Here is a 55,704-nt window from a genome sequence, read left to right on the forward strand (position 1 = left end):
ATCCGTTGCAGTTCACGAACCTGCTTTAGCGCGTCCGCCAGCTCTGATGCCGGAACGACTTCTTCGCCAGCCTTGACCGCCGAAAGGCTGCCGTCCTGGTACAGCTTGCGCCAGTGGAATAGCTGGTTCGGGTTCACGCCGTGCTGGCGAGCCACCAACGATACCGATTTCCCCGGCTCGAAACTCTCGCGCACCATCGACAGCTTCTGCTCCGCTGTCCAGCGCCGCCGACGCTCCGGGCCCGTCAACACGTCCATCACTTCCTGCCTGGTGTTAGTCAAAAACACAGTCTTATGCCTACCCGTTATTTTAAGTGGGTCGCTGTGTCCGGTGTTTCAGGGGGCTGCTCCAATCATCTCCCCCGCCGTTCTGGTTATGGAGCATCGCGAAGCCAACTACAGACAACTTACTGACCTCGAACGTATCCGCCCCGACGAAGCCAATCCACAACCGTGGGCACGATGCAGTCAAAATTAACCGCGCATCTGTAGGCGGGCAACAAAGCCGCCGGAACGCTCGGTTTCGCTCCCTGCTGGAGCATGGTGTGGTCGATGTGCGACGCTTGTATGCCAAAATTTGCGTGCTTAGACACCGCCCGCCGACCACCACGCCCATAAGCCATTGATTTAACTAAGGGAATCTGCTGCACTTTGAATCCGATCTGCACTTTCCCTGCACGACGAGCTGAATATCTGCTGTAACCTCTGCATCAGCTTCACTCGTTCACGACGTTCGCGGCGCGCTTTCTGCTGGTCAAGGTGACGCGCAACAGACCTTTGCCGGCGCTCGTGCTTGTAGACCTCCGCATTTGCCGATTCCAGTGCCGCGATTTCAAGAGTCTCGACTTCTGCGCGCAGCAGTGCCGGGACAATCGGATCGCCCACGCCAAGACCTCGACGGCGCAAATATCCCAAGTACTCCAGTCCGGCATACAAGCGTCGCACATCGACCACACCATGCTCCAGCAGGGAGCGAAACCGAGCGTTCCGGCGGCTTTGTTGCCCGATCTTGCGTGACACGCCGCACATCAACTTGCAGTCGGCCTTGCCTCCGTTCTTCAACTCGTCTGGGAACAACTCCGCGACCAACTGGAAAGGATCGGGACCGACGACAGACAGCACCTGCGCAGTCAAGTCCACTCCCTTCATGACGTACCCAAACCACTTCCATTGCTGCCACATCGAACCCGCTGAGCGCGTGCGCCATTCAACGTTGAATGAACACTTGTCCAATTCGCTAACACGCGAAATCTTGCTCAATCGCGCCTTAACCCACTCCTTGAAAGCTGGCCGTAACGAGTCGGGAATCGAGATCAAAAAGTGCGTATGGAATCCATGCGTTTGACCGATTTCGTGCACATACAACCATACGAATGGGTGCTTCCTCCCCACCTTATCGCGATACCACCGCTCCAAGGGTTTCCGAAACGAGTTGCAGAAAGCGTCCGCCGCATCTTCGTGCCGGTTTATGCCGAGCAGCTCCCAAGTTATGGAGACGTGGACATTGAAGACCTGCCCGTTAAAATTTGCGAAGGCGATAGCGCTGTAGAGATCAACGAACTGAGCCGCAGTCAATGGCCCGCGTGCATCAGGGGACACGGGCACTAGACGCTTCTGAAAAATGTAAGGGCTAGGAGCACGACTCGGGTACTCATGCTCCACCGCCTTTTCAAAATCTTCCAGACTGTCTCCGAAGATCGCTTGCGCAAGCTCACTACTTTCGCCACCGCCCGCCAGACGGTAACCGTTGCGCTTCCAGTCGGGAAAGCCCGCCTCAATGAAATGACGGGCTTTGTCCTCTTGCTCCCACGAAGAATGACCGTGCGTGGAGGCGTCGTTTGGCCGTGAGAAAGGGTAGTCAAGAATCTGCATCCAGTGCCTCCGTATCGTTCGGCGCCGAAAAAGGCGATAGCGCTCAGATAGATACGCTTCTCGGACCGAGACAATCACCCGAAAGGAGCGGCTCCGTACAAGGACGAGTAAGTCCGCATAGGTGCCCGAGGTGAAATGCGAACGCCTACGTACACATATAAGGTTGAGAGGCCCAAACGTACAAAAAACACCGAAAAAAAGCGTTCGCCAGCCTCCAGCAGCCGATTTATTTCAAATACCCTTCAGTCAATTGCCCGGCTTGCGGCCTCATTTCACAAAACCCAAAGCCACAAATTTCTGGGCAAGATCAAATGCCGGCTGCGGTGCTCTTCGCTGCGGGTCTTCGACGTAGCCACGATCCGCTGTCTTTTGCACGCATACCGGAATGACCAAAACAATCTTCTGAGTCTTCGGATCACGGCCGACATATTGACCACCGGGTGCCGTCTCCCCGTACAGAGCCAATGCTTCCGGACGATGAGGAACCATCTTTGAGTATGGGGTCATGTAGGAGAGGTAGTTTAGAACGTTGCCCCAACAGTCTGAGAACTCGTTGAAATGGTAGGGCGTCGTCCCCGCACCCACGAGTTTCCGAGTCGCTATGTCGTAGATACCCAACCCGAGGGCGATAGGATAGGGGGAATCTTGGTTCGCGGAATTGTATTGCGCGTCGAAGCCCTTTGCGATGTCCGATTCCTGCGGATCAAGGTAGGTCAAGGGCTTTTTCTTGATCGCCACCCCACCGCCTGACGCCGTCTTGCTTTGAGACGAAGGAAGCTCGCTCTGACTTACCGGCGTATCGGCGACCTTCTCCGCATCAGCGAACGCGGGAGTCGGCGGCGGCGTCTGGGACTGAAGAGACGTGTCAACGCATTGCAGCGTCACGAGCTCCGGCCCAAGCGCTGGCGAATTGTCCGTGTACTGGTCAACCGCGAGCGCGTGGACAAAGGTTTGTCCGCTCCGGTTGATGTCTCCCTGCGCCTGCCATGCCGAGTAATTCCGAAGGTTCGCCTGACACTCATCGAACGAATGAAAGTAGACCGAGGCCAAATTCGAGCGGTACATCTGCCGCGACGACAGCAGGAAGTGACGCTCCGTTACCGTAACTTTCGTCCAGTTGGGCGGATTGGGGCGAAAGTAACTTTGTTCAAATGCCCGAGCGTCTAATGTCGGTGAGGGAACACTCTTTCCGCACGCGGCCACGCTAGCGACAGCAACAACACTGAGGCAAAGAGTTCTTGCAAAAACACCCCGAGAGTTCGCAGTATTCTTCATGTGCGGCGCGATACCGATCTAATTTGTTGATTTGAGTTTCAACATATCACATCCTTCTTGTGATAGCACGTCCGCCCAACCATACGAGTTGTTCTTGAGGCAACAAATATGGTTGACAACGCTGGCGCACGCCAGAAAATCGGGAAGCGGCTGGGACAGCGAATCGCGGAGCAAAGAAAAGCTCTCGGCTGGACTCAGGATCAATTGGCCGAACAGGTCGGCGTAGATACTGAAACGGTATCCCGATTCGAGCGCGGTGTGGCAGTCCCATCCGTCCTGACACTCGACAAGCTGGCAAACGTGCTGAACACCAGCGTCTCCAGCCTATTGTCGGAGGCGTCCCCCAGCCCGTCCGATCAGGCGCTACGCATTTCGGCATGGCTGGATCGCCTGCCGTCCGAGGACGGGGTTTTCGTGGTCGCCCAAATCAAGGCTCTATGCGATCACCTTCACCAGCAACGTGGTAACGCACCTCTGAAGAGCAAAGCCAAGGGCAAGTCCAGCCCCAAGTAAATTACGGCGGCGGAGCTCTGAATCTCCTTGGGAGGGTCGAACGGCCCTCCTTTCCCAAGGAGATCACATGCAACACAATCGCCCGCCTCTCGTACCAACGAGAATCCTGAAGGCACACAAGGTTTATGAGCCCGGCGACAGCCGATTCATGGCTGCGGCCCGACTATTGCAGGCCCTATGGCGCGAAGAGAAAGGTTTGCCCATTGGCACCCACCGCAATGCCAAAGGCAAACGGTACAAGTTAGGTAGCCGACTCGATACCGAGTGCGCCGAAGCCGGTGGCAACTTCCTGTCCCCCGACATTGCGCGGCTCGCATTGCGCGAATCCGTGTATTGCGAAATCGGCGCGATGATCGAGCAAGAGCGTCTTTGGACCAATCTGCTATCGAGCCAGCCGCTGTGTTTCAACCTGTTCGGCGGGATGAAACTGGACATCGAGAAAGCCAATCGCTTCTTCCGGCATCTCTTCCCCGACTACGTGGAAACCGTTAGCGGCATTCACTTCGAGCACTCGCCGGGGCGAGGTAACCCGACCTTCACGCACGACTACACCGCCTTCGATGTCTTTGTCACTTGCACGACAACCCAAGGAGACAGCGGATTCGTCGCAATCGAAGTCAAATACACGGAGACCATGACCGAGCCTATCGCAACACTGCGACCGCGCTATGACGAGCTTTCCCGAGATTCCGGCATCTACAGCGATCCAGATGCACTAGCCCTGCGAGGAAGTCCGCTACAGCAGTTGTGGCGAGAGCACCTTCTCAGCCACAGCATGATTTCAAGCGGTGCTTACGCGTCCGGTCGATTCGTCGTGATGTATCCGAGGCAGAACGTCCATTGTGCGGCTGCGGTAAACGTCTATCAGCAGCAGTTGGCTCCGCGCGGCGCAAAGACGGCCACGTTCCAGGCGGTTGCCTTGGACGCGTGTGTCGATGCGTTGCGCGCAGCCGGTGACGACAAGATCGCGGTGGCGTTCCACCAGCGCTACTTGGACTTCGACCGAATCGAGCAAGCGATCTTCGGGCAGCAGGGCTGCGTAGAGGTGCCGCCGGTCAGTTAAAATAGCAAGCCAGAACGCCCCCATCCGGTCAATGTCCGCTGACGTTCGCCCCCATTCGATCAAAATGGGGGCATGGATGGGGGCATCATGAAAGCGACAATTGACTGCCCGCTAGCGCTGACAAGGCTTACCGGGCAGGTCTTACCGTTTAACGTTTAAGCGACGTCTTCGCAAGCGCCGAAAAAGCCCGCTCGTGAGCGGGCTTTTTTACGGATGACGATGCGCCGCGCCGCTCGCGGCCCCGCATCGCTCCCCCGCCGCCCGCGCCCCGTACAATAGCGGTTTGCGCATCCCGCCCGATGGCGAACATCGCGCGGTGCAAGACAGAATTCCGCCCTTTTTTCTCCCGTTTTTCAGACTCCAAAGACACTCTCATGGCCCAATACGTCTTCACCATGAACCGGGTCGGCAAGATCGTGCCGCCCAAGCGCCAGATCCTGAAGGACATTTCGCTGTCGTTCTTCCCGGGCGCGAAGATCGGTCTGCTCGGCCTGAACGGCTCGGGCAAATCCACGCTCATCAAGATCATGGCCGGCGTCGACAAGGACATCGAAGGCGAAGCCACGCCGATGCCCAACCTGAACATCGGCTATCTGCCGCAGGAGCCGCAGCTCGATCCGGAAAAGACCGTGCGCGAAGCCGTCGAGGAAGGTCTGGGCGACGTGTTCAACGCACAGAAGAAGCTCGACGAAATCTACGCCGCCTACGCCGAGCCGGACGCCGACTTCGACGCGCTGGCCGCCGAACAGGCCAAGTACGAAGCGATCCTCGCCACGACCGACGGCAGCGCCGAACAGCAGATCGAAATCGCCGCCGACGCCCTGCGTCTGCCGGCGTGGGACGCAAAGATCGGCAATCTCTCGGGCGGTGAAAAGCGCCGCGTCGCGCTGTGCAAGCTGCTGCTCGAAAAGCCCGACATGCTGCTGCTCGACGAACCGACCAACCACCTCGACGCCGAATCGGTCGAGTGGCTCGAACAGTTCCTCACGCGCTTCCCGGGCACCGTCGTCGCCGTGACCCACGATCGCTACTTCCTCGACAACGCCGCCGAGTGGATTCTCGAACTCGACCGCGGCCACGGCATTCCCTGGAAGGGCAACTACTCCAGCTGGCTCGACCAGAAGGAAGAGCGCCTGAAGCAGGAAGAAGCCACGGAATCGGCGCGCCAGAAGGCCATCAAGAAGGAACTGGAGTGGGTGCGCCAGAACCCGAAGGGCCGTCAGGCGAAGTCGAAGGCGCGTATCGCGCGCTTCGAGGAACTGTCGAGCACGGACTACCAGAAGCGCAACGAAACGCAGGAAATCTTCATTCCGGCGGGCGAGCGTCTGGGCAACGAAGTCATCGAGTTCAAGAATGTCAGCAAGTCGTACGGCGACCGTCTGCTGATCGACAACCTCAGCTTCAAGATTCCGGCGGGCGCGATCGTCGGCATCATCGGGCCGAACGGCGCCGGCAAGTCGACGCTGTTCCGCATGCTCACGGGCAAGGAGCAGCCGGATTCGGGCGAAATCGTGCAAGGCCCGACGGTCAAGCTCGCTTACGTCGATCAAAGTCGCGACGCGCTGGCCGCCAACAAGACCGTGTTCGAAGAAATCTCGGGCGGCGCGGACGTGCTGACGGTGGGCAAGTACGAAACGCCATCGCGCGCGTACATCGGCCGCTTCAACTTCAAGGGCGGCGACCAGCAGAAGGTCGTCGGCAACCTGTCGGGCGGTGAACGCGGCCGTCTGCATCTGGCCAAGACGCTGATTTCGGGCGGCAACGTCCTGCTGCTGGACGAACCGTCGAACGACCTCGACGTGGAAACGCTGCGCGCGCTCGAAGACGCCCTGCTCGAATTCGCGGGCTCGGTGATGGTGATCTCGCACGATCGCTGGTTCCTCGACCGTATCGCCACGCACATCCTGGCGTTCGAAGGCGACTCGCAAGTCACGTTCTTCGACGGCAACTATCAGGAATACGAGGCCGACAAGATCAAGCGTCTGGGCGAAGAAGCCGCGCGTCCGAAGCGTCTGCGCTACAAGCCGATCTCGCGCTGATCGCGTCGAACTCCCCCATCGCGCACCGCCACTGAGCGGCGCGGCGAACGACGGCGGCCTGCGGGCCGCCGTTTTTTTTGCGTCGGCTTTTGCGTCGGCTTTTGCGCGCGGCGTCACGCACGGCATGGCGGTTGCTGGGAACGCGCTACGCTACGGCCTTTGTCACACGCCGCGCAGTCGCCACGCCGTCGATCCTTTCTTTCACGCAAGGTGCCCCGCATGTCGTCGCCGAACCGTCCGCGCCCTGTTTCCCGCATCGTCCTGATCGCGGCGATCGTCGTCGCGGTGCTCGTGCTCGGCGCGCTCATCGGTCTCTACGCGTTGCAGCGCGACGCGAAGTCGCGCATCGAGGCGCTGCTCGCGCCGATCGGCACGGCCTCGCGCATCCATGTCTCGCTCACGCTCGATTCGATCGAACTCGACGACGTGCGCCTCAAGCCGCCGCCCGACTGGCCGACCGCCGACACGCTGCGCGCGCAGCGCATCACGATCGCGCCCGATCTGCGCGGGCTGCTCGCGCATCGCGTGCACATCCGCGACATCACGGTCAGCCATTTCACGATGACGGTCCTGCGCCGCCAGAACGGCTCGATCCAGATCCTGCCGAACCTGCGCGAGGAAATGGCCGCCGCCTCGCCGACTGAATCAGGTAGTGCGGCGGGCACGGCATCATCGGACAAAACCGAGCTGTCTTCGGACAAGCTGATCGATCACATCGGCTTCGACAACGGCACGTTCGACTTTTACGACCGTTCGGTGGGCACTCCGCCGTGGCGCGTGACGGTCAGCGAGGCGCAGGCGAGTGTCGATCACGTGCATCTGCCCGCGCTCGACGAGCCCACGCAAGTCGCGGTGAGCGGCGCGCTCAAGGGGCCGCAGCACACGGGGCATGTGAATTTCGGCGGCTGGATCCGCATCGCGACCAAAGATTCGCAGACGCGCACGACGCTGCGTGGCGTCGACATCACGATGCTCGATCCGTATCTGCTGAAAAAGGCCGGGCCGAAGGCGAACATCACGGGCGGCACGCTCGACCTCGACCTGAACGCGACGGTGAGCGCCTACCGCATCCACGCGCCCGGCACGATCACGCTGCATCAACTCCAACTCGCCGAAAGCAGCGACCCGCTCGACACGTTTCTGTCGATTCCCACGCGCGCCGCGGTGGCCGCGCTCAAGACGCACAAGGGCAATATCCGGCTGCGTTTCGTGCTCGACGGCAATCTGCACGATCCGAAATTCCGTCTCGACGAAAGCCTGATGACCGAGCTGCGCGCGGGCTTCGCGCAGGCGCTCGGCGTGAGCGCGCAAGGCGTGGCGCAGGGCGCGGGGCAAACCGCGAAGGGTATCGCCGACGCGCTGCGCAGCCTGCTGCAACCGGTCGCGCCCGCCTCGTCGACATCGAAATGAACGCGGATAAAGGGTGAAATCCGCGTAAAAAAACGCGCGTCAGACCGGCAGGCCGAGCGCGCGCAACTGCGCGTCGGTCTGCGCGTTGCTCGTGTGATGCACGCCGTGCCAGCCGAGCGCGGTGGCGGCTTGCGCGTTGTGCGCGTTGTCGTCGATGAACACGAGTTCGCCTGGACGCACGCCCGGCAACTGCGCTTCGATGCGGCGAAACATCTCGTGGAAAATCGCCGGATCGGGCTTCACGAGCTTCACGCGCCCCGACACCACCACGTCGCGGCAGCGGCGCAGGATGCCGAAGCGCTCCCACGCCCACGGAAAGGTTTCGGCGGACCAGTTCGTGAGGCCGAAGATCGGCACGTTGGCCGCCTCCAGCCGCTCGAACGTCGCCACGCCGCCTTCTAGCAGGCCGCCGATCATCTCGTGCCAGCGCTCGTAGAACGCGCGGATCAGCGCTTCGTGCTCCGGAAACTTCGCGACCAGCTCCTCGGTGCCGACGGCGATGAGCTCGCCGCCGTCCTGGCGGATCACCCAATCCATCGCGCAGACGTGCGTGAGGAACCAGCGGCGTTCCTCGTCGTCGGGAATCAGCTCGCGATAGAGATACTCGGGACTCCAGTCGACCAGCACGCCGCCGAAGTCGAACACGACTGCCTTGATCGTCATGCGCCTCTACTCCGTGTCGCTACTCCGTGAATGGCCTCGCCGTTCAGCGAGCGAAATTCAGATCGGCTGCGTGCGCTTTTCCAGCCAGGCGAGCGCGTCGCCGCTCACGTGCGGCGCGACGCGCACGCGCACCGTCTGGTGATACGCATTGAGCCACGCGCGCTCGTCCTCGCGCAACAGCGTCAGGTCGATGCAGCGCGTGTCGATCGGGCACAGCGTCAGCGTCTCGAACTTGAGGAAATCGCCGAATTCGGTCTTTTCCGCGGCCTGGTTCAGCACCAGATTTTCGATGCGCACGCCCCACTTGCCCGGACGATAGATGCCCGGCTCGACCGACGTGATCATGCCTTCTTCCATCGCCGTCCACGCCTCGGCGGGCGCGTAGTGCGAGATGACCTGCGGGCCTTCGTGCACGTTCAGGAAGTAGCCCACGCCGTGACCGGTGCCGTGGCCGTAATCGGCGCCCGCTTCCCAGATCGGCGCACGCGCGAGCGCGTCGAGCATCGGCGAGCGGATGCCGCGCGGAAACTGCGCGCGAGAGAGCGCCATCATGCCCTTGAGCACGAGCGTGAAATCGCGCTTCTGTTCGGCGCTCGGCGTGCCCACCGGCACGACGCGCGTGATGTCGGTCGTGCCGTCGAGGTACTGGCCGCCCGAATCGATCAGCAGCAGGCCGTCGCCTTCGATCACCGCATGCGACTCGGCGCTCGCGCGGTAGTGCGGCATCGCGCCGTTCGCGTTGAAACCGGCGATCGTGCCGAACGAGAGCGACACGAAACCCGGACGGCGCTTGCGCGCGGCCGTGAGCTTTTCGTCGATGGTGAGTTCGGTGATGGTTTCGCGGCCCTGCGCCGCCTCGAACCACGCGAAGAATTCGGCGAGCGCCGCGCCGTCCTGCTCCATGGTCGCGCGCACGTGGTCGGCTTCGGCCGCCGTCTTGCGCGACTTGAAGAAGGTGCTCGGATTGACCGATTCGACGAGCTTCACCGCCTTCGCGACGGCTTGCAGCAGCCCGTATGTCACGCGGCGCGGATCGACCAGCAGCGACGCGTCGGCGGGCAGCGCAGCGAGCGCCGTCGCGGCATCGGCGTAGGGCGCGACGCGCACGTTGTCACGCGCGAGCGATTGCGCGAGGTCGGCGTTCACCTTGCCGTCGGCGACGAACAGCGTGGCGTCGTCCGGGCCGATCAGCGCGTGCGCGACGAACACCGGGTTGTAGCTCACATCGGCGCCGCGCAGGTTGAAGAGCCACGCGAGATCGTCGAGCGTCGACACGAAATGCCACTGCGCGCCCTTCTCCGCCATCGCGCGGCGCACCTGCTCCAGCTTGCCCGCGCGCGGCAGGTCGGCGTGCGGCGCGGCGTGCTCGTAGACGGCCGCGAGCGGCAGCGTCGGGCGGCCGCTCCAGACGTCGTCGAGCAGATCGAGGTCGGTGCGCAGCGTCACGCCGCGCGCCGCCAGTGCGTCGGCCAGCGCGCGCGCCGAGGCCACGCCGAGCACCGCGCCGTCGACGGCCACCGTGCCGCCCGTGCGCACGTTCTGCGCGAGCCAGTCGACGTGCGGCGCGGTCTGCTGGCCGCCCATCATCTTCATCAGCTGGATGCCGGTGCCGGCCAGTTGCTGCTCGGCCTGCACCCAGTAGCGGCTGTCGACCCACACGCCCGCGAAATCCTGCGTCACGACCAGCGTGCCGACCGACCCCGTGAAGCCCGATAGCCACTCGCGCCCCTGCCAGCGGCCCGGCAGATATTCGGACAGATGCGGATCGGCGGACGGCACGAGAGCCGCATCGACGTGCGCGCTCGCCATCGCGGCGCGCAGCGCGGCGATGCGTTGGGGGATCGTGGACGTTTCGGGAAGTCGGGCGTTCATGGTTTCACCTGCGGATGTGGGACCGGCACCTCAAGTGTGCCGAAAGATGCGAGATCGGGTGCGCCGGCGTGTGGCCGGACCGCGCAGCGGGCGTAAGAGAAAGCGGAGGCGGACGTAGGAAGGCGCAAGTCAGCGTGCCGGAAAGCGGGAGAGGTCAGCGTCGCGCGCGCAGCGCGACTGCCACCGCGACACACACGAATGCGGCAGCCGTGCAGACCGGCCATTCGAGCAGTTCGCCGTCGTAGAAGAAGCCCGTGGCGCGCCCGGCGGCCTTGGCGAGCGCCGCGCCGGCCAGCGCCGCCACGACGGCGAGCGCGAGGCCGCCCGATGCGGCGCCCGAAGCGCGGCGGCGCGGATGGAACAGCCAGCCCGCCAGACCCACCGCGACTCCCAGCACGACGATGCCGAGCCAGCCCATTAGCGACTTGTCCTAGGGATTTTCAGAAAAGTCCGATAGGACCGTTGCTGCGCGGCGAATAGCATTTCTTTTTGTCTCATTAACAACAGTGCTTTCACTGAAAAACGGTCGGCTCGGCGCTTTCCGCGTAGCGGTTGAGTGTAGGGGGCGGGATGGCGCAAGGCAAGCGCGCCCGGCCCGCCGCGGCTGTAAACTGCTATGCGAATCGCCCTTGTCGAACCTGACGCGCGTCATGCTGAACTCGTCGAACGCCTGCTCATCGCGGGCGGTCACGCGTGCCGGCATTTTGCGCACGCTGCTCCGCTCATGGCGGCGCTCGAAGACGATACCTTCGACCTGTTGATCGCGGCGCACTGGTGCGGCGATCAGAGCGGCGACGACCTCATCCCGCACGCGCGCCGCCTGCTGCCCGGCCTGCCCGCCATCGTGCTGATGGCCTCGCCGCACGAAAGCGAGATCGTCGGCAGTCTCCAGGCGGGCGCCGACGACTGCATCAGCAAGCCCGTGCGCGGCCCCGAAATGCTCGCCCGCATCGACGCGCTGCTGCGCCGCGCCGGCGTACGCCGCCCGCGCAACCGCGCGCGCCATGGTTTCGGCGACTATCTATTCGATTCGGCACGCTACCAGGTGTCGTTTAGGGGTCAGACTGTCACGCTGACACCGAAGGAATTCCGCTTCGCGCTGCTGCTGTTTACGAACGCCTCGCGCCCCGTTTCGCGCGCGCGCATTCTCGAAACGGTGTGGAATCTGAACCGCGACGTAAGGTCGCGTACGCTCGACACGCACGCCTCGCGGCTGCGCAGCAAATTGCAGCTCGGGCCCGAGCATGGCTGGCGTCTGACGACGCTGTACGGCTTTGGTTATCAGCTTGAGCGGCTGCCTATAAGCCCAGCGGAATAGCCCGACATTGCGGGCGACAATGTCAGATGCGCGGAAAAGTTATAATATCCGCCTAAATCTTCGCCCCATGGTATGCAGCTTCTAACGATCGGAATCAATCACCACACCGCGCCCGTCGCCTTGCGCGAACGCGTGGCGTTTCCGCTCGAACAGATCAAGCCGGCCCTCGCGCTCTTCAAGGAAGCGTGGTCCGGCGGGCGCCGCAGCCTCAGCGCGCCCGAAGCCGCCATCCTCTCCACCTGCAACCGCACCGAGCTCTATTGCGCCACCGACGCGCAAAGCTCGCGCGATTCCGCCGTGGAATGGCTCTCGCACTACCATGGCATCCGCGCCGAAGAACTCGCGCCGCACGTCTACACGCTGCCGCAGTCCGAAGCCGTGCGTCACGCGTTCCGCGTGGCCTCGGGGCTCGACTCGATGGTGCTCGGCGAAACCCAGATCGTCGGTCAGATGAAGACCGCGGTGCGCACGGCCACCGAGGCCGGCGCGCTCGGCACCTATCTGAACCAGTTGTTCCAGCGCACCTTCGCGGTCGCGAAGGAAGTGCGCAGCACCACGGAAATCGGGGCGCAATCGGTGTCGATGGCCGCCGCCGCCGTGCGTCTCGCGCAGCGCATCTTCGACAAGATCGCCAACCAGCGCGTGCTGTTCATCGGCGCGGGCGAAATGATCGAGCTGTGCGCCGCGCACTTCGCCGCCCAGCAGCCGCGCGAACTGGTGGTCGCGAACCGCACCGCCGAGCGCGGCCGCTATGTGGCCGAGCGTTTCGGCGGCAAGTCGATTCCGCTGTCCGAACTGCCCACGCGCATGCACGAGTTCGACATCATCGTGTCGTGCACGGCGTCCACGCTGCCGATCATCGGTCTCGGCGCGGTCGAGCGCGCGGTGAAGGCGCGCCGTCACCGCCCGATTTTCATGGTCGACCTTGCGGTGCCGCGCGACATCGAAGCCGAAGTCGGCCAGCTCGAAGACGTGTTCCTCTACACCGTCGACGACCTCGGCACGATCGTGCGCGAAGGCAACGCCTCGCGCCAGGCGGCGGTCGCGCAGGCCGAAACCATCATCGAAACGCGCGTCGCGAACTTCATGCAGTGGCTCGACACGCGCAGCATCGTGCCGGTCATCCGCCACATGCACACGCAGGCCGACACGCTGCGCCGCACCGAACTCGAACGCGCGCGCAAGATGCTCGCGCGCGGCGACGATCCGTCCGCCGTGCTCGAAGCGCTTTCGCAGTCGCTGACCAACAAGCTGATCCACGGTCCGACGCAGGCGCTCAACTCGTCGAGCGGCGACCAGCGCGACTCGCTCATCGAAATGATGAGCGGTTTCTACCGTCACGGTCAGCCGGCCAAGGTCGGCAAGACCGACGAAGCCGCGCCCGAAACCTCCACGCAGGCGTCGAATCTCGACGCGGCGTCCAACGCGTCCGGCTCTTCGGACCGTTAGCGGCATTCGCCGCAGCCCATGGCGCAGACTCTGCCATGACCCGCGCGCACGCTACGTGCGCACGCATTTCCGGGCGTTCCGCCCACCGCCCTTTCCCGCAGTCCTACCCGGAGCCCGCTCCGTACCGCCCCGATGAAAACGAGCATGCAATCGAAGCTCGACCAGCTGACTACGCGTCTGGCCGAGCTGAACGACCTGTTGAGCCGTCCCGACGTGACGTCCAACCGCGACCAGTACCGCAAACTCACACGCGAGCACGCGGAAATCGGGCCGGTGGTCGAGCACTATGCGCTGTGGCGTCAGGCGAAGGACGACGAAACGGCCGCGAAGGACCTGCTCAGCGACGCGTCGATGCGCGATTTCGCCGAAGAAGAGGTGAAAGCCTCGCGCGAACGCATGGCGCAGCTCCAGCAGGAATTGCAGATGATGCTGCTGCCGAAGGACCCCAACGACGACCGCAACGTGTTCCTCGAAATCCGCGCGGGCACGGGCGGCGACGAGTCGGCGCTGTTCGCGGGCGACCTGCTGCGCATGTATCTGCGCTACGCGGAACGCAATCGCTGGCAGATCGAAATGATGTCGGCGAGCGAGTCGGATCTGGGCGGCTACAAGGAAGTGATCGTGCGCATCGCGGGCGAGGCGGCGTATTCGAAGCTCAAATTCGAGTCGGGCGGCCATCGCGTGCAGCGCGTGCCCGCCACCGAAACGCAGGGGCGCATCCACACCTCCGCGTGCACGGTCGCCGTGATGCCGGAAGCCGACGAAATCGGCGAAGTGGAGATCAATCCCGCCGATCTGCGCATCGACACGTTCCGCGCGTCGGGCGCGGGCGGTCAGCACATCAACAAGACCGATTCGGCCGTGCGCGTGACGCACCTTCCGACCGGCATCGTCGTGGAATGTCAGGACGACCGCTCGCAGCACAAGAACAAGGATCGCGCGCTCAAGGTGCTGGCCGCGCGCATCAAGGACAAGCAGTATCAGGAGCAGCACGCGAAGGAAGCGGCCACGCGCAAGAGTCTCGTCGGCTCGGGCGACCGCTCGGAACGAATTCGCACCTACAACTTCCCGCAGGGACGTCTGACGGATCACCGGATCAATCTGACGCTGTATCGGCTGGAAGCGATCATGGACGGCGATCTCGAGGAACTGATCGGCGCACTGTTGTCCGAGCATCAGGCCGAACAGCTGGCTTCGCTCGGCGACTCGGACTAAACCTCGCCGAACATCATTCATCGACCTCGCATCTGAACGCATCATGAGCGAACTCACCGCCGACGCCCTGCTGCGCGCCTCGCCGCTGCCCGCGCTCGAAGCGCGCATTCTGCTGATGCACGTGCTCGGCTGGCGTCGCACCCAGCTCATCACGCGCGGCGACGAAGCGCTCGACGCCGCGCCGGTCGCGGCTTTCCGTGCGCTCGAAGCGCGCCGCGTGGCGGGCGAACCGATCGCGCAACTCGTCGGCGCGCGCGAGTTCTTCGGCCTCGATTTCGACGTCACGCCCGACGTGCTGATCCCGCGCCCCGAAACCGAACTGCTGGTCGAAACCGCGCTGGCCGCGCTCGAAGGCATCGCGCAGCCGCGTGTGCTCGATCTCGGCACCGGCAGCGGCGCGATTGCCGTGGCGATCGCCTCGGCGCGGCCCGATGCGCGCGTGTGGGCGGTCGACCGCTCGGAGGCCGCGCTCGCCGTGGCCGCGCGCAACGCCGCAAAGCTGCTCGACGCGCATCGTCCCGGCGGCGCGCTCAGCTTCGTCGCGGGCAGCTGGTACGACACGCTCGACGCCGCGCTGCGCTTCGAGGTCATCGTGAGCAATCCGCCCTATATTGCGAACGGCGATCCGCATCTGGACCAGGGCGACCTGCGCTTCGAACCGCGCGGCGCGCTCACCGACGAGGCCGACGGCCTTACGTGTCTGCGCGCGATCGTCGACGGCGCGCCCGCGCGGCTCGTCGCGGGCGGCGTGCTCTGGATGGAGCACGGCTACGATCAGGCCGCCGCGGTGCGCGCGCTGCTCGACGCGCGCGGCTTCGACGAGGTGCGCTCGGAACAGGATCTCGCGGGCATCGAACGCATCAGCGGCGGGCGCTTCGGCACCCGAACTCCCGGCTAGCCGCGCCGAGCGCGCCCGGCTCGCGCGGGCGAAATCCGCTATCATTTCACTCTGTATTCAACGTATTCCGCATCACTCAATCCCAAGGTCAGACATGGACACCCAACAGCGCATCAAGCAGATCGTCGACGAAAACGCCGTCGTCCTTTTCATGAAGGGCAACGCGCAGTTTCCGATGTGCGGCTTCTCGGGCCGCGCGGTGCAGATCCTGAAAGCCTGCGGCGTCGATCAGTTCAAGACCGTCAACGTGCTCGAGGACGACGAAGTCCGCCAGGGCATCAAGGAATTCTCGAACTGGCCCACGATTCCGCAGCTCTACGTGAAGGGCGAATTCATCGGCGGTTCGGACATCATGATGGAGATGTATCAGAACGGCGAACTGCAGCAGCTGTTCGCGGCGGCTTGAGCCGCCGTTCTGCCGTTTTGCTCCGGAACGGCGGCGCGCCCGGCGCCCGTCGTTCCGCGCCGGTTTGAAGCCTGGTTTTTCAGCGTTTCGAGCCGGCGCGCCCTCCCGCATTGCTCTCGCGCCCCCCTCTCCCACGTGAACGCCACCTCACCCCACGCTCCACGCCGCCGTCTGATCGTCGCGATCACGGGCGCCACGGGCGCGATTTACGGCGTGCGCATTCTGGAGACGCTGCGGCGTCTGGGCGGCGTGGAATCGCATCTGCTGATCTCGGCGGCGGGCTGGCTCAACATCCAGCACGAGCTGCAGCTCAGCAAAGAGGACCTGCACGCACGCGCGGATGTCGTGCATTCGGTGCGTGACGTGGGTGCCACCATTGCCTCGGGCTCGTTCGCGACCGACGGCATGATCGTCGCGCCCTGCTCGATGAAGACGCTCGCGAGCGTCGCCCACGGCCTCTCGGACAACCTGATCGCGCGCGCCGCCGACGTCACGCTCAAGGAGCGCCGCCGCCTCGTGCTGCTGGTGCGCGAAACGCCGTTCAACCTCGCGCATCTGCGCAACATGACAGCGGTGACCGAAATGGGCGGCGTGATCTTCCCGCCGCTGCCGGCCTTCTACAACCAGCCCGCGTCGATCGACGAGATGGTCGATCACACGGTCGCGCGCGTGCTCGACCTGTTCGCGCTCGGACCGGCGCTCGCGCCCGCCTGGCCGGGACTGCGCGGCAGCAACGCCGACTGACTCCCCCACGATCCGCACCCGGTTCGCGCTCCGTCGATTATCAACATCGGCGATACAATCAATTCACTTGCCGCACATTTAATTCGCGAGAGTTGGGTCTTATATTGATCGCAACGCGAACTTTTCCGACCGCCTCGCGCGGCTCACGATCATGACCACCCGTACCCCCACGCTTTTCCTGTCGCATGGCGCGCCCACCTTGCCGATCGACCCGTCGATGCCGCGCGAAGGCTTCGTCAAGCTGGCCGAACATCTGCCGCGCCCCGAATCGATCCTGATGCTCTCGGCGCACTGGTACACGCAGCGTCCGGCGGTGAGCATCGCGACGCAGCCCGAGACCATCCACGACTTCTACGGCTTTCCGCGTGCGCTCTACGAGATCCAGTATCCGGCGCCCGGCGCGCCCGAAACCGCGCAGCGCGCGGCGGCGCTGCTGCGCGCGCAGGGCGTCGAGGTCGACGAAGAAGCGCATGGCCTCGACCACGGCGCCTGGGTGCCGATGCTGCTGATGTTCCCGGACGCCGACGTGCCCGTCGCCCAGCTCTCGATCCAGCCACGCGCCGACGCCGCGTATCACTTCGCGCTCGGCCGCGCGCTGCGCGAACTGCGCGACGAAGGCGTGATGGTGGTCGGTTCGGGCCAGATCACGCACAACCTGCGTCAGGCCGACTTCTCGGCGCGTCGCGAGGACGCCGATCCGCGCGTGGCCGAGTTCACCGACTGGTTCGAAGCGCATCTCGCGGCGCGCGACATCGACGCGCTGCTCGACTATCGGACGAAGGCGCCGCATGCGGTGCTCATGCACCCGACCGACGAGCATCTGCTGCCGGTGTTCTCCGCGCTCGGCGCCGCCGACGACGACTACACGCTCGGCGTGCAGTCGCTCGGCACCTACCAGCGCGCGCTGGCGATGACGAACTACGTGTTCGGCTCCGCCACGGCGCAGTAAAACCTCCGGACGTGAAAAAGCCCGCCTGAATCGCTTCAGGCGGGCTTTTTTTGCTGCGTTTATTCCCGGTTCAGGCTGCCGCTGCGAGCAGCGGCCGGTGCGTCACTTAGTGCGCGCCGATGCCTTCGAGCACTTCGTCGTGTTCCTTGCGCTCTTCCAGATACGGCGTGCGGTAACCCGAATTCACGCCCCAGATGTAGAAGCCGAGCGAGATCACTGCGACGACCAGCATGTCCCAGCCGTAAGGAATCAGGTCGTGACCGCCGAACTGCTTCGAGCCGATCAGCGAGAGCACGGCCATCGTCGGCAGGTAGGCGCACAGCCACCATGCGGCCTTCAGATCCTGGCCCCAGCCGCCGAAGCCCTGCTTCGCCTGGAAGTAGAAGTACACCGGCAGCGCGACAACCATCAGCAGGATGATTTCGCCCGTCAGCGGCCACTTCGCCCAGTACAGGATCATCGATGCGCAGACGAACGCGAACGGCGCGATCACCTTCATGAACGGCACCGACAGCGGGCGTTCGATGTCCGACGCGGCGCGCTTGAGCGCCATCAGGCTGATCGGGCCCGTGAGGTACGAGATCACGGTCGCGACCGAGATCACCGCCGCCAGCGAGCTCCAGCCGCGGAAGAAGAACATGAAGATGAACGACACGGCCAGGTTGAACCACATCGCGGGGCGCGGCACGCCGTAGAACGGGTGCACGTTGCCGAAGATCGACGGCATCGTGTTGTTGCGCTCCATCGCGTAGATCATGCGCGAAGTCGTCGCCATGTAGGTCGTGCCGGTGCCGCTCGGGCTCACGAATGCGTCGACGTACAGCAGGATCGCCAGCCAGTTCAGGTTCAGCGCGATCGCGAGTTCGGCGAACGGCGACTTGAAGTTGAACAGGTTCCAGCCCTTGGCCACGTCAGCCGGATTCACCGCGCCGATGTACGCCACCTGCAGCAGCACGTAGATCACCAGTGCGCAGACGATCGAGCCGATCACCGCGAACGGGATGCTCTTCGACGGATTGCGCGCTTCGCCCGCGAGGTTGATCGGGCTCTGGAAGCCGTTGAACGCGAACACGATGCCGCTCGTCGCGACCGCCGTGAACACCGCCGACCAGCCGTACGGCGCGAACGTGCTCGCTTCGCCGAAGTTTTCGTGGTGGAAGCCCGTCGTCATCAGGCCGATGATCGTCAGGCCCGGGATGATGAACTTGAAGATCGTAATGGCGCTATTGGCGCGCGCGAACAGCTTCACGCCCCAGTAGTTGAGCATGAAGTACACGATCACGAGCAGCGCCGACAGGAACAACCCCGAGTGGGTTAATGATCCGTCGACGAACAGCGCGTGGGCCCAGTCGTAGGGCCAGGTGCTCATGTATTGAATGGAAGCTTCGGCTTCGATCGGAATCACCGAGACGATGGCGATCCAGTTCGCCCAGGCGCTGATGAAGCCCACGAGCGCGCCGTGCGAGTAGCGCGCGTAGCGCACCATGCCGCCCGATTCGGGGAACATCGCACCGAGTTCGGCGTAGGTGAGCGCGATGGCCAGAATGACCACGGCACCGATCACCCAGGCGCAGATGGCTGCGGGGCCGGCAATCTTCGCGGCCTTCCATGCGCCGAACAGCCAGCCCGAACCGATAATCGACCCGAGGCCGGTGAACATCAGCGCGAACGGGCCGATGTTCCGTTGAATAGAACTTTTCACGTCTTCTCCTGTATCAAGAGCAGTTCGACACCGCGTGCCCCGTCTGTTGTGCGGGCGGGGTTCCGGCGGCGGTCGCACCTGCGCGCGGTCGATTGCACCCGAAGGCGCAACTCTTGCGCGGCGCGTAGTTTAACGGTTGCACTGCCAAAAGGCGCTAAAAAAAGTGCGAGCACTACAAAAAAAACAGCAACTTAGCAAGCTTTGTAAGGGTTTGTTTCGACCCTGCCGCAAAATTCTATGGAGTTACCCTGGGTCCCGGTTGACCTGGCAGGGAATTAGCCGTATAAAGATCGAGCAGGATTTCAAGCGGCGAGTGTGAATAGGTCTTTCGTAGTTCGCCCATCAACGGTACTCCGGCTGGTCCCATACCCCTTCCTTGATTTTCGTGCACCTCTCTGTGGCTTCGGCCTTTATTCATTTTTAGGAAAGTAATATGGAAACCGGTACCGTCAAGTGGTTCAATGACGCTAAGGGCTTTGGCTTTATCACTCCGGACGGCGGCGGCGAAGACCTGTTCGCGCACTTCTCGGAAATCAAGGTTGACGGCTTCAAGACGCTGCAAGAGAACCAAAAGGTTCAATTCGAAGTGCGCACGGGCCCGAAGGGCAAGCAAGCTGCCAACATCAAGCCGGTCTAAATACCGTCTTCGACCTTCAGGACTCTAACCTCGGTCCTGACAGGCAAGCTTACAGAAAAACCCCACGCTTCCTCCTGAAGGTGGGGTTTTTTGTCGCCTGTCGTTTTTGACGAATTCGGGCGACTGCGCAGTGCGGATGACTTCAGGCGAAGAGGCGCTGCGCGTGAATGCCCAGGCCCGTCGCCACGCTGGCGAGGCGGTCGCCGAACACCGGTTGCGCGTGCGGGAATGCCTCGGCGAGCGCCTGGGTCAGGAACAGCAAACCCGTCGAACCGCCCGTGAAATACAGCGCGTTCACGGCGCCCGGCGCCACACCCGCCGCCTGCACGGTTTCGCGCGCGGCTTCCACGATGCGGCGCGTTTCCTCACGGCCGGCTTCCACCAGTTGGGCGTCGTCGAAGGCGAGCCGCAGGTCGGTTTCCACCTGCTCCAGATCGATCATCGTCTGACCGCCCGCCGACACGCCAATCTTCGCTTCCTCCGCATGCGCCGCCAGCGCGTGCCCCAGACGCCAGTCGACCACGCGCATCAGTCGATCGTGATGCGCGGCGTCACTATATAGATGGCGCATGAGCTTGAGTTCGGCCGCGCGCTTGGGCGTGTAGACCGTGTTGATCAGATGCCAGGTCGCCAGATCGAAATAGACGCGGTTCGGCACTTCGCGGCCTTCCGGATCCAGCGACTGATAGCCGAGTTCGCGCAGGATCGTCGCCAGTTCGACGCGGCGGTCGAAGTCCGTGCCGGCCACGTGCACGCCGTGATGCGCGAGCACGTCGTCCTTGCGGGCGAGGCGCGACATGCGCTGCGGCCCCACGCGCACGAGCGAAAAGTCCGACGTACCGCCGCCGATGTCGGCCACCAGCACCAGCCCCTCTTCCGTCAGGCGCGACTCGTAATCGAACGCCGCCGCGATCGGCTCGTACTGGAATTCGATTTCCTTGAAGCCCACCGAGCGTGCCGCCGCTTCGAGCTGATCCTGCGCAAGCTTGTCGGCGCGCGGATCTTCGTCGACGAAAAACACCGGGCGGCCCAGCACCGCGCGCGTGAGACTCGCGCCCGCGCAGCGTTCGGCGCTGCGTTTGAGGTGATCGAGGAAGATCGCGATGATTTCCGTGTAGCGGATCGCGCTGCCGTCGCCAAGATCGGTCGTGCTTTCCGCGAGCGGCGAGCCGAGAATGCTCTTCATCGAGCGCATCAGACGCCCGTCGAAGCCGTCGATATAGGCTGCCAGCGCCGCGCGGCCGAATTCGCGCGTGTGCTCGTCGGTGTTGAAGAACACCGAGGTCGGCAGCGTGGTCTGCGCGCCTTCGACCGGCGCGAGGCGCATCGCGTCGCCAGGTGCCGCGCCCGGCAGCGCCACGGCCGAGTTGGAGGTGCCGAAGTCGATTGCGCAGAAGGGTTGCGCGGCAGCGTTCGACGCTGTATTCGAGGCGGGATGCGGGGAGGCAGTCAAGGCGGGGCTCATGGCGGGGGTCATGGCAACGCCGCGCGGCACGTCGCACGCGGCATTACGGAAGGCTGGGAGGACCGGCTTTGTATCACGAAAGCGCGGCGCGGAGCAACCGCAAGGACGGGGTTCGGCCCCGCAAATAAAACGCGCGGCCCGTGCCGCGCTGCGTGTCACTCCGGCCGCCCTGCGTCTGCTGCGGCTGAACGCCCCGAAGTCCTGCGAGTGCCGGGAAACCGGCCAGCTTGGCCGCGCTCAAGCGTGCTCAAGCATGGCTCAGCCCTTGAACGGCTGCTTCCAGGCGTTCGCGTAAGCGATATCGCCCACGCTCGCGCGCGTGCGCTCGGCCTTCTCGCGGTCGCGCAGGACCGGATCGAGCTTCTCGGCGTCGCCGTAATGGCCGATCGAGATGATCGCGAGCGGCTCCACGTCGTTCGGCAGACCGAATTCCTTGCGGAACGCGTTCACGTCGAAACCGCTCATCTGGTGCGCGGCGAGGCCGAGCGCGTGCGCCTGCAGCACCAGCGACATCGCCGCCGCGCCCGCATCGTACTGCGCCGTGCGGTTCACTTCGCCCTTGGCGTTGAGCGTTTGCGCCGTCACCGCCACCAGCACGGGCGCCGGTGCGTTCCACTGCTGATTGAAGGGCACGAGCGTCGCGAAGGCGCGTTTGAACGCCGGCTCATCGGCCGTGCGGTCGAACACGATGAAGCGCCACGGTTGCAGGTTGTAGCCCGACGGCGCCCAGCGCGCGGCCTCGATGACCGCGTGCAGATGCTCGCGCGAAACCGGCTCGTTCGAATAGGCGCGCGGGCTCCAGCGGCCGGCGATCAGTTCGTGGATGGGCACGGCTGTCGGTGCGGGTTTTTGCTTCGTCATGCCTGATGTGTCCTTGTTGGCGGGCGCTCGCCCGGGGCTCACAGCATACCCGCGCCGCGTGAAACGCGCTGAAACGGCGAAGGCGGCGCACGTGCAGCCGCCTTCGCGTGATCGACGCATTATCCGCAAGCCCCGCTGCGCGGACTCAGGCCGTCTGCGCGCCCGCCGTGCGCGGCGCGCGGTTGATGCGCAGCACGAGGAACGAGGCGATCAGGCACAAGCCGCCCGAGATCATCGACGCCACCGTATAGGTGCCGAGGCTCGAGCGCAGCAGCCCCGCACCGAACGCCGCGAACGCCGCGCCCAGTTGATGGCCCGCGACCACCCAGCCGAAGATGATCGGCGCGCGCTCCTTGCCGAACACGTCGGTGGCGAGGCGCACGGTCGGCGGCACGGTCGCGATCCAGTCGAGTCCGTAGAACACCGCGAAGATCGGCAGACCGAAGAAGTCGATGCCGAACGCGTGCGGTAGATAGATCAGCGAGAGCCCGCGCAGACCGTAGTACCAGAACAGCAGCACGCGGCTGTTGAAGCGGTCCGAGAGCCAACCCGAGAGCGTCGTGCCGAACAGGTCGAAAATGCCCATCGTCGCGAGCAGCGACGCGCCCTGCACTTCCGTCATGCCGTAGTCGCCGCACATGGCGATCAGGTGCGTGCCGACATAGCCGTTGGTGCTCGCGCCACAAATGAAGAAGCTGAAGAACAGCAGCCAGAAGTCGCGCGTGCGGCTCGCCGACGCGAGTGCGCCGAACGCCAGCTTGATCGGATTCTGCTGCGGCGCGGGCGGCGCGAGCGGCGCGTCGGGCTCTTCGCCGAACGGACGCAGCTTCAGGCTGGCCGGGCGCTCGGGCAGCAGGAACGCGACCAGCGGCAGCACCACGGCGGCGGCCGCCGCGACGACCAGCACGACGAGCTGCCAGCCGTGCTTTTCGGCGATCGCCGCGAGGAACGGCAGGAACACGAGCTGGCCGGTGGCCGAACTCGCGGTGAGTATGCCCATCGCGAGGCCGCGATGCGTCGTGAACCAGCGCGTGACGACCGTCGCCGACAGCGACAACGCCGCCACGCCGGTCGAGCCGCCAACCATCACGCCCCAGATCAGGATCATCTGCCACGGATGCGTCATCAGCGCTGACAGCGCCACGCCCGCGCCCATCGTGGCGAGCGCCGCCAGCAGCGTCGGCCGCACGCCGAAGCGCTGCATCGCCGCCGCCGCAAACGGCCCCATCAGCCCGTAAAGCGCGATGTTCACCGAAATCGCCAGCGAGATCGTCGCCCGGCTCCAGCCGAACTGATGCTCGAGCGGGACCATCATCACGCTCGGCGTTGCGCGCGTGCCGGCCGCCGCCAGCAGCACCAGAAACACCACCGCCACCACGAGCCATCCATAGTGAAAACGCCCGCCGACCCATCTCGCTGCCCAGTTCATCCGTGCTCCACGTTCGTTGTTTGGCTTGAATCGTCTGCTTGATCTGCGTCTTGCCGATCGACCGGATTGTTACCGCTCGGTCACAAGTGTGTTGCGATAGTAGTGACCGCTCGGTAACATGTCAAGCATGTCCCTGACGACGAGATGTCCTGCCATGTCCACGCGCCACCCCAACCCGACCGATCCCGCCATCGCCGCGCCCGCCAAGGCCGCCGCGCGCGCGCGCCGCTCGCGCACCCAGACGGCCGGGCCGCGCGCCCAGGAGCACCTGCTTGCCGCCGCGGACGAATTGTTCTACCGCGAAGGCGTGCGCGCCGTGGGCGTCGAAGCCGTGGTCGAGCGCGCGGGCGTGAACAAGATGAGTCTGTACCGGCAATTTTCGTCGAAGGACGATCTGGTGGTCGCGTATCTGAAGCGCTGCGACGTGCGCTTTTTCGAGCGCTTCGAGGCGAGCGCCGCGAAGCATCCGGGCGAACCGGCGAAGCAGTTGATGCAGGCGTTCGAGGATCTGGCGGCGCGCGCGTCGGCGCCCGACTATCGCGGCTGTCCGTTCGTGAACGTGGCGGCCGAGTTTCCCGATCCGGCGCATCCGGCGCGGCACAGCGTGGCCGATAACAAGACGCGGCTGATCGCGCGCCTCACCGAACTGGCGCAGGCGGCGGGCGCGACCGACGCGGCGTCGCTCGCGAACGAACTGGCGCTGCTGGTCGAGGGCGTCTACGCCGCGAGCCAGACCTACGGACCCGGCTGCGGCCCGATTCAGGCGGCGCCGCGCATGGCGAAACTGTTGATCGAAGCGGCGTGCGCGCCGGTCGCCTGATCTCGCGCCAGCCTTCAACCCGCGCGCCCTTCGCCGCAGCGGGCGCACGAACCGCACCGGTAAAATGCCGCGATGACCGATACATCCGATACACCCGATACCGCCAACACCACGCCTGACCCGGCGCACCCCGAGCGCGCCGCCATTCTCGACGCCACGCGCCACTGGCTCACGCGCGCGGTGATCGGGCTGAATCTCTGCCCGTTCGCGAAAAGCGTGCATGTAAAGGGCCAGATCCGATACGCGATCAGCGACGCGACCGATCTGGAAGGTGTGCTAACCGATCTCGAAACCGAACTGCGCACGCTCGCGGACAGCAGCGCGGAGGACATCGACACGACGCTGCTGATCCTCCCGCACGCGCTCGCCGATTTTCTCGACTACAACGACGCGCTCCATTTCGCCGATCTGCTGCTCGGCCAGTTGCGTCTCGACGGCGAACTGCAGATTGCGAGCTTTCATCCGCAATATCAGTTCGAGGGCACGCAGCCCGACGACATCGAGAACTACACGAACCGCGCGCCCTATCCGATCCTGCACCTGCTGCGCGAGGCGAGCATCGAGCGCGCCGCCGACGCCTTCCCGGACGCCGCCGACATCTACGAACGCAATCAGGAAACGATGCGCCGCCTCGGTCTCGAAGGCTGGCGCGCGTGGATGAGCCAGCGCGACGACCAGTAAGTCGTCCTGCCGATCAGGTGACGATCCCCACGATCACCTGAAATCGCGCAGATAGCGCGCCGCGCTCACGCTGTCTCGCCAGCCTGGGCAGGCGAAGCCTCGCCGTCGTCGACGAAGAAACGCTCGCGCAGCTCGGCAATCCCGAACGTGTCGAGCAGTTCGTTGAGCCGCTCCGCCGGCCGGCGCCGCGGCAGATTCTTGTACTGCGCCACGATGAGCTCGTTCTTCATCGAGTGCTCCCAGCCCACCAGTTCCGTCACGCTCACCTGATAGCCGTGCGCCTCCAGTTGCAGGCAGCGCAGCACATTGGTGATCTGGCTGCCGAACTCACGCGTATGCAACGGGTGACGCCACACTTCCGTGAGCGCCTGGCCGAGCAACTTGCCCTTGTTGCGACGCAGCACGCCCGCCACTTCGGCCTGACAGCACGGCACCACGACGATATGGCGCGCGTGCTTCTTGAGCGCGAAGCGCAGCGCGTCGTCGGTGGCGGTATCGCAGGCGTGCAGCGCCGTGACGATATCGACCGTCGGCGGCAGTTGCATCGACGTGATCGAGTCGGCCACCGAGAGATTCAGAAACGACATCCCCTTGAAGCCGAGCCGCGCCGCCAGTTCCTCCGAGCGCTGCACGAGCTCGTCGCGCGTCTCGATACCAAAGATGCGCGAGTTGTCGCACAGACCCTTGAAGAACAGGTCGTACAGAATGAATCCCAAGTAGGACTTGCCCGCACCGTGATCGACGAGCGTGACGTCGCGGCCATCCTGCTTGAGGTCGTTGAGCAGCGGCTCGATGAACTGGAACAAGTGATAGACCTGCTTCAGCTTGCGGCGGCTGTCCTGGTTCATCTTGCCGTCGCGCGTCAGGATATGGAGCTCCTTCAGGAGCTCGATCGACTGATTCGGACGGATTTCGTAGGTCTTGCTGGACATCGGGACAAAAAAAGATGAGTAGCGTCATTTACCGCGAAACGTGCGGCAACCGACAGAGCGACGCAAATAGATCTGTCATTTTACGGAAAAAGCAGCACGAGGCCGCGAACCTGATAGCGGTCCATTCGTCATATGGTTGTAGCGTCCGGCACGCTGACCCACGTCCGGATGACAGGGAGGGGTTGATTAAAAAAGACACGGTGAGCCTCGCGCCGCCGATGTCCAGAAAGGACCATTTTTGGGGCGCGACCAACCGGCAAAGTACCGGTTATGCGCGCATGGGAGGTCGCTCCGGGTCCGCCGGCAGCGATAAATCAGGTATGACGCAGATCCCCGCTGCGCGAAAACGCACGGCGCTGCGCGACCTTGCATGGGGCATGCAATGAACACGATACCCGACGGTAACGCTGAGCAAAAATTCCAGGAACTGCTTGCCAGACTCGTTGAAGTGCCCGAGTGGACGGAAAAGCAGCAACTGGAGCTCGAAATGGCGCGTGACATCTCGGTCGAGATGCTGCGTCTGGCCGAGGAGATGCGCGACGGCGCGGCAGATCTCGAGAATTGCCTGATCCTGCTGAAGTACGCCAAAGTGCTCGATTTCGTGATGTCGGCGCTCGCTGCACGGCGCGACATCAAACCCCAGACTTTACGGGTGATCTTCAAACTCGCCGGCCTTGCCGTGGACGAGGCCTATCCAGGTTAGGTGCGACACGCGGCATCGCAGGCACGGAAAGCGGGCGAATTCGCCTGCTTTCCGCGGTCCGCCTTGAACGCGGGACCGGTGAATGATCCGTGCATGGCATCGGACGCCGCGCCGATGCGCCCGCCTGCCCTATCGAGCCGTTCGCGCCACGCGACGGCTCTTCACCCGCTTTTTGCGTCGCGCAGGCGCTTATCCACTCTTTCGCTCCTCTTTCGTCTTCGAACGAGCCGGCGAACACGCGCGCCGCACGTCAGTCCTTGCGCACCTTCAAGCGCCACAGCGACGTCATCTCAGCCGCACGCGCCCGATAGAGCGGATCGGTCGGATCGCTGGCTTTCGGGTGACGCGGACGAATATCCTCGCGCCCGGCCACTTCCAGCCCCGCCTCGACGATCATTTCCACAAGCGCCTCGCGCGTACGCAGACCGAGGTGTTCGGCGAAATCGGAGAGGATCAGCCAGCCTTCGCCGCCCGGCTCCAGATGGTCCTTGAGGCCGCCGAGAAAGCCACGCAGCATGCGGCTGTCCGGATCGAACACCGCGTACTCGATAGGCGACGCCGGGCGCGCGGGCACCCAGGGCGGATTGCAGACTACCAGCGGCGCGCGGCCCGCCGGGAACAGATCCGCCTCGACCACTTCCACGCGCTCGCCGTAGCCCAGACGATCCAGATTCTCGCGCGCGCAGGCCAGCGCGCGGGCGTCCTGATCGGTCGCGACCACCTGCTTCACGCCGCGCGCGGCGAGCACCGCCGCGATTACGCCGGTCCCCGTCCCGATGTCGAACGCCTTCTCTTGCGACGGCAGCGGCACGCGCGCGATCAGATCGAGATACTCGCCGCGCACCGGCGAAAACACGCCGTAGTACGGATGAACGTGCGCCCCGCCGAGCGCGGGAATCGGCACGCCCTTCTTGCGCCATTCGTGCGCACCGATCAGGCCGAGCAGTTCGCGCAGCGACACCGCCGACGGCTCGCCCGTGGACGGGCCCCAGGCTTCCTCGCAGGCGAGCTTCGCATCAGGCGCGCGGCGCAGGGCGATTTCGTAGTCGCCTTCGATCGGCAACAGCACCATGCCGAGCGTGCGCGCGCGCTGCGCCTGCGCCTGACGATGCTGATGAAACGCTTCGAGCGGCGTGGCCGGCGGCTTGGGCGCGCCCTTCTTCGGCTTGCGTTCGGCGCGGCGCGCCATGGCCTGCAGCAGTTGCCGCGCGTTCTGGAAGTCGCCGCGCCAAAGCAGCGCGGTGCCTTCGCAGGCGAGGCGGTAGGCGGCGTCGGCCGTGGTCGTGTCGTCGGCGATCACCACGCGCTTCGGCGCGGGCACGCCCGCCTCCGAACGCCAGCGGACGGTGCGCGGGCCGTCCGTGTCGGGCCAGCTCAAGGTGGGAAAGTCGGTCATAGGATTCGAATGCTCAAAGGCGCGCCGCAACGAGGCGGCGCAAGACGCGCGCCATCATATAGCAGAGCGAGCGGCCGCGTTCCGCGCGGCGTACCGGCCATGGCGTCATGGTGGGCACCGCGCAACATGGATGCATCATCGCGCAGCGCCACGCATCCGTCGACTCGGCCGAATGGCATAGGCCGAAAGGCAGGGGACGGCCCCGCGCCCCGCCAGTACAATGAGCGCCGATCCGCGCAACGGTGCCTCGCGCCGCAACGAGAACATGTCCGAGACCGCTCCACCGCGAAGCGCCGAAAGTGCACCAGACGCATCCAGCGTATCCCGCGCGCGACGCACGAAGAATCGCCACGCCAAGCCCGGCCTCGATGCGAACTTCTATGCCGAACTGCTGCATATCGCCGGCCTGCGCGAAAGCACGGCGGCGGGCAAGACCGTGGTCGCGCGGCGCGATGGCGCGCAACGCCAGCCGGGCGCGCTGATCGAACTGGCGGTCGCGGCCATGGCGGCCATCGAAGCGCGCGAGGCAAGCGGGACGCCCGAACAGGCCGTGCTGAGAACGGCGCTGCGTCTGTGCATCGCGTGGCTCGGCCGCCTCGTGTTCCTCAAGCTGCTCGAAGCGCGCCTGCTCGCGCTGCACGACGGCGAAAGCGCGTACGCGTTTCTGCGCAGCGCGCGCATCGGCACCTTCGCGCAACTCGACGCGCTCTGTCGCGACGTGTTCGGCGACGGCGCGGGCCACGCGCATCTGCCGCGTTTCGATGGCGCGATGTTCGGGTCCGCTGATCTCGCGACGCTCGCCATCGGCTTCAGCACGTTGCCGGACGACGCGCCGCTCGCGCCGTTCGAAGCGACCGTGCTCACGCCCTCGCCCGCCGCGCCTGCGCGCAACACCGTCACCTATCTGCTCGATTTCCTCGACGCGTTCGAATTCGGCTTCGATACCGGCACGCCGACGAACGCGAGTGCGCCGCGTCGGCAACGCATCGACACCGCCACGCTCGGGCTCGTCTTCGAGAAACTCAACGGCTATCGCGACGGCGCGTGGTACACGCCGGGCCGCGTCGCCATGATGCTGGCGCGCGCCGCCGTCACGGGCGCGGCGCTCGGCCGGTTCAATCGAAACGAAGGCTGGCGCTGCACGACGCTCGATCAGCTATCCGAACGAATCGAACACGACACGCGCCACGAAGCCGCGCGCACGATGCTCGCCTCGCTGCGCCTGTGCGATCCGGCGGTCGGCACGGGCCATCTGCTCGTCTCGGCGCTCGACGAACTGATCGCGCTAAAAGCCCGTCTGCGGCTGTTCGACGACATCCCCGGTCACGCGCTCGCGGGCCTGCGTGTCGACGTCGCCGACGACCGGCTGAGCGTGACGCTCGCGCACGGCGTCGCGCCCAACCGCGAGCAGCAGCGCCGTATCGACGCCGCGCTGTATCGCGAGAAACGTGCGATCGTCGAGCAAAACCTCTTCGGCGTGGATATCGACGCGGACGCGCTCGGCATGGCGCGCCGGCGTCTCGCGTTCGAACTGCTCGCGCACGCCGCGTACGACGACGCGGGCCGCTTCGCGACGCTGCCGGATCTCGCCGCTAATCTGCGTCAAGGCAATGCGGTGCTGAGCCGCGTGATCGACAGCGACGACGCGCAGAGCCCCGCGCAAGACTTCGACTGGCGCGCCGAATTTCCCGCGCTGCGCGACGCGCACGGCGCATTCGCGGGCTTCGACGCCGTACTCGCGAACCCGCCCTACGTCGACTCCGAACGCATGATCAACGAAGGCCAGCGCGCGCTGCGCGAGCAACTGGCGCGACGCTGGCCGAGCGCGCGCGGCAACTGGGATCTCTACATCGTGTTCATGGAGTTGGGCCTCGCGCTCACGGCGCCCCACGGCACGATGGCGTTTCTCACGCCCGACAAGTGGCTCGCGAAGCCGTTCGGCGCGGCGTTTCGCGCGCGCCATCTCGATGCGATCGAGCGCGTCGTCGCGCTGGGCCGTGGCGTGTTCGAGCACGCGCTCGTCGATGCGATCGTCACGGTGTTCCGGCCCGCGGGTTGCGCCAGCATCGAAACCGCGCGCCTCGATCAGGACCTGCTGACGCCGCTCGCACACGCGCCCAAACGCGACCTCGACGCACCGTGGACGCTCGATGCGCTGCTCTCGCCGCATTACGCGTTCGTGCGCCGGCTCGCGCACGCGCACGGCACGCTCGGCGAGTTGATCGCGTGCGAAAACGCCTGCGCGACCTCGGATGCGTATGCGCTCGCGCCTTGCATCGACGAAGCGCGCGGCGCGTTCGATGCGCGCCGCCACTATCGCGTCGTGAATACCGGCACGCTCGGGCGCTACGTGTCGCGTTGGGGCGTGAAGCCAATGACCTATCTCGGGCAGCGCTACGCCGAACCGGTCGTCGAGCGCGAGCGCTTCGAAGCGGCGTTCGCGAATCGCTATCGCGCGAAGGCGGCGGCGAAGAAAGTGATCGTCAAAGGGCTCACGCATCTCGATGCGACGCTTGACCTCGCGGGCGACACGATCCCCGGCAAGACCACGCTGATCCTTCGCGCTGACGACGACGCGCTGCTCAAATTCGCGGCGGCCGTGCTGAACTGCCCGCTCGCGGCTTTCGTCACGCGCGCGCGTTTCGGCGCATCGAGCTACAACGGCGGCGTAGCCTTCACGAAGGCGATGATCGATGCGATTCCCGTGCCGCGCGACGAGAGTGCGCGCGCGGACGTGGTGAGGCGCGTGGATCGCTTGCTGGCAGCGCTCGGTTCCGTCGATGACGCGCCGCGCAGCGACGCGCTCGCGCGCGAGATCGACAGCGCGCTTTACGCGGCGTATGGGCTGGAGAAAAACGAGATCGCGCTGATCGAAGGCGATAGACGAGGCATGCGCCAGCGCGCCTGAAAAAGAAAAAGGGTTACAGCGTGTGCGCTGTAACCCTTTCTCGAACTGTTTTGGTGCCGGCTGCAGGACTCGAACCCGCCACCTGATGATTACAAAGCTTTTAAGCAACCTCATAAAATCAATCACTTACCATCGAATTCGATCTACAAAGATCATTCGACAAGGGCCGGCAAACGCCCGTCCCCCTTCGGTTCAGGTTTAGGTTGTAGAACGAGTCTAACGATCGCCCGCGACCCATCTCCGGCAGGCGTCTGCATGCCGAGCAAAGTCTGGCCCCCTCTCCGCTAAGCCCGCCGCCCACACCGCAACTTCGTCTTTGGACGGGATCATGTTCGTCGAGCACTCGTGCAAAAAGAAAGCCAGCGCGTCGTTGACGATTTTCGGATCGCCGTCGGAAATGAAGCTCGGGAGTGTTTTCTTATCCATGACGTTGTTCAAAGTTGCCGACAGTGCATTACTACCGCAGGGCCACGCTTGCCGCAACTGCCGACGATTGCATGGGGGTTATTTGGTCGCGCACCGGCATGCGAACCGCTGCCAATGGTGATCCTCATGAGGTTATTTGGTCGCGCTGGTCGCGCCCTCGAACGCTGTTTGGCCCGACTTCTGAGGTTATTTGGTCGCGCCTACGGATCGTTGCGGCCGAAAACAAGACGCTGTGAGGTTATTTGGTCGCGCATTGGCGCAGATGTCGGCGTCAAACCCTGTCTTAACCCCTCGCTGAGGTTATTAGGTCGCGCGAGCACAGGGGGATGCCGGAGATTGAGGTTATTTGGTCGCGGTTCGCCAAGCCGGAACTGTTCAGAGATCCTCGTCAGGTGACGGCGGAAGGAATCCTTCCATCGCAGAGTCATCCGAATTAGCTTCCGCGCGAATCCGTTCAGCATAGTCGAGCAGTGGCCGCAAGATGTCCAAAGCACAGCCCGCGCCGTTGTGTTTTCGGTGGAACTCAGCAAGGGCAAGCGCTTCCTGCACGATCGTTACGCTGTGCTCGAAAATTGGACCAATTGCTGGCTGCGCATCTTCGATTGCCGCGAGCCGTACTTTCCGCTGAAGCGCCGACGCCATTTCCGTAGAAATTAGTCGCGCTCGCTCGGCAAGTCCAATCTTTTGCTCGAGGGTCCTCAGCGGCCAACTCCTGTCCCCTCGGCGGTACGCGTTCCAAGTTCTGCCCGTAGGTTCCGCAATTCCTAGCAATTGCTCGATTGCCTTTGCGCTCAACGCCTTGGCTCTTTCGGTTGCTGGCTCGCGATGCAAGCTCGACTTGCTTGCGGCTGCTTGTGTCACGCAGTGCGCCTCAACTGCGCTGACAAACTGCCGCGTCAATTCGGCCTGCTCAGTCAATGATTCCACGGTTTTTGTTGGTCGCACCATAGGTTACAGAAAACCATTCGTGAGTATTTTGCGACCCATTATAGGCCTTGATTTCCGCAATATGTGCGTACTCGCGCTGTTCTACAAACATTAACCAACAGGCAATTTTTTGCGAGTGAAAACTGACTGATTTGTTGAACCGAAATCGGGAGATACACGATGACTTCGAAGCAGAAACTCACCATCCTGGCCGTCAACGAACGCAGCGGAACCTCCGCTAAAACTGGACGCCCGTGGGTGATTCGCGAGGCGCAATCGATCCTCGAACAATCATCTTCGGACGGAACCAATATCGTCGTCGGTGTGATCAACCTGCCCCAAAGCTTGGCAGATACGCAGCCAGGCGACTACCTCGCCGAGTTCGCGCTCGCTCAGGGTAATGGACAGGACGCCGGACGCCTCGTGCCTCGGATCGTTTCGCTGGTTCCCTTCGGTTCCATCAAGGCACAGCCGAAACCTGACGCCAAATCTCTCTAACGCCCATGCCGGCTGGCTCTATTCAGACGGTTCTCGTTTGCGCTCCGCTCTCATCAGGGGAACAGCCAAACGAGACGGACCAGCAGCTTTGCCCTCCGATTTCCGGGCAAGCGTTCCGAATTCAACAGCAGCAAGCATACGTGCTCTCGCCGGATAGCGCGGGGTACATAGACTCGATCGCACAGCCGCTCGACTACACCGTTGCGGCTGGCTTTTGGGGTGTGGCGTTCACGACCATTGTTGGCTTGTGGTTGGTGAGTCACGGAGCAGGCGCAATCGTCAATTTTCTTAGACGCGCCTGAATTCACTATCGCGGGTTGATACCGCTCTTTAAAGGAAAGAAAGTATGAAAGCAAAGTTCCGACAGCTGGTGAAGTACACCGCGTGTTCCGCTGCGGCGCTCGCCGGTGCAGCGCATGCGCAAGCAGCTACCACGCCGCCCGACTTCTCCACACTGACGGCTGGAATCGACTTCAGCACCGTCACGACGGGGGTGCTCGCGGTCGCAGCCACGCTGATCACCGTGTACGTCGGCATCAAGGGCGCGAAGATCCTGATCGGCATGGTTCGGGGCGCATAAGTCTCCGCTTGCTCGGCCATGTATTGCGGGGGCTGCGGCCCCCGTTTTCACTAGGGCGGTTTCATGGATACGAATAGCGCTTGGTATCTGTTGATGTTTGTGTTCGGGATGGTCTGCGCATGGGCCGTGATCGTAGGACTTAAGGAGTCTTGATGCGGATCAGGAATGCGGTTCTGTTAGTTACGCTGAGCAGCCTCCTCTGTACGCAGGCTGCGCATGCTCAGGCGCTGCTTGCGCCGGTCGAGAACCTTGTTATCAATCGAGCGGAGGCCGCCATCATCTCTCGTGTCGCAATTGCGCGGGGGTTTGCGGCGAACGATCCGCGTATTGCGGCGACGCTGACCAGCATGGGGCAGGTCTCGACGGCGCTCAATGTCGTTAGTACGGGGGCTGCTGTGGGTCTAGGGTTCGCGGGTGCACCGGTGTGGCTGACAATTGCGGCGGGGGTCGGCATCCTCGCTGCTGGTTCCGCTTTGTATGCAGGCAGCGTGTCGTTGTCCCGCTCGCTCGATGGCAAGACGATCACCGCGCAGCAGCCGCTGCCGCAAGGGGTCGGCTCGGGTTACATGGCGACGCCTGCGCCCGATCCCGGCACGGGCAATATGGTGAACCCGTGGACCTGGGCCGCGTCGGTTGGCATTCCGGTGTATCACACCTCGTCGTGTATGCCGTCGAACCCGTGTGCCGCGCTTCCGGCTGCGCCGACGAGCGGACAAAAGAACTTTGATTGGGTTGCGGGTGACATGGAGATGATCCCCAACACGATCAGTCAGGTGCAGCAGTTCCAGCAGTATCTGGCGACCTACGGCGCGCAGAGTGGCTCGACAGTGCCGCCCAATGGTGCGGACCAGATCATGAGTGTGAGCGTTTTCTGGCAGCCGAACGTGGACGGCACTCAGCAGACGCTGACGCAAACGACGTTCTACAACCACTGCGGCTCGTTCGACAGCAGCGGTAACTGCATTTACTCAATGCTGTCGAGTACCCAGCCGCTGACGAACTGGACCGTTGGGCCTGGTGTGAAGCCGATCAGTGGCAGCGACCTGTCGCAGATCTACCCGAACCTTGCGTCGTCCTCGATTGCCACGCCGCTCGATCCCAACACGCTTGCGCAGCTTACGAACCAGACGTGGCAACAGGCGGCCAACCAGCCCGGTTATCAGGGTCTGCCGTATTCGGTGACGCAGCCACTGACGGCGAACGATGTGCAGCCGTGGGCTATTGCGAATCCTACTGCGGTGCCGAACGTTGGAGACCTGTTCCGCCCGGCGACCGATCCGGGCGTCTCGACCGTGACCATTAGCCCGACCGTGCAGCCGGGGGACGGATCAGCGCCTAATGCGGGGAGCAGTCCGAGCGTGGGTAACGGGACGGACGTGAATGTGGTCAACACACCGAACGTCAACGTGGTCAACAAGGTGTCGGTGGATCTTGGCGCTGATCCGGGCGTGGCGTCGCCGACGCTGGAATCGACGCCGACGATTTCGATGATCCTGTCGCCGGTGGTGGGCCTGCTGCCCGACCTGAAGCATTGGGCGGTGCCAGCGCATGGTTCAGCGTGTCCAGAGCCGTCGTTTTCGGTGCTGGGGCGTTCGTTCACGCTCACCGCGCAGTGCGACCTCGCCGAGTCCAACCGCACGGCAATCTATACCTCGTTTGCGGCGATGTTCACACTTGCGGCGCTGTTCGTCGTGCTGCGCGCGTAGGGGGGAAGACATGTTTGCGATTCTCGTCTCTGCGGCCAATGTGGCGCTCGGCTTCCTTCTGCGCTCGGTTGTCGCAAAGTTCTTTTTGTATTTCGCGCTCTACTTCTTCGTGACTGAGGCCGTTTCGTTCCTCCAGACGTCGGGCGTACTGCCGTCGGCGGCGTCGTTGGCCGGGGCGTTCGGGTCGATTGGGAATGACGTTTGGTATTTCCTCGATCTGTGTGCATTCAGCTACGGTGCGCCGTTGCTCGTGTCGGCCTACGTAACACGGTTCATCATTCGGCGACTGCCGATCATCGGGTGACGCGATGGCGATCAATGCGTATTGCGGCGTGATGGGCTCGGGGAAGTCGTATGAGGTCGTTCAGGGTCCACTGCTTGACGCGATCGCTAGCGGGCGGCGGGTCGTGACCAATGTGGACGGCATTAACGAGGAGCGTATCCACGACTTTTTGATCGGCAAAGGACGCGGCGACGGCTCGCATTTCGGCGCAGTTGTGCACGTACGTACCGATGACATTAGTGAGCCAGCCTTTTTCCCGATTGAGCATGAGTCGGCGGAAGGCGCGACTGTCACGCCGGGTTTCGTACAGCCAGGCGATCTACTGGTGGTCGATGAGGCATGGAAGCTGTGGGCATCGGACAAGAAGATCTCCGATGAGCACATGGCGTTCTTCCGTATGCACCGGCACTTCACGCATGCCGATACCGGCGTGGCCTGTGACGTGGTGTTGATGGTGCAGGACATCGGCGACCTGCATCGTAAAGTCAAGCCGGTTGTGGAACTGTCGTTCCGCATGCACAAGCTCAAGTCGCTGGGTCTGTCGTCGGGCTACCGCGTCGAGCAGTACGAGGGCTGGAAGCAAAACAGCAAGACGCGCGTTGGCACCTACGTGCGCAAGTACAGCAAGGATGTCTTCCCGCTCTACAAGAGTTATGCGGGCGTCGGTGGAAAGGAAGCCGTGGTTGACAAGCGGCAGAACATCCTTCGCAACAAGCGGCTTTGGCTGATTGTCGTGATGTTGGTGGTGATGCCGATCGTATCGGTGCGGTTTCTGTGGACGTTCTTCCACCGTGCCACGCATGGCACCACGGCTGCTGCGTCTCCTCTGGCGTCTTCGTCGGGTGCTGCTGGTTCGGCGGCATCCTTTGGGCACGCTGCGGGCGGTTCTAAGCCGTCGTTTTCGGAAAACTGGCGCATTGTTGGGAGCTACAGCGGGCCGGGCCGGTCGTGGGTGGTGGTTGCCGATAGCGTGGGGCGGCTGCGTATGGAAAGCCCATCGATGTTCCAGAACACGGGCGTCGTGCGTGTCGGCACGATCGATGGCGAACAAGTCTCGACGTTTTCGGGCGCGAAGTCTGTGGCCGGTGGTGGCGGTGGCGCGGCGTCGGCGGGCTTGGGCGCGGTGGCGAAATGAGGCAGCTTGCGGTTGTGTTGCTTCTCGCGGCGTGCGTCGCCCATGCCGCCGAACCCGCCGCGCTGGCGTCGATGCAGGGCCTCCCTCCCCTGCCACCGTCCCTGTCGGTGCCGTTGTCTAGCGCGGTAAGTTCGGGCCCACTGCCTGCCCCGCCCGTGGTGCCGTTGAAGATGGGCAACGCGAAATCAGTGGATCTGCGGTTCGTCAACGTCGCCCAAGTGATCGACCTCGTGTATGCGGACATGCTCCAGTCGCAGTACGTGATTGCGCCCGAGGTGTTGGCAGACACGCGTATGGTGTCGTTCCGCTTCGACCGGACGAAGGGTGACATTCGTGAGGTGCTGAGCGATTTTCTCGCGTCGCTCGGGTTCGGCGTTACCACGAAAAACGGCGTCGACTATGTGTTCAAGCGCAGGGACGATGACAAGGCGGAGCCGGACAAGCAAGCGTTTGTGTATACGCCCAAGTATCGGACTGCTGACTATCTGGCGCGGCTCGTGCAGCCGCTCTTTAACGGGCAATTCACAATGAACCGGGCCGTGCCTGCGGCGGTTGGATCTCGTGCGCGTGCCGATGCGTCGCCTACCTCAGCGGCGGCGATGGTCGATCAGTCGTCGGACACGATGGTCTTTCTTGGCTCGGTCAAGGAGATTGCCATGCTCAAGTCGGTGCTACCGCAGGTGGACACCAAGACGGGCGAAGTCGCGATCCGTGCGTGGGTGTATGAGGTCTCGACGGAAAACGACAGGACAACGGGTTTTCAGTTGGCAGCGAGCATCCTTGGCGGGCGGCTGGGGATTTCGCTGGGCGCTGGCACGGTAGACGACAACGCGAACGCATTGCGGTTGCACACGGGGTTTTTGGATGCCGCGATTGCGGCGCTCGATTCCGACAGCCGGTTTCACGTAGTCACGTCACCGAACATACGCGTGGCGTCCGGCAAGCATGGGCGGCTCAACGTCGGCCAGTCGGTGCCGGTGATTGACTCGGTGTCGTATCCAAATTCGAGCGCGGCTCCCGTGCAGTCCGTGACGTATCAGGACGCGGGGGTAATTTTTGACGTGCAACCGACCGTGAAGGATGACGTGATTGACACTGACGTGACGGTCGAGATTTCGGACTTCCAGAAGACCAGCACGGGCGTGAATAACTCGCCAACTAAGAACACGCGCAAGTCGGAAACCAGCATGACGCTGCGCGATGGCGAGGTGGTGGTGATGGGCGGATTGAGCCAAGGCAAGGACTCGATTGTGACTAGCGGTATCCGCTGGCTTCCGTCGTTCATGGACGGGCGAAGCCTATCGGGTTCGCGCTCCGACATTGTGCTGGTGCTCCAGGTCTCGCGCATATGACTGACTGCCGGACCATGGGGGCGTATATCGCAGCAATGACGCTTTGCGCCTGTGTCAAGGCTCGGCGTAGCCGACCGCGCAGCGGCTTGGCCTTTACACGGGCTACACCTCCATACGCTTTGGGATGGGTTGTGACGGCCAAGGGGCGGCGCAACCCATGCCGAACAAAGCGGGGCGTAGCTGCTGGAGGCGCTTTGCGAGGCCGCCTGCCCGCAGCGTTTAGCGAGGACAGCCGGGCGCGCGAAGCGCGCCTAGATTTATATCAGGGACACTTAACGGACGAGGAACGCAAGCAGCACAAATAGATGGCAACACGCGAACGTTGAAAAAGAAAAAGCCCCGACCGCTGCAACGGTTCGAGGCTCGTACAACAGCATTACAAGGACTATTTGCAATGCACGACGCGAGTATAGGCGATTTTTCGGCGTTTCGCCGGGAATGGATTATTCGGGGCCGGAATTTTGGCGATGGACAAGTTGAAGTAACCGCCACGCGCTTCGATCGATACATGGGCGCTCAACGGTTGAGCACACTGCCACGCGCGAAGCGTGGCGAATCTGAGAACACTGAGCAGAACCAGATGGATGCAGCGAAGCGCGCAAAGAAGCAGGTTCGTCTCCGCTGCAAGGCAATTGGCGCTGACCGGATGATCACGCTCACCTATCGCGAGAACATGATGGACAAGCAGCGGTTAAAGAAGGATTTCGATGCGTTGCGCAGGCGTCTCGGCAAGCTGGGTGATTTTCATTATGTCGCTGTTGCCGAACGCCAGAAGCGCGGAGCGTGGCACTTGCACGTCGCCGTTAAGGGGCGGCAAAACTACCGTGTTCTTCGAGCTATCTGGCGCAGCATAGTTGGACAAGACAACGGGAACATAGACGTGCGAAACCCATTTCGAGAGAAAGGCCTGCGACATAAGCTTGCTTCGTATCTGTGCAAGTACATGACCAAAGACTTTACCGAGCATGCCGTCAACGAGAAGCGTTATTGGACGAGTCGCGGAATAGTCATCCCGGAGGCGCAATCGATTGATCATCTGCTTCATAACGACCCGGTAGAAGCTATCAAGGCTGTATTCGCGTCAGCGCTCAAGGCGGGCTCGTCGCTGGATCGTTGCCAAACGTATTGGAACGAGGGCTTGGGGTCCTTTTGGTTATCAACAAGGGAGGCATGACGCGATGGATATGTTTTTGTCACCTATGGAATTAGTAGTGCTTACTGGTAGAAAAGTGAAATCCAAGCAGGTGGAGTCCCTTCGCCGAATGGGCGTGCCTTTTTTTGTCAATGCATGCGGACGCGCCGTTGTTGCTCGGTCTGCTATCGAGGGACGCACGGGCGTCGCGAATCGCGGTGAAAGCGGTGCGCGCTCGGGCTGGAGTCCCGCTGTTCTCGGAGCGTAATCGGTGGGACGTAGACCTACGAAGAATTTACATTTGCCGCCGCGGATGCGGCTGAAGCAAACGTCGCGCGGCAAGACATACTATTACTATGACATGGGCGGCAAGCCACGTCGGTGGAAAGCGCTCGGCGGAGATTTCGTCGAAGCGCTACGCGTGTACGCTGACCTAGAGCAAGGCAACCGGACGGCTCGGGCGCTAGTGACCTTTCGGCATGTGGCTGAGCGTTACCTGACCGACGTGCTACCGAGCAAGGCGGCTGAGACGCGACGTACAAACCTCGTACAGCTAGAAAAGCTATACATGTTCTTTGATTCTCCTCCTGCCCCTCTCGACGAGATCAAGCCTATTCACATTCGGAAGTACCTAGACTGGAGAAAGGCATCGCCTGTCTCAGCCAATCGCGAGATCGCATTGTTTTCGCACATCTTCAACAAGGCTAGAGAATGGGGGGCGACTGACCGTCCGAACCCATGCGTCGGGGTCCGTAAGCATCGCGAGACAGGCCGCGACGTCTACGTTGGCGACGGCCTATACAAAGCGGTCTGGGAAAAGGCTGATTTACCGTTGCGCGAGGCAATGGACTTGGCTTATTTGACGGGGCAGCGGCCTGCCGACGTCCTAAAGATGGATGAGCGCGATGTACGCGACGGGGTCGTTTGGGTCCGCCAGAACAAGACTGGAGCGCGGCTTCGTATCGAGGTCGTTGGGGAGCTCGAATCGCTACTGAGACAGCTAGGTCTCAGAAAGGCGACGCACAATCCGAGATCAACGCGATTGGTTGTTGACGAGCATGGCAGGCCTTTGGGGAGGGCTGCATTGCGATTCAGGTTTGACCGCGCACGTGAGGCTGCGGGCATCGAGAAGGATACGTTTCAGTTTCGTGATTTGAGAGCCAAGGCCGGCACTGATAAAGAGTCGACAGATAGCATTCGCGAGGCGCAGGCACTACTTGGGCATGGAAGCGTTGCGATGACAGAACACTACGTACGGAAACGTGGCGCACGAGTAAAACCGACGCGGTAGGATGTAACGCCGGTTGAGGGAGGAACGGAAGGTGGATAACCTCACGCCACAGCAGCGGCGGAAGACGATGCAGCGAGTGAGGTCAACTGACACAGCTCCCGAACTGCTCGTACGGCGCACGTTACATCGATTGGGTTACAGATTCCGCCTTCATCGGAAAGATCTGCCAGGATGTCCAGATATCGTCTTTCCAGGGCGCAAGAAGCTGATCTTCGTTCACGGCTGCTTTTGGCATCGGCACGAGGGATGCCCAGATGCATCAATGCCTGCTAGCAGGCTCGAATACTGGAAAGCCAAGTTCAATCGTACAGTCGAGCGAGATACTCGGGCTGTACAGGAGTTGCAGGAGGCAGGATGGGCGACTTTGGTCATTTGGACATGCGAGCTGAAAGATCGAGCGGAGCTTGAAAGAAGATTGTTGGCGTTCCTCGAAGGCTAAGAGCTAACTCTCCTCCCGCGATCTGCGACCATTGTTTACAATGAGAGCAAAGGACTAACACGATGAATTTTTACGAGTTTTTTGCTGGTGGGGGCATGGCGCGCGCGGGGTTAGGCGCGGAGTGGACCTGCCTCTTTGCGAACGATATAGATCCAATGAAGGGTGCGACTTATGCATCCAATTGGGGTGACGATCATCTGGCGATCAAAGACATTCATGATGTCAGGGCTGCTGACTTGGCCGACAATGCGGACTTGGCTTGGGCATCGTTCCCCTGTCAAGATCTTTCGCTTGCCGGTAATGGCGCGGGATTAGGGCACGAAAACCGAACAAAGGATAGGACGAGGTCTGGAACGTTCTGGCCGTTCTGGCAATTGATGCGAGAACTGAATGCGGAACAGCGCGCACCGAAGTTGATCGTCCTGGAGAACGTCTACGGTGCTCTGCGCTCACACGGTGGCAAAGACTTTGCGCATATCGTGTCTGCCTTGTCAGGGCAGGACTACAGGTACGGCGCCTTGGTCGTTGATGCGAGAGATTTCCTACCTCAGTCGCGAGTTCGTGTCTTCTGGCTTGCGGTGCGCCGTGATCTCGAGGTACCTGCCCATCTATACGCCGATGCACCTGTCGACGGCTGGCACCCGGCGGCGCTTCAAGACGCGTATGCCGGTCTCAGCGCGGAGGCGCGCAAGAAGTGGCTTTGGTGGACCCCTCCAGCACCCGGCCCGCGTGCGCAGCAACTATCTGATTTGATCGAAGACGAACCGACTGGCGTTGAGTGGCATAGCCGTGCAGAAACCCAAAGGCTTCTGGGGATGATGTCGCCAGTAAATCTCGCAAAAGTCGAAGCCGCGATGCTCCTGAACAGGCGAGCTGTCGGAACGGTGTATCGACGTATGCGCGAGGAATCGGGGGTTAAGCAGCAGCGCGCAGAGGTGCGGTTCGATGATATCGCCGGCTGCTTGCGGACGCCCGGCGGTGGCTCGTCGCGGCAAACGATACTTATCGTTGAAGGCGACAACGTCCGATCGCGTCTGCTGTCTCCGCGCGAGGCAATGCGTTTGATGGGGCTAGAGGACACCTACGTGATACCACATCGCTACAACGACGCGTATCACGTGGCCGGTGACGGAGTAGCTGTGCCGGTGGTACGCCACATCGCACAACACTTACTTGAGCCGATCATCGAGCACAACGAGGTCGTGATTGGAGACGCCATCGCAGCGTAATTCTGCGATGGCCCACGTCAGCTCACTCTTCGTCGGTTGAGTCTTTGTCAGACTCACCGACTTCGGGTTGGGCACCCAACGCGTCTGCTCTCTCCGATGCAAGGGAAAGCAATCGAGTTGCCTGTGTTACCAGTGACCGTCGGAGCCCGCCCTGCACTTCTCGCTCTTCGATGACTTGTGCGAGGCGAGCGATAGTGGACGCACGCCTCGCAATACGCGTGTCAGGATGGCCCCGGAGGTCCATAACGTCATCGCTAACGATCGTCTCCGAGTAGCTGGGCGGAAGCGGATTCACAAGCTGCGTCTCGCCAGGCTGCTTCTCGTTCAGGATCGCCTTGAACTTCGAGTTTTCTATAGCGCGTTTATAGACGGTGTATTCAAGAGCGTTGAGTTCGTCCTGTGCTTGTTTGAGTTGAGGATGGCCCCTCTTGACCTCTTGGTACTGAGGCAAAGGATAGACTTCGATCCGACGAACCTCAAAGGGGTCGAGGACGTTCATCGCTACCGCATCGGACCGCTGGTTCGTTAGATGGCGCGAAATGCGCGAACCCAGGGATTCTCGCGTTTGCCCGACGTAGATTGGCTCATCATCGTAGTCGAAGAACGAGTAGACCCCGAACTTGACGCCGCCGATAGTCCCGTCGTAACCAGGGATAGGCTTGCTTCGGTGAAACTTTTGAAGCGCGCTTCGCAATTCCCGCGTTTCGAAAGCGGCGTTGGACGTCGATTTTGCTGCTGGTTTTGATCCCTGCTCGTTCTGCTTCGGTGTTTGCTTCTGCTTCGTAGCCATTTTTTTTGTAGAACAGACCGGCGTTTGTAGAACAAAAAAAATGCGGGCCCCATTTCTGGAACCCGCATGGGATTTGGTGCCGGCTGCAGGACTCGAACCCGCCACCTGATGATTACAAATCAACTGCTCTACCAGATGAGCTAAGCCGGCGTAGCCCGTGATTCTACTTCATTTCACGATCTTGAGGTGACCCTTACCGCCTTTCGCGGCACCGTCGTCGCCGGTTTCACCCTTGCCGCTCTTCGTCGAGGCGGCAGATGCATCCGACTCGTCGGTCTCGCCCGGCACGGCAGCAGGCGCCACGCTCGGCACCGCCTTCGGTCCGGCTGCCGGCGCCGTCGCGGGCGCAACCGTTTCCTCGTGCTCGTCCTGTGCGGAAGGCAGCACGTCGTTCGCGTCGCCTGCCGGCGCTTCGACCGGGAACGCCATGCCCTGGCCGTTCTCGCGCGCGTAGATCGCCAGCACGTTCGACACCGGCACTTCGATCTTGTGCGACTTGCCGGAGAAACGCGCGTGAAACTCGATCATTTCATTGCCCATCTGCAACTGGCTCGTGGCCTCGAAGCTGATGTTCAGCACGATCTCGCCGTCGCGCACGAACTGGCGCGGCACCCGCGTGCGGTTGTCGACCCGCACCGCGATATGCGGCGTGAAGCCGTTGTCCGTGCACCACTCGTACAGTGCGCGCAGCAGATACGGCTTGGTGGAAATCTCTTGCATCAACAGTCCTCTGACGAGGCGGCCCGCCCGCGAGCAGCGCGCCGCCTCCGGTTTGCAACGGCGACGGCCGGCTTAGCGGCGCATCACCTTTTCCGACGGCGTCAGCGCTTCGATGTAGGCCGGACGGCTGAAGATACGCTCGGCGTACTTCATCAGCGGCGCGGCGTTCTTCGAGAGTTCGATGCCGTAGTGATCCAGACGCCACAGCAGCGGCGCGATCGCGACGTCGAGCATCGAGAACTCTTCGCCGAGCATGTACTTGTTCTTCAGGAAGATCGGCGCGAGCTGCGTGAGGCGGTCGCGGATCGCGAGGCGTGCCTTCTCGTGATTCTTCTCGGCGGCCTTGCCCTTCTCGTTTTCGAGCGTGCTGACGTGCACGAACAGTTCCTTCTCGAAATTGAGCAGGAACAGGCGCGCGCGCGCACGCTGGACCGGATCGGCCGGCATCAGCTGCGGATGCGGGAAGCGCTCGTCGATGTACTCGTTGATGATGTTCGACTCGTACAGAATCAGGTCGCGCTCGACCAGAATCGGCACCTGACCATACGGGTTCATCACGGCGATGTCTTCCGGTTTGTTGAACAGGTCGACGTCGCGGATTTCGAAGTCCATGCCCTTTTCGAACAACACCAGCCGGCAACGCTGGGAGAACGGGCAGGTAGTGCCGGAGTACAGAACCATCATGATTTACATTTCCTCAATAAACCCAAAAGGCCGGCGGGCAAAAACACCGCCTGAGGCTTAGCAGCCGTCAGACGGTGTTTCGTGACACCGGCCCCACGTCGGTCAGAACGTGCCTATTTGATATCTTTCCAGTACGCGGCGTTCAGTCGCCACGCGAAAAAGCTCAAGACGCCGAGGAACAGCAGCACCCAGACGCCGAGCTGCTTGCGGGTTTTCTGCTCCGGTTCGGACATCCAGCCGAGGTACGCCACCAGGTCGGCCACGGCAGAATCATAATCCACCGGCGAGAGCTTACCCCGCGTGACCTGTTGGTACCCCACAAAGCGGCGGACTTTTTCCCCGGATTCTTCGTCCACCGTGTCTTCGAACTTCGCGGTGCGCACGCCCTGCAATTCCCAGAGCACGTGCGGCATGCTCACGTTCTCGAACACCATGTTGTTCCAGCCGGTCGGACGCGTGTCGTCGCGGTAGAAGCTGCGCAGATACGTGTACAGCCAGTCGCGCCCCTTCGCGCGCGCTTCGACGGAGAGGTCCGGCGGCGCCACGCCGAACCACGCCTTGGCGTCGTCCGGACGCATGGCGATGGACATCGTGTTGCCGACCTTGTCCGTCGTGAACAAGAGATTATCTTCGATCTGCTTTTGCGGAATGCCGAGATCCTGCAACCGGCTGTAGCGCATCAGACTCGCACTGTGGCAGTTCAGGCAATAGTTTACAAACAATTGCGCGCCATGTTGCAGCGAAGCAAGATTTTCGCCGTTATCGGGTGCGCGGTCGAGCGGAATGTTTTCCTGCGCCGACACTGTTCCGACCCCCAAACCCGTTCCCACCATCGCGCCGCACGCCATCGCGAGCGCCGCGACGCCCCGCCGAACCCCGCGCGACAGGCCGAACGACCGGTTGCGCGACAAGCCGCCCGCCCGCGCGAGCGTCGAAAAGAGAGATGCCATCGTCATGTCTTCCTCGCTCGCAAGTTAATGGGGCTTGAACCGCACGCGCTCGGGCGGCTGCTTGAACGTGCCAAGCGGCGTCCAGAACGGCATGCCGAGGAAGAACGCGAAGTAGATCAGCGCGCACACCTGCGCGATCAGCGTGGCCGCTGGCGACGGCGGCCGGGTGCCGAGAAAGCCCAACGTAAGGAAGGCGGCCACGAACACGCCGAGGAACACCTTGTGGAAAAACGGCCGGTAGCGGATCGACTTCACCGGCGCGCGGTCCAGCCACGGCAGGAAGAACAGCGAGATCACCGCCGTGCCCATCACCACCACGCCCCAGAATTTCGACTCGGTGAAGGCCATCGCCAGAATCACGAGCACCGCCAGCACCGGCAGACCCGCGCGCCATTTGCCGCGCGCGCGCACCAGCGCGAACAGGCCGAGCAGCCCGATGACGATCATCAGCACGATCTTGAACGGGTCGGTCGTGGCGCGCAGCATCGCGTAGAACGCCGTGAAGTACCAGACCGGCGCGATTTCGGGCGGCGTCTGCAGCGGATTGGCCGGCACGAAGTTGTTCGCTTCGAGGAAGTAGCCGCCCATTTCCGGCGCGAAGAAGACGATGGCCGCGAAGATCATCAGGAAGATGCACACGCCCATGAAGTCGTGCACCGAGTAGTACGGATGGAACGGGATGCCGTCGAGCGGAATGCCGTTCGCGTCCTTCTTCTCCTTGATCTCGATGCCGTCCGGGTTGTTCGAGCCCACCTCATGCAGTGCGACGATATGCGCCACCACCAGCCCGAGCAGCACGAGCGGAATCGCGATCACATGGAACGCGAAGAAGCGGTTGAGCGTGACGTCGGACACCACGTAGTCGCCGCGAATCCACAGCGAGAGATCCGGGCCGATGAACGGAATCGCCGAGAACAGGTTCACGATCACCTGCGCGCCCCAGAACGACATCTGCCCCCACGGCAGCAGATAGCCGAAGAACGCCTCCGCCATCAGGCACAGGAAGATCGCGCAGCCGAAGATCCACACCAGTTCGCGCGGCTTGCGGTACGAACCGTACAACAGCCCGCGAAACATGTGGAGATACACGACCACGAAGAACATCGACGCGCCCGTGGAGTGCATGTAGCGGATCAGCCAGCCCCACGGCACCTCGCGCATGATGTACTCGACCGAGGCGAACGCGAGCGTCGAGTCGGGCTTGTAGTTCATCGTCAGGAAGATGCCCGTGACGATCTGGTTCACCAGCACGAGCAGCGCGAGCGAGCCGAAGAAGTACCAGAAGTTGAAGTTTTTCGGCGCGTAATACTCGGAGACGTGCGCTTTCCACGTCGCGGTCATCGGAAAACGCTTGTCGATCCAGCCCGCGAGGCCCGTCGTCTCCACCACCTGTTTTTCTTGTCCCGTGGCCATCACGCTTCTCCTTTTTCGTCCTTGCCGATCACGATCTGCGTCGGTGACGTGAACATGTAGCGGGGGATGTCGAGGTTCTGCGGCGCGGGCTTGTTCTTGAACACGCGGCCGGCGAGATCGTAGGTGGAGCCGTGACACGGGCACAGGAAACCGCCCGGCCAGCTGTCGGGCAGGTTCGGCTGCGGACCTTCCTGGAAGCGCGGCGTCGGCGTGCAGCCCAGATGCGTGCACACGGCGACGGCCACGAGAATGTGCTGATGCTCGGCGCGCGAGCGGTATTCGTTCTTGCAGTAGTCCGGCATCGGGATCGAAAACGGATGCTCGGAATCGGGATCGGCCAGTTCGGGATCGGCCTTCTTGCAGTCCGCCAGCATGCGGTCGGTGCGGTTGAGAATCCAGACCGGCTTGCCGCGCCAGGCGACCGTCATGAGCGAACCGGGCTGCAGACCGCTGATGTCGACTTCGACGGGCGCGCCGGCAGCGCGTGCTTTTTCGGATGGTGCAAACGAGCCTACGAAGGGTACGACAGTGGCGACGCCTCCTATGCCACCTGCTACGGACGTCGCAATCAGCCAGGTACGGCGGCTGCCATCGACGCGGTCATTTTCTTTGTCTCGCATCACATCGCCCCACTTCTGAGTTGGATTTATCCGTCATGCTGTTGCTTTCCCGCATGCTGCCGAACGCTAGTTTGCGCGAATGGAGTTGGCATTTACAAGGGGCGATCTCGAAAAAGCGCCCGAAGTCCTTGATAACTCGGGGTTTTCCCCCAGAAATCGGGATGCATTTCTTTTCGGTTTGTAAATGCCCGGTGAATAAATCCATGCGATCTGGGACAGGCGCGCGTGAACCGCGCCATTTGCGCGGTGCGCGCAAGACGGAGAAACACTCAAACCGGATTGTCGATGTCGATAAAGAGATGATCGATATCAAAGGTTTCAGCGAGATGCGCGCCGACTGCCTGCACGCCGAAGCGCTCGGTCGCGTGATGGCCGGCCGCGAGAAACGCCACGCCGCTCTCCGCCGACGTGTGAAAAGTGGGCTCGGAGATTTCGCCGGTAAGGAACACGTCGGCGCCCGCGTCGATGGCCGCGTCGAAGAGGCTCTGCGCCGCGCCCGTGCACCATGCCACGCGGCGCAACTGCCAGTCGGGATCGCCGAGCACGAGCGGCGTGCGCCCGAGCGTCTGCTCGACCTGCGCGGAGAAGTGCGCGAGCGTGATCGGCATGGGCAGCGTGGCCATCCAGCCGAGATCCTGCTCGCCGAACCGTTGCTCGCCGATCCAGCCGAGCTTGGCGCCGAGCTGCGCGTTATTGCCGAACTCCGGGTGGCAGTCGAGAGGCAGATGGTAGGCAAACAGGTTGAGGTCGTGCGCGAGCAATGTCTTCAGGCGACGATATTTGCGCCCCGTGATCTGCGGCGCCTCGTTCTTCCAGAAGTAGCCGTGATGGACCAGCACGGCGTCGGCGCCCCACTCGAGCGCGGCTTCCAGAAAGGCCAGCGAGGCGGTCACGCCGGTCGCGATCTTCTGCACGCGCCGCCGCCCTTCCACCTGCAGCCCATTCGGGCAGTAGTCCTTGAACCGCCCGGTTTCCAGAAGATTGTTCAGATACAATTCCAGTTCGATCCGATCCATATAATCCTCTAATCTTCAAATGCTTAGACGCTTTTGGCTGTTCTTCGCCCAGGCGGTGACGGTCCTGCTGGCGTTGATGTTCATCATCGCGACGCTCAAGCCGCAGTGGCTTCAGCACCAGGGGCAACTCGGAAAACAGCTGGCCGAACCCATCGTCGCGCTGCGCGAGGTAGCGCCGGGCATCGGCGGCGGTGGCGCCCAGGGGTCCTACGCGGACGCCGCCCAGAAGGCCATGCCCGCGGTCGTCAACGTATTCTCCAGCAAGGACGGCTCACTGCCGCCCGATCCGCGCCAGAACGACCCGCTATTCCGCTACTTCTTCGGCGATCGCAATCACAACCGCAAGCAGCAGGAACAGCCCGCCGCGAATCTCGGTTCGGGCGTCATTGTCAGTCCGGACGGTTACATTCTAACGAACCAGCACGTGATCGACGGCGCGGATCAGATCGAAATCGCGCTGTCCGATGGCCGCACCACCAACGCCAAGGTGATCGGCATCGATCCGGAAACCGATCTGGCCGTGCTCAAGATCAATCTGCCGAACCTGCCCACGATCACGCTCGGCCGGATGGATCAGGCCCGCGTGGGCGATGTCGTGCTAGCCATCGGCAATCCGTTCGGCGTGGGCCAGACGGTCACGATGGGCATCATCAGCGCGTTGGGCCGCAATCACCTCGGCATCAACACGTTTGAGAATTTCATTCAGACCGATGCGCCGATCAATCCCGGCAACTCGGGCGGCGCGCTCGTCGACGTGAGCGGCAATCTGCTCGGCATCAACACGGCCATTTACTCGCGCTCGGGCGGCTCGCTCGGCATCGGCTTTGCGATTCCCGTTTCCACGGCGCGCAGCGTGCTGGAGAGCATCATCACGACCGGCTCGGTCACGCGCGGCTGGATCGGCGTGGAGCCGCAGGACCTCACGCCCGAGATCGCCGAATCGTTCGGCATCAACGAGAAGGCCGGCGCGATCGTCGCCGGCGTGCTGCAAGGCGGTCCCGCCGACAAGGCCGGCATCAAGCCGGGCGACATCCTGCTCTCCGTGAACGGCGAGGCGATCACCGACACCACGCGTCTGCTGAACGTGATCGCGCAGATCAAGCCGGGCACCGACGCGAAGGTCCATCTCGTGCGCAAGAACAAGGACATGGATCTCGACGTCATGATCGGCAAGCGCCCGCCGCCGCCGAAACAGCCGGCCAACGAAGACGGCGAAGGCGACGACGACGGCGGTTGAGGTGGGGTTGAGGTCGGCAAGGCCGCACGCGCGGCCTCGTCTCTCACTTCAGACGAACCGCAACGAGCCACATAACGCGCACCAACCCGCACCAAACACAAAGGCCGCGCGCAGCGTGCTGCGGCATGATCGCGGGCGGTCAGCTTGTCGCTTCGCTCTCGTCAGTGGCCTTCTTCTCGCCCGTGCCGATAAAGACGCGCGCGGCGATGATGCCCGCTTCGTAGAGGATGATCAGCGGCAGCGCCAGAATGAGCTGCGAGAACACATCCGGCGGCGTCACGACCGCGGCCACGATGAACGCGCCAACGATCACGTACGGACGGATTTCCTTGAGCTTTTTCACCGTGAGCACGTTCATGCGCACGAGCAGCACGACGATGATCGGCACTTCGAAGGTCACGCCGAACGCAATGAACATCGTGAGCACGAAGCTCAGGTAATTGTCGATATCGGTCGTCATCTCCGCGCCGAGCGGCGCGTTGTAGTGCGCCATCACGCGGAAGATCGTCGGAAACACCACGAAGTACGCGAACGCCATGCCGCACAGGAACAGCGTGTAGCTGCTCGCCACGAGCGGCGCGACGAGCTTCTTCTCGTGCTGATAGAGCCCCGGCGCGACGAACGCCCAGATCTGGTAGAGCACGACGGGCAGCGCTATCACGAAGGCGACGAGCATCGTCACTTTCATCGGCACGAAGAACGAGCCGGTCACGTCGGTGACGATCATCTTGCCGTCGCGCGGCAGGTTCTGCATGAGCGGGCGCGCGAGCAGCCGGAAGATGTCCGGCGCCCAATACACGAGCCCGACGAACACGACGATGACGGCAATGCCCGCGCGGATAATGCGGTCGCGGAGTTCGACGAGGTGCGAGATGAAGGTCTCTTCAGTGCCCTCGCCCTGGTTTTGCTGGGGGTCGCTCACACCGGCCCTCGGGGGTTGGAGATGGGGAAATTCGAATGCGGCTGCGGCATCGCGATCGGTGAATGCGCGTCAGAAGAAACGCGTGGGCCGGCGCAGGCTGGCCGGCGTGTGCTGCGCGACGCGCGCCGCGCCCGACTGCACGCGCGTGCGCCGCAGCGTCGCGCGCTTGTACCACACGGGCGCCGCCGTCTGCTTCACGCGCCAGTTCTTGCGCTTTGCGGTGGACGGGCCGGCATCGCCGGAACGCCATGCCGCCGCGGAAGAACCGTCGGAAATTCCAGCCATGCCGGACACCGCGCTTTCCGCCGTGACGGCAGCCGGGTCCGCGCCGCCCGCGATGCTGGGCGACACGCTCGTGCCCTGGTTCCAGGCGTCGTTGAGCTCGGTTTCGTGCTTGCGCAGATTCTCGTGAACGTTCTTTTCGACGTTCTGCGCGGCCTGCTCGAACTCGCCCCTCATGCGGCGCAGTTCGTCGAGTTCGATCTCGCGCGTGACTTCGGCCTTGACGTCGTTGATGTAACGCTGCGCGCGCCCGAACAGCGCGCCTGCGGTGCGCGCGACGCGCGGCAGGCGCTCCGGTCCGAGAACGACCAGCGCGACGACGCCGATCAGCGCCATCTTCGTGAGACCCAGATCAAGCATGAATGGAGCTTTCCGTCAGCCTTGGAGCGGGAAAAAGCGGAACAGACACGGCAAGCAGACGACCGCCGCGCTTAGCGGAGGTCGTTGCTCGAAGTCTTGTCCTTGGCGTCGACGTCGACCGTGCCGCCGTTCTTCGGCAGTTCGCGCTTTGCCGCGTCGGGCGCTTCTTCGCCCTCGCGCATGCCTTCCTTGAAACCCTTGACCGCACCGCCGAGGTCGCTACCGATATTGCGCAGCTTCTTCGTGCCGAAGACGAGCGCCACGATCAACAACACGATCAGCCAATGCCAGATGCTCAACGAACCCATGATCAAAACTCTCCTTAACCCCGACGCCGCGCCAGGTGCGCAGCGAGAAAACGTTGGCGCGCCAAGGCGCGCTGCGTAAAAAACGGTCCGGTCATCCATCGTGCCTGCGAGGTGTGGCGTCTGCGTGGCATGCCATCCTCTTTATGCAGGCTTTGTTGCTTTATAGGCCCATGCGCCGCGTGCGTACAGATGACGCTGCACGCCTTCAGCCCATGCGCTGCCACGGACGCGGTCCGGCCAGCAAATGCGCGTGCAGGTGATACACCTCCTGACCGCCGCCGGGCCCCGTGTTCACGACCGTGCGAAAACCGGTGTCGCCGCCGGTGTACGACACGCCGAGATCCCTCGCCAGCCGCGCCACCAGCACGAACATTCTACCAAGCAGCGGAGCGTCCTTTTCACCGCAATCGGCGAGCGTCGCGATATGTTCGCGCGGGATCACCAGCACGTGCGTCTGCGCCGCGGGCCGGATGTCCCGGAAAGCGACGAATTCGTCGTCTTCGTAGACGCGCGTGCTCGGAATCGCGCCGTCGGCGATCTTGCAGAACAGACAGGTGCTGCGATCGTGGCTCATGATGCTCCCGGAATGACCGGCCCGCTTACCCTGCTGGCCCTGCTGGCCCTGCTGGCCTGACGACCTGCGGCATCAAACCCACGCGCGCGGATCGCGCAGCGGTTTGTTGTCGTGCAGATACAGCCAGCCTTTGATGATACGGTACAACGTCCAGATCGCGACAGCCCACAAAATTGGAATGCCGATCAGCACGAAAAACAGCGCAATCCCGATCAGATGCCCGGCCAGCCCGAGCCAGAAGGTGCGGATCTGCCAGGTGAAATGCTGCTCGTAGGGCGTGCCCGCCGCTTCGTCGCGCTTGAGGTAATTGATGATGATCGCCACCAGCACGGTCACGCCGCCGGTGAGCCAGTAAAACGCATACAGACCGTAGAGCACGTGCGTGAGAGTGCGCAGACTGCGCAGGCGGTCCGCGTCGAGCGGATCGCGCACGGCTGGAGGCGGATAACCGCCGGGCGTCGTGGACATGTTGCGTCTCCCCTGGTGAGCGGCGCGCGCCGCGTGGGTGGGCAAGCGCCGCCGGAGTGCCCGGCGGCATGCGCCTGTCTGCGCTCGGACCCGCGCCGGGTCCGTCGTCAGTCGCCGTTCGCCTCGCGCTCCTGGCTCTTGCGCAGCGCCTTTTCTTCGAGACCCGAGAGGCCTTCGCGGCGCTCGAGTTCCGCCAGCACGTCGGCGGGGCTCAGGTCGAAATGCGAGAGCGTGACGAGGCAATGGAACCACAGATCGGCCATTTCGCCGACCAGCGCCTTCGGCGCGCCGCCCTGGCGCACGTCCTTGGCGGCCAGCACGACTTCCGTCGCTTCTTCGCCGACCTTCTTGAGGACCGCGTCGTCGCCCTTGTGGAACAGGCGCGCGACATACGATGCGTCCGGATCGCCGCCCTTGCGGCTGTCGATCACCGCCGCGAGGCGCAGCAGGGTGTCGTTGGTGTTCAGTTGCGTCATTTGTAGATGTGCTCGGGGTCTTTCAGCACGGGATCGACGGCGACCCAGCGGCCCTCGTCGACCGTGCCTTCGAATTGCTGGAAAAAGCACGAGTGGCGGCCCGTGTGGCAGGCGATGCCCGACACCTGCTCGATCTTGAGCAGCACGACGTCTTCGTCGCAGTCGAGGCGAATCTCGTGCACGTGCTGCACGTGGCCCGATTCCTCGCCCTTGAACCACAGGCGCTGGCGCGAACGCGAGAAGTACACCGCGCGGCGCAGCTCGACGGTCTTGGCGAGCGCCTCGCGGTTCATCCACGCGAACATCAGCACGTCGCCGGTCGTGGCTTCCTGGGCGATCACCGGCACGAGGCCGTTGGCGTCCCAGTTGATCTTGTCGAGCCAGCCTGCCTGTTCAATCGATCCGGTCGTCATGGCTTACATCCTCACCGAAATGCCCTGGTCGGCCATGAAGCGCTTCGCCTCGCCGACCGTGTGCTCGCCGTAGTGGAAGATGCTCGCCGCGAGCACCGCGTCGGCGTGACCCTTGACGATGCCGTCGGCCAGATCCTGCAGGCCGCCCACGCCGCCCGAGGCGATCACGGGCACCGGCACGGCGTCCGAGACGGCGCGCGTGAGATCGAGGTCGAAGCCGCTCTTGGTGCCGTCGCGGTCCATGCTCGTGAGCAGGATTTCGCCCGCGCCGAACTCGGCCATCTTGCGCGCCCATTCGACGGCGTCGATGCCCGTGGCCTTGCGGCCGCCGTGCGTGAACACTTCCCAGCGCGGCGCTTCGCCCGGCGCCGAGGCGCGCTTGGCGTCGATCGCCACGACGATGCACTGCGAGCCGTACTTGTCGGCCGCATCGCGCACCAGTTGCGGATTCGCGACCGCCGACGAGTTCATGCCGACCTTGTCCGCGCCCGCGTTGAGCAGGCGGCGCACGTCGGTGACGGCGCGCACGCCGCCGCCGACCGTCAGCGGAATGAAGACCTGCGAGGCCACCGCTTCGATGATCGGCAGAATCAGGTCGCGCCCGTCCGAGGTGGCGGTGATGTCGAGGAACGTCAGCTCGTCGGCGCCCTGATCGTCATAGCGGCGCGCGATTTCGACGGGGTCGCCCGCGTCGCGCAGTTCGACGAAGTTGACGCCCTTGACGACCCGTCCGGCCGTCACGTCGAGACAGGGGATGATGCGTTTGGGTAGAGCCATGATCTTGCCGGTGATGCCAGGTTAGTGTCGGGTCGGGCGCAAAAGCGGACGAAAGCGGACGCGGCGGCGCCGTGTGCCGTCGCTGCGGGCCGCTTCGAGCGGCTTTGGCCCGCGAGCGGCATAAAAGCAAAAGGCCTCCGCTCGCGGAGGCCATGGGGGCGACGCTTACGCGTCGTCCGATTCGCGCAGGCTGTCCGCGCGCGATTGCGCCGCCGCGAAGTCGAGGTCGCCCGAGTAGATCGCGCGGCCGCAGATCACGCCTTCGACGCCCTCGTCTTCCACTTCGCAGAGCGCGTCGATGTCGGCGAGATTCGACAGGCCGCCGCTCGCGATCACCGGAATCTTCACCGCGCGCGCGAGGCGCACCGTGGCTTCGATGTTGATGCCTTGCAGCATCCCGTCGCGGCCGATGTCGGTGTAGATGATCGACTCCGCGCCGTAGTCCTCGAACTTGCGCGCGAGATCCACGACTTCGTGGCCCGTGAGCTTGCTCCAGCCGTCGGTGGCGACCTTGCCATCCTTCGCGTCCAGGCCGACGATGATATGGCCCCCGAACGCCGTGCACGCTTCCTGGAGGAAGCCCGGGTTCTTGACCGCGGCGGTGCCGATGATCACGTAGGAGAGGCCGTCGTCGAGATAGCGCTCGATGGTGTCGAGGTCGCGGATGCCGCCGCCGAGCTGCACGGGAATCGTGTCGCCCACTTCGCGGATGATTTCGCGAATGGCATCTTCGTTCTTCGGCTTGCCGGCGAATGCGCCGTTCAGATCGACGAGGTGCAGACGGCGCGCGCCACGCTCGACCCAATGTCGGGCCATCGCCGCCGGTTCCTCGGAAAAAATCGTCGCCTGGTCCATATCGCCTTGTTTCAGGCGTACGCAGTGACCGTCTTTGAGATCGATGGCCGGAATCAGCAGCATAGCAATCGGGGAATATCTGGGAATGAGGTTGAAATCAGCCGGCTTCGGTGGATAAAAGGCCCGATCCGACGCCGTTTCGCTAGTTTAGTACAACTCTTTCGACGGCCTTGCCATCGGAGATCGGTGCGGGGCGGCCTCGTTGGCCGGCCCCGGCGCCAGTCAGCCCGCAATCAGGCAGCGCCGCATTCGAAATCAGGGGTTCCAGTGGACGAAGTTGCGATACACGCGCAGGCCTGCCGCGGCGCTCTTTTCCGGGTGGAATTGGGTCGCGAAAATGTTATCCCGCGCCACCGCCGAGGTAAAGGCCGCACCGTAAGGCGTTTCGCCGACAGTGTGCGACGCGTCGTCCGGCACCACGTAGTAGCTGTGCACGAAGTAGAAGAAGCTTTCGTCAGGCACGCCGTCCCACAGCGCATGCGCACGCGCCTGGCGCACGCGGTTCCAGCCCATCTGCGGCACCTTGAAACGCGAGCCGTCGTCCTGCAGCCGGCCCGCGAGTTCGAAGCGCACGACCTTGCCCGGCAACAGGCCGAGGCCCTTCGTGTCGCCTTCCGCGCTC

At 63.2% G+C, this 55,704-nt stretch carries 59 protein-coding genes, 1 tRNA gene and 1 pseudogene (1 of these 61 only partly in view); 29 read left to right on the forward strand and 32 right to left on the reverse strand.

Annotated features, from left to right (window positions below; all coding sequences use genetic code 11):
• The 3 genes from BMY06_RS32020 to BMY06_RS32030 all read right to left on the reverse strand — a co-directional run.
• Positions 1-257, reverse strand: a 257-nt coding sequence (locus tag BMY06_RS32020; RefSeq protein WP_143064451.1) for a transposase, incomplete at its 3' end; no start/stop codon positions are given.
• Between the two features lie 369 nt (positions 258-626).
• A complete protein-coding gene (locus tag BMY06_RS32025) occupies positions 627-1,871 on the reverse strand; it encodes a hypothetical protein (RefSeq protein WP_074987121.1) in 1,245 nt (414 codons plus the stop codon).
• 267 nt (positions 1,872-2,138) lie between these two features.
• Positions 2,139-3,146, reverse strand: a complete 1,008-nt coding sequence (locus BMY06_RS32030; protein WP_124263297.1) for a hypothetical protein — start codon at positions 3,144-3,146, stop codon at positions 2,139-2,141.
• A 108-nt stretch (positions 3,147-3,254) separates the two neighbouring features.
• Here BMY06_RS32030 and BMY06_RS32035 point away from each other — a divergent pair, with 108 nt between their 5' ends.
• From BMY06_RS32035 to BMY06_RS32050, 4 genes are all read left to right on the forward strand, one after another.
• A complete protein-coding gene (locus BMY06_RS32035; RefSeq protein ID WP_074987123.1) occupies positions 3,255-3,659 on the forward strand; it encodes a helix-turn-helix domain-containing protein in 405 nt (134 codons plus the stop codon).
• A 67-nt stretch (positions 3,660-3,726) separates the two neighbouring features.
• Positions 3,727-4,722, forward strand: a complete 996-nt coding sequence (locus BMY06_RS32040; protein ID WP_074987124.1) for a PGN_0703 family putative restriction endonuclease — start codon at positions 3,727-3,729, stop codon at positions 4,720-4,722.
• 374 nt (positions 4,723-5,096) lie between these two features.
• Positions 5,097-6,761: an energy-dependent translational throttle protein EttA gene (ettA, locus tag BMY06_RS32045; RefSeq protein WP_074987125.1), complete on the forward strand. Its 1,665-nt coding sequence runs from the start codon at positions 5,097-5,099 to the stop codon at positions 6,759-6,761.
• A 219-nt stretch (positions 6,762-6,980) separates the two neighbouring features.
• Positions 6,981-8,171, forward strand: coding sequence for a DUF748 domain-containing protein (locus BMY06_RS32050; RefSeq protein ID WP_074987126.1), 1,191 nt, complete (start codon positions 6,981-6,983; stop codon positions 8,169-8,171).
• A gap of 39 nt (positions 8,172-8,210) precedes the next feature.
• Here BMY06_RS32050 and BMY06_RS32055 read toward each other — a convergent pair whose 3' ends face one another.
• From BMY06_RS32055 to BMY06_RS32065, 3 genes are all read right to left on the reverse strand, one after another.
• Positions 8,211-8,834, reverse strand: a complete 624-nt coding sequence (locus BMY06_RS32055; RefSeq protein ID WP_074987127.1) for an HAD family hydrolase — start codon at positions 8,832-8,834, stop codon at positions 8,211-8,213.
• A gap of 57 nt (positions 8,835-8,891) precedes the next feature.
• Positions 8,892-10,706, reverse strand: a complete 1,815-nt coding sequence (locus BMY06_RS32060; RefSeq protein WP_065062633.1) for an aminopeptidase P family protein — start codon at positions 10,704-10,706, stop codon at positions 8,892-8,894.
• 154 nt (positions 10,707-10,860) lie between these two features.
• Entirely contained in the window at positions 10,861-11,124 is a 264-nt protein-coding gene (locus BMY06_RS32065; RefSeq protein ID WP_074987128.1) for a hypothetical protein, read from the reverse strand.
• A gap of 198 nt (positions 11,125-11,322) precedes the next feature.
• On the opposite strand from BMY06_RS32065, the gene BMY06_RS32070 reads away from it, so the two are divergent.
• The 7 genes and pseudogenes from BMY06_RS32070 (at position 11,323) to BMY06_RS32100 (ending at position 17,685) form a co-directional block, all read left to right on the forward strand.
• Positions 11,323-12,024, forward strand: coding sequence for a response regulator transcription factor (locus BMY06_RS32070; protein ID WP_065062637.1), 702 nt, complete (start codon positions 11,323-11,325; stop codon positions 12,022-12,024).
• Between the two features lie 72 nt (positions 12,025-12,096).
• Positions 12,097-13,365 (forward strand): annotated as a pseudogene (gene hemA, locus BMY06_RS32075) (glutamyl-tRNA reductase); the annotation flags it as partial.
• A gap of 240 nt (positions 13,366-13,605) precedes the next feature.
• Complete coding sequence (prfA, locus tag BMY06_RS32080) at positions 13,606-14,688, forward strand: peptide chain release factor 1 (protein ID WP_065062639.1); 1,083 nt, start codon at positions 13,606-13,608, stop codon at positions 14,686-14,688.
• A gap of 43 nt (positions 14,689-14,731) precedes the next feature.
• Positions 14,732-15,586, forward strand: a complete 855-nt coding sequence (prmC, locus tag BMY06_RS32085; RefSeq protein ID WP_074987129.1) for a peptide chain release factor N(5)-glutamine methyltransferase — start codon at positions 14,732-14,734, stop codon at positions 15,584-15,586.
• A gap of 94 nt (positions 15,587-15,680) precedes the next feature.
• Positions 15,681-15,992, forward strand: a complete 312-nt coding sequence (gene grxD / locus BMY06_RS32090) for a Grx4 family monothiol glutaredoxin (protein ID WP_028214777.1) — start codon at positions 15,681-15,683, stop codon at positions 15,990-15,992.
• Positions 15,993-16,127: 135 nt separating this feature from the next.
• Positions 16,128-16,736, forward strand: coding sequence for a UbiX family flavin prenyltransferase (locus BMY06_RS32095; protein ID WP_065062643.1), 609 nt, complete (start codon positions 16,128-16,130; stop codon positions 16,734-16,736).
• A gap of 151 nt (positions 16,737-16,887) precedes the next feature.
• Positions 16,888-17,685, forward strand: coding sequence for a DODA-type extradiol aromatic ring-opening family dioxygenase (locus BMY06_RS32100; RefSeq protein ID WP_074987130.1), 798 nt, complete (start codon positions 16,888-16,890; stop codon positions 17,683-17,685).
• A 106-nt stretch (positions 17,686-17,791) separates the two neighbouring features.
• Here the strand turns inward: BMY06_RS32100 and BMY06_RS32105 are convergent, their stop codons facing one another.
• Positions 17,792-19,387, reverse strand: a complete 1,596-nt coding sequence (locus tag BMY06_RS32105; protein WP_074987131.1) for an APC family permease — start codon at positions 19,385-19,387, stop codon at positions 17,792-17,794.
• A gap of 433 nt (positions 19,388-19,820) precedes the next feature.
• On the opposite strand from BMY06_RS32105, the gene BMY06_RS32110 reads away from it, so the two are divergent.
• Positions 19,821-20,024 carry a cold-shock protein gene (locus BMY06_RS32110; RefSeq protein WP_027797379.1) on the forward strand — a complete coding sequence of 68 codons (204 nt, stop codon included), beginning with the start codon at positions 19,821-19,823 and terminating at the stop codon, positions 20,022-20,024.
• A gap of 142 nt (positions 20,025-20,166) precedes the next feature.
• Here BMY06_RS32110 and BMY06_RS32115 read toward each other — a convergent pair whose 3' ends face one another.
• From BMY06_RS32115 to BMY06_RS32125, 3 genes are all read right to left on the reverse strand, one after another.
• A complete protein-coding gene (locus BMY06_RS32115; RefSeq protein WP_074987132.1) occupies positions 20,167-21,477 on the reverse strand; it encodes an Hsp70 family protein in 1,311 nt (436 codons plus the stop codon).
• A gap of 270 nt (positions 21,478-21,747) precedes the next feature.
• Positions 21,748-22,350: a nitroreductase family protein gene (locus BMY06_RS32120; protein ID WP_065062648.1), complete on the reverse strand. Its 603-nt coding sequence runs from the start codon at positions 22,348-22,350 to the stop codon at positions 21,748-21,750.
• Positions 22,351-22,495: 145 nt separating this feature from the next.
• Positions 22,496-23,779 (reverse strand): MFS transporter, encoded by a 1,284-nt coding sequence (locus BMY06_RS32125; protein WP_074987133.1) that lies wholly within the window; start codon positions 23,777-23,779, stop codon positions 22,496-22,498.
• 154 nt (positions 23,780-23,933) lie between these two features.
• Between BMY06_RS32125 and BMY06_RS32130 the strand changes: the two genes are divergently transcribed.
• Together BMY06_RS32130 and BMY06_RS32135 are read left to right on the forward strand one after the other, a co-directional pair.
• Complete coding sequence (locus tag BMY06_RS32130; protein WP_074987134.1) at positions 23,934-24,599, forward strand: TetR/AcrR family transcriptional regulator; 666 nt, start codon at positions 23,934-23,936, stop codon at positions 24,597-24,599.
• Between the two features lie 72 nt (positions 24,600-24,671).
• Complete coding sequence (locus tag BMY06_RS32135; protein ID WP_074987135.1) at positions 24,672-25,280, forward strand: DUF1415 domain-containing protein; 609 nt, start codon at positions 24,672-24,674, stop codon at positions 25,278-25,280.
• 65 nt (positions 25,281-25,345) lie between these two features.
• Here the strand turns inward: BMY06_RS32135 and BMY06_RS32140 are convergent, their stop codons facing one another.
• Positions 25,346-26,212 (reverse strand): class I SAM-dependent methyltransferase, encoded by an 867-nt coding sequence (locus BMY06_RS32140; protein WP_074987136.1) that lies wholly within the window; start codon positions 26,210-26,212, stop codon positions 25,346-25,348.
• Positions 26,213-26,226: 14 nt separating this feature from the next.
• Between BMY06_RS32140 and BMY06_RS39150 the strand changes: the two genes are divergently transcribed.
• The gene (locus BMY06_RS39150; RefSeq protein WP_124261833.1) at positions 26,227-26,598 is read left to right on the forward strand and encodes a hypothetical protein; all 372 of its coding nucleotides are present in this window, start codon (positions 26,227-26,229) and stop codon (positions 26,596-26,598) included.
• Entirely contained in the window at positions 26,595-26,915 is a 321-nt protein-coding gene (locus BMY06_RS32145; protein ID WP_065062658.1) for a DNA-binding protein, read from the forward strand. The genes BMY06_RS39150 and BMY06_RS32145 overlap by 4 nt, the downstream gene beginning before the upstream one ends.
• A gap of 250 nt (positions 26,916-27,165) precedes the next feature.
• Here the strand turns inward: BMY06_RS32145 and BMY06_RS32150 are convergent, their stop codons facing one another.
• Positions 27,166-28,311, reverse strand: a complete 1,146-nt coding sequence (locus BMY06_RS32150) for a methyltransferase (RefSeq protein WP_065062662.1) — start codon at positions 28,309-28,311, stop codon at positions 27,166-27,168.
• 265 nt (positions 28,312-28,576) lie between these two features.
• On the opposite strand from BMY06_RS32150, the gene BMY06_RS32155 reads away from it, so the two are divergent.
• A complete protein-coding gene (locus BMY06_RS32155) occupies positions 28,577-31,219 on the forward strand; it encodes a type IIG restriction enzyme/methyltransferase (RefSeq protein ID WP_124261834.1) in 2,643 nt (880 codons plus the stop codon).
• A 216-nt stretch (positions 31,220-31,435) separates the two neighbouring features.
• On the opposite strand, the gene BMY06_RS32160 is transcribed toward BMY06_RS32155, so the two are convergent.
• Both BMY06_RS32160 and BMY06_RS39155 read right to left on the reverse strand, forming a co-directional pair.
• A complete protein-coding gene (locus BMY06_RS32160; RefSeq protein WP_074987138.1) occupies positions 31,436-31,645 on the reverse strand; it encodes a hypothetical protein in 210 nt (69 codons plus the stop codon).
• Positions 31,646-32,020: 375 nt separating this feature from the next.
• A complete protein-coding gene (locus BMY06_RS39155; RefSeq protein ID WP_124263299.1) occupies positions 32,021-32,572 on the reverse strand; it encodes a hypothetical protein in 552 nt (183 codons plus the stop codon).
• Between the two features lie 180 nt (positions 32,573-32,752).
• Here BMY06_RS39155 and BMY06_RS32165 point away from each other — a divergent pair, with 180 nt between their 5' ends.
• The 11 genes from BMY06_RS32165 to BMY06_RS32220 all read left to right on the forward strand — a co-directional run bounded on the left by BMY06_RS32165 (position 32,753) and on the right by BMY06_RS32220 (position 42,217).
• The gene (locus tag BMY06_RS32165; protein WP_074987139.1) at positions 32,753-33,070 is read left to right on the forward strand and encodes a cellulose synthase; all 318 of its coding nucleotides are present in this window, start codon (positions 32,753-32,755) and stop codon (positions 33,068-33,070) included.
• Between the two features lie 346 nt (positions 33,071-33,416).
• Positions 33,417-33,650, forward strand: coding sequence for a major capsid protein (locus BMY06_RS32175; protein ID WP_074987140.1), 234 nt, complete (start codon positions 33,417-33,419; stop codon positions 33,648-33,650).
• 152 nt (positions 33,651-33,802) lie between these two features.
• Positions 33,803-35,356, forward strand: a complete 1,554-nt coding sequence (locus BMY06_RS32180; RefSeq protein ID WP_124263300.1) for a hypothetical protein — start codon at positions 33,803-33,805, stop codon at positions 35,354-35,356.
• Between the two features lie 10 nt (positions 35,357-35,366).
• Positions 35,367-35,660 (forward strand): DUF2523 family protein, encoded by a 294-nt coding sequence (locus BMY06_RS32185; protein ID WP_074987142.1) that lies wholly within the window; start codon positions 35,367-35,369, stop codon positions 35,658-35,660.
• A 4-nt stretch (positions 35,661-35,664) separates the two neighbouring features.
• On the forward strand, positions 35,665-36,774 hold the full coding sequence (locus BMY06_RS32190; RefSeq protein WP_074987143.1) for a zonular occludens toxin domain-containing protein: 1,110 nt from the start codon (positions 35,665-35,667) through the stop codon (positions 36,772-36,774).
• On the forward strand, positions 36,771-38,126 hold the full coding sequence (locus tag BMY06_RS32195; protein WP_074987144.1) for a type II secretion system protein GspD: 1,356 nt from the start codon (positions 36,771-36,773) through the stop codon (positions 38,124-38,126). Before BMY06_RS32190 ends, BMY06_RS32195 begins: the two co-directional genes overlap by 4 nt.
• 394 nt (positions 38,127-38,520) lie before the next feature.
• A complete protein-coding gene (locus tag BMY06_RS32200) occupies positions 38,521-39,300 on the forward strand; it encodes a rolling circle replication-associated protein (protein ID WP_074987145.1) in 780 nt (259 codons plus the stop codon).
• A 25-nt stretch (positions 39,301-39,325) separates the two neighbouring features.
• A complete protein-coding gene (locus BMY06_RS32205) occupies positions 39,326-39,526 on the forward strand; it encodes a DUF4224 domain-containing protein (RefSeq protein ID WP_244144447.1) in 201 nt (66 codons plus the stop codon).
• A gap of 45 nt (positions 39,527-39,571) precedes the next feature.
• Entirely contained in the window at positions 39,572-40,549 is a 978-nt protein-coding gene (locus BMY06_RS32210; protein ID WP_208490377.1) for a tyrosine-type recombinase/integrase, read from the forward strand.
• Between the two features lie 31 nt (positions 40,550-40,580).
• A complete protein-coding gene (locus tag BMY06_RS32215) occupies positions 40,581-40,988 on the forward strand; it encodes a very short patch repair endonuclease (protein ID WP_074987172.1) in 408 nt (135 codons plus the stop codon).
• A gap of 62 nt (positions 40,989-41,050) precedes the next feature.
• Entirely contained in the window at positions 41,051-42,217 is a 1,167-nt protein-coding gene (locus tag BMY06_RS32220; RefSeq protein WP_074987148.1) for a DNA cytosine methyltransferase, read from the forward strand.
• Positions 42,218-42,239: 22 nt separating this feature from the next.
• On the opposite strand, the gene BMY06_RS32225 is transcribed toward BMY06_RS32220, so the two are convergent.
• From BMY06_RS32225 to BMY06_RS32260, 8 genes are all read right to left on the reverse strand, one after another.
• Complete coding sequence (locus BMY06_RS32225) at positions 42,240-43,007, reverse strand: GIY-YIG nuclease family protein (RefSeq protein ID WP_080180423.1); 768 nt, start codon at positions 43,005-43,007, stop codon at positions 42,240-42,242.
• Between the two features lie 74 nt (positions 43,008-43,081).
• A tRNA-Thr gene (locus BMY06_RS32230) sits at positions 43,082-43,157 on the reverse strand.
• A gap of 18 nt (positions 43,158-43,175) precedes the next feature.
• A complete protein-coding gene (locus tag BMY06_RS32235) occupies positions 43,176-43,727 on the reverse strand; it encodes a ClpXP protease specificity-enhancing factor (RefSeq protein WP_074987150.1) in 552 nt (183 codons plus the stop codon).
• Positions 43,728-43,799: 72 nt separating this feature from the next.
• Positions 43,800-44,411 (reverse strand): glutathione S-transferase N-terminal domain-containing protein, encoded by a 612-nt coding sequence (locus tag BMY06_RS32240; RefSeq protein WP_027797364.1) that lies wholly within the window; start codon positions 44,409-44,411, stop codon positions 43,800-43,802.
• 113 nt (positions 44,412-44,524) lie between these two features.
• Positions 44,525-45,259: a cytochrome c1 gene (locus BMY06_RS32245; protein WP_074987173.1), complete on the reverse strand. Its 735-nt coding sequence runs from the start codon at positions 45,257-45,259 to the stop codon at positions 44,525-44,527.
• A gap of 126 nt (positions 45,260-45,385) precedes the next feature.
• The gene (locus BMY06_RS32250; protein ID WP_074987151.1) at positions 45,386-46,774 is read right to left on the reverse strand and encodes a cytochrome b; all 1,389 of its coding nucleotides are present in this window, start codon (positions 46,772-46,774) and stop codon (positions 45,386-45,388) included.
• Positions 46,774-47,394: a ubiquinol-cytochrome c reductase iron-sulfur subunit gene (petA, locus tag BMY06_RS32255; RefSeq protein WP_065062668.1), complete on the reverse strand. Its 621-nt coding sequence runs from the start codon at positions 47,392-47,394 to the stop codon at positions 46,774-46,776. Before petA ends, BMY06_RS32250 begins: the two co-directional genes overlap by 1 nt.
• A gap of 269 nt (positions 47,395-47,663) precedes the next feature.
• On the reverse strand, positions 47,664-48,410 hold the full coding sequence (locus BMY06_RS32260; RefSeq protein WP_065062670.1) for a Nif3-like dinuclear metal center hexameric protein: 747 nt from the start codon (positions 48,408-48,410) through the stop codon (positions 47,664-47,666).
• A 19-nt stretch (positions 48,411-48,429) separates the two neighbouring features.
• On the opposite strand from BMY06_RS32260, the gene BMY06_RS32265 reads away from it, so the two are divergent.
• On the forward strand, positions 48,430-49,647 hold the full coding sequence (locus BMY06_RS32265) for a Do family serine endopeptidase (RefSeq protein ID WP_065062672.1): 1,218 nt from the start codon (positions 48,430-48,432) through the stop codon (positions 49,645-49,647).
• A 139-nt stretch (positions 49,648-49,786) separates the two neighbouring features.
• On the opposite strand, the gene tatC is transcribed toward BMY06_RS32265, so the two are convergent.
• The 10 genes from tatC to hisH form a co-directional block, all read right to left on the reverse strand.
• Positions 49,787-50,569: a twin-arginine translocase subunit TatC gene (tatC, locus tag BMY06_RS32270; RefSeq protein ID WP_074987152.1), complete on the reverse strand. Its 783-nt coding sequence runs from the start codon at positions 50,567-50,569 to the stop codon at positions 49,787-49,789.
• 69 nt (positions 50,570-50,638) lie between these two features.
• The gene (gene tatB / locus BMY06_RS32275; RefSeq protein ID WP_065062676.1) at positions 50,639-51,211 is read right to left on the reverse strand and encodes a Sec-independent protein translocase protein TatB; all 573 of its coding nucleotides are present in this window, start codon (positions 51,209-51,211) and stop codon (positions 50,639-50,641) included.
• Between the two features lie 71 nt (positions 51,212-51,282).
• On the reverse strand, positions 51,283-51,519 hold the full coding sequence (gene tatA / locus BMY06_RS32280) for a Sec-independent protein translocase subunit TatA (RefSeq protein WP_065062678.1): 237 nt from the start codon (positions 51,517-51,519) through the stop codon (positions 51,283-51,285).
• Between the two features lie 205 nt (positions 51,520-51,724).
• Positions 51,725-52,093 (reverse strand): histidine triad nucleotide-binding protein, encoded by a 369-nt coding sequence (locus BMY06_RS32285; protein ID WP_065062680.1) that lies wholly within the window; start codon positions 52,091-52,093, stop codon positions 51,725-51,727.
• Between the two features lie 72 nt (positions 52,094-52,165).
• Positions 52,166-52,561, reverse strand: a complete 396-nt coding sequence (locus BMY06_RS32290) for a DUF4870 family protein (protein ID WP_065062682.1) — start codon at positions 52,559-52,561, stop codon at positions 52,166-52,168.
• 107 nt (positions 52,562-52,668) lie between these two features.
• Positions 52,669-53,037, reverse strand: coding sequence for a phosphoribosyl-ATP diphosphatase (locus tag BMY06_RS32295; RefSeq protein WP_065062687.1), 369 nt, complete (start codon positions 53,035-53,037; stop codon positions 52,669-52,671).
• Positions 53,034-53,450, reverse strand: a complete 417-nt coding sequence (gene hisI, locus BMY06_RS32300; RefSeq protein ID WP_065062689.1) for a phosphoribosyl-AMP cyclohydrolase — start codon at positions 53,448-53,450, stop codon at positions 53,034-53,036. Before hisI ends, BMY06_RS32295 begins: the two co-directional genes overlap by 4 nt.
• A gap of 3 nt (positions 53,451-53,453) precedes the next feature.
• Positions 53,454-54,227, reverse strand: a complete 774-nt coding sequence (hisF, locus tag BMY06_RS32305; RefSeq protein ID WP_065062691.1) for an imidazole glycerol phosphate synthase subunit HisF — start codon at positions 54,225-54,227, stop codon at positions 53,454-53,456.
• Positions 54,228-54,392: 165 nt separating this feature from the next.
• Positions 54,393-55,145, reverse strand: a complete 753-nt coding sequence (hisA, locus tag BMY06_RS32310) for a 1-(5-phosphoribosyl)-5-[(5-phosphoribosylamino)methylideneamino]imidazole-4-carboxamide isomerase (protein WP_065062693.1) — start codon at positions 55,143-55,145, stop codon at positions 54,393-54,395.
• 192 nt (positions 55,146-55,337) lie between these two features.
• Positions 55,338-55,704 carry the 3' portion of an imidazole glycerol phosphate synthase subunit HisH gene (gene hisH, locus BMY06_RS32315; protein WP_065062695.1) on the reverse strand. It continues 275 nt past the right edge of the window, so 367 of the gene's 642 nt are visible here — the last part of the coding sequence; its start codon lies beyond the right edge, outside the window; its stop codon occupies positions 55,338-55,340.

It is taken from the genome of Paraburkholderia tropica (assembly GCF_900109265.1).
Lineage (GTDB): Bacteria > Pseudomonadota > Gammaproteobacteria > Burkholderiales > Burkholderiaceae > Paraburkholderia > Paraburkholderia tropica.

Excerpts from the sequence above, each read along its gene's own strand:
- BMY06_RS32025 (WP_074987121.1), bottom strand. The coding sequence starts at position 1,871 with ATGCAGATTCTTGACTACCCTTTCTCACGGCCAAACGACGCCTCCACG.
- BMY06_RS32030 (WP_124263297.1), bottom strand. The coding sequence starts at position 3,146 with ATGAAGAATACTGCGAACTCTCGGGGTGTTTTTGCAAGAACTCTTTGC.
- BMY06_RS32035 (WP_074987123.1), top strand. The coding sequence starts at position 3,255 with ATGGTTGACAACGCTGGCGCACGCCAGAAAATCGGGAAGCGGCTGGGA.
- BMY06_RS32040 (WP_074987124.1), top strand. The coding sequence starts at position 3,727 with ATGCAACACAATCGCCCGCCTCTCGTACCAACGAGAATCCTGAAGGCA.
- ettA (WP_074987125.1), top strand. The coding sequence starts at position 5,097 with ATGGCCCAATACGTCTTCACCATGAACCGGGTCGGCAAGATCGTGCCG.
- BMY06_RS32050 (WP_074987126.1), top strand. The coding sequence starts at position 6,981 with ATGTCGTCGCCGAACCGTCCGCGCCCTGTTTCCCGCATCGTCCTGATC.
- BMY06_RS32055 (WP_074987127.1), bottom strand. The coding sequence starts at position 8,834 with ATGACGATCAAGGCAGTCGTGTTCGACTTCGGCGGCGTGCTGGTCGAC.
- BMY06_RS32060 (WP_065062633.1), bottom strand. The coding sequence starts at position 10,706 with ATGAACGCCCGACTTCCCGAAACGTCCACGATCCCCCAACGCATCGCC.
- BMY06_RS32065 (WP_074987128.1), bottom strand. The coding sequence starts at position 11,124 with ATGGGCTGGCTCGGCATCGTCGTGCTGGGAGTCGCGGTGGGTCTGGCG.
- BMY06_RS32070 (WP_065062637.1), top strand. The coding sequence starts at position 11,323 with ATGCGAATCGCCCTTGTCGAACCTGACGCGCGTCATGCTGAACTCGTC.
- prfA (WP_065062639.1), top strand. The coding sequence starts at position 13,606 with ATGAAAACGAGCATGCAATCGAAGCTCGACCAGCTGACTACGCGTCTG.
- prmC (WP_074987129.1), top strand. The coding sequence starts at position 14,732 with ATGAGCGAACTCACCGCCGACGCCCTGCTGCGCGCCTCGCCGCTGCCC.
- grxD (WP_028214777.1), top strand. The coding sequence starts at position 15,681 with ATGGACACCCAACAGCGCATCAAGCAGATCGTCGACGAAAACGCCGTC.
- BMY06_RS32100 (WP_074987130.1), top strand. The coding sequence starts at position 16,888 with ATGACCACCCGTACCCCCACGCTTTTCCTGTCGCATGGCGCGCCCACC.
- BMY06_RS32110 (WP_027797379.1), top strand. The coding sequence starts at position 19,821 with ATGGAAACCGGTACCGTCAAGTGGTTCAATGACGCTAAGGGCTTTGGC.
- BMY06_RS32120 (WP_065062648.1), bottom strand. The coding sequence starts at position 22,350 with ATGACGAAGCAAAAACCCGCACCGACAGCCGTGCCCATCCACGAACTG.
- BMY06_RS32125 (WP_074987133.1), bottom strand. The coding sequence starts at position 23,779 with ATGAACTGGGCAGCGAGATGGGTCGGCGGGCGTTTTCACTATGGATGG.
- BMY06_RS32130 (WP_074987134.1), top strand. The coding sequence starts at position 23,934 with ATGTCCACGCGCCACCCCAACCCGACCGATCCCGCCATCGCCGCGCCC.
- BMY06_RS32135 (WP_074987135.1), top strand. The coding sequence starts at position 24,672 with ATGACCGATACATCCGATACACCCGATACCGCCAACACCACGCCTGAC.
- BMY06_RS32140 (WP_074987136.1), bottom strand. The coding sequence starts at position 26,212 with ATGTCCAGCAAGACCTACGAAATCCGTCCGAATCAGTCGATCGAGCTC.
- BMY06_RS39150 (WP_124261833.1), top strand. The coding sequence starts at position 26,227 with ATGAGTAGCGTCATTTACCGCGAAACGTGCGGCAACCGACAGAGCGAC.
- BMY06_RS32145 (WP_065062658.1), top strand. The coding sequence starts at position 26,595 with ATGAACACGATACCCGACGGTAACGCTGAGCAAAAATTCCAGGAACTG.
- BMY06_RS32150 (WP_065062662.1), bottom strand. The coding sequence starts at position 28,311 with ATGACCGACTTTCCCACCTTGAGCTGGCCCGACACGGACGGCCCGCGC.
- BMY06_RS32155 (WP_124261834.1), top strand. The coding sequence starts at position 28,577 with ATGTCCGAGACCGCTCCACCGCGAAGCGCCGAAAGTGCACCAGACGCA.
- BMY06_RS32160 (WP_074987138.1), bottom strand. The coding sequence starts at position 31,645 with ATGGATAAGAAAACACTCCCGAGCTTCATTTCCGACGGCGATCCGAAA.
- BMY06_RS32165 (WP_074987139.1), top strand. The coding sequence starts at position 32,753 with ATGACTTCGAAGCAGAAACTCACCATCCTGGCCGTCAACGAACGCAGC.
- BMY06_RS32175 (WP_074987140.1), top strand. The coding sequence starts at position 33,417 with ATGAAAGCAAAGTTCCGACAGCTGGTGAAGTACACCGCGTGTTCCGCT.
- BMY06_RS32180 (WP_124263300.1), top strand. The coding sequence starts at position 33,803 with ATGCGGATCAGGAATGCGGTTCTGTTAGTTACGCTGAGCAGCCTCCTC.
- BMY06_RS32185 (WP_074987142.1), top strand. The coding sequence starts at position 35,367 with ATGTTTGCGATTCTCGTCTCTGCGGCCAATGTGGCGCTCGGCTTCCTT.
- BMY06_RS32190 (WP_074987143.1), top strand. The coding sequence starts at position 35,665 with ATGGCGATCAATGCGTATTGCGGCGTGATGGGCTCGGGGAAGTCGTAT.
- BMY06_RS32195 (WP_074987144.1), top strand. The coding sequence starts at position 36,771 with ATGAGGCAGCTTGCGGTTGTGTTGCTTCTCGCGGCGTGCGTCGCCCAT.
- BMY06_RS32200 (WP_074987145.1), top strand. The coding sequence starts at position 38,521 with ATGCACGACGCGAGTATAGGCGATTTTTCGGCGTTTCGCCGGGAATGG.
- BMY06_RS32205 (WP_244144447.1), top strand. The coding sequence starts at position 39,326 with ATGGAATTAGTAGTGCTTACTGGTAGAAAAGTGAAATCCAAGCAGGTG.
- BMY06_RS32210 (WP_208490377.1), top strand. The coding sequence starts at position 39,572 with ATGCGGCTGAAGCAAACGTCGCGCGGCAAGACATACTATTACTATGAC.
- BMY06_RS32220 (WP_074987148.1), top strand. The coding sequence starts at position 41,051 with ATGAATTTTTACGAGTTTTTTGCTGGTGGGGGCATGGCGCGCGCGGGG.
- BMY06_RS32225 (WP_080180423.1), bottom strand. The coding sequence starts at position 43,007 with ATGGCTACGAAGCAGAAGCAAACACCGAAGCAGAACGAGCAGGGATCA.
- BMY06_RS32235 (WP_074987150.1), bottom strand. The coding sequence starts at position 43,727 with ATGCAAGAGATTTCCACCAAGCCGTATCTGCTGCGCGCACTGTACGAG.
- BMY06_RS32240 (WP_027797364.1), bottom strand. The coding sequence starts at position 44,411 with ATGATGGTTCTGTACTCCGGCACTACCTGCCCGTTCTCCCAGCGTTGC.
- BMY06_RS32245 (WP_074987173.1), bottom strand. The coding sequence starts at position 45,259 with ATGGCGTGCGGCGCGATGGTGGGAACGGGTTTGGGGGTCGGAACAGTG.
- BMY06_RS32250 (WP_074987151.1), bottom strand. The coding sequence starts at position 46,774 with ATGGCCACGGGACAAGAAAAACAGGTGGTGGAGACGACGGGCCTCGCG.
- petA (WP_065062668.1), bottom strand. The coding sequence starts at position 47,394 with ATGCGAGACAAAGAAAATGACCGCGTCGATGGCAGCCGCCGTACCTGG.
- BMY06_RS32260 (WP_065062670.1), bottom strand. The coding sequence starts at position 48,410 with ATGGATCGGATCGAACTGGAATTGTATCTGAACAATCTTCTGGAAACC.
- BMY06_RS32265 (WP_065062672.1), top strand. The coding sequence starts at position 48,430 with ATGCTTAGACGCTTTTGGCTGTTCTTCGCCCAGGCGGTGACGGTCCTG.
- tatB (WP_065062676.1), bottom strand. The coding sequence starts at position 51,211 with ATGCTTGATCTGGGTCTCACGAAGATGGCGCTGATCGGCGTCGTCGCG.
- tatA (WP_065062678.1), bottom strand. The coding sequence starts at position 51,519 with ATGGGTTCGTTGAGCATCTGGCATTGGCTGATCGTGTTGTTGATCGTG.
- BMY06_RS32285 (WP_065062680.1), bottom strand. The coding sequence starts at position 52,093 with ATGAGCCACGATCGCAGCACCTGTCTGTTCTGCAAGATCGCCGACGGC.
- BMY06_RS32290 (WP_065062682.1), bottom strand. The coding sequence starts at position 52,561 with ATGTCCACGACGCCCGGCGGTTATCCGCCTCCAGCCGTGCGCGATCCG.
- BMY06_RS32295 (WP_065062687.1), bottom strand. The coding sequence starts at position 53,037 with ATGACGCAACTGAACACCAACGACACCCTGCTGCGCCTCGCGGCGGTG.
- hisI (WP_065062689.1), bottom strand. The coding sequence starts at position 53,450 with ATGACGACCGGATCGATTGAACAGGCAGGCTGGCTCGACAAGATCAAC.
- hisF (WP_065062691.1), bottom strand. The coding sequence starts at position 54,227 with ATGGCTCTACCCAAACGCATCATCCCCTGTCTCGACGTGACGGCCGGA.
- hisA (WP_065062693.1), bottom strand. The coding sequence starts at position 55,145 with ATGCTGCTGATTCCGGCCATCGATCTCAAAGACGGTCACTGCGTACGC.